This window comes from Planotetraspora thailandica (genome assembly GCF_016863335.1).
Lineage (GTDB): Bacteria > Actinomycetota > Actinomycetes > Streptosporangiales > Streptosporangiaceae > Planotetraspora > Planotetraspora thailandica.
Genome location: NZ_BOOR01000012.1, coordinates 1 through 55,737, shown reverse-complemented (window position 1 = coordinate 55,737; position 55,737 = coordinate 1). Strand labels below are relative to the sequence as shown.

55 protein-coding genes, 1 pseudogene and 1 riboswitch (1 of these 57 only partly in view) are annotated in these 55,737 nt (G+C 70.3%); of the genes and pseudogenes, 22 read left to right on the top strand and 34 right to left on the bottom strand.

Translation table 11 applies throughout. The features are described from left to right. A protein-coding gene (locus tag Pth03_RS11175; RefSeq protein WP_203944116.1) for a L,D-transpeptidase family protein crosses the window boundary here: on the bottom strand, nt 1–667 show its 5' portion. 185 nt of this gene lie to the left of the window's left edge; 667 of the gene's 852 nt are visible here — the first part of the coding sequence; its start codon is at nt 665–667; its stop codon lies off the left edge, out of view. A 128-nt stretch (nt 668–795) separates the two neighbouring features. Here Pth03_RS11175 and Pth03_RS11170 point away from each other — a divergent pair, with 128 nt between their 5' ends. Beyond that, a complete protein-coding gene (locus tag Pth03_RS11170; protein ID WP_239118935.1) occupies nt 796–1,272 on the top strand; it encodes a YbaK/EbsC family protein in 477 nt (158 codons plus the stop codon). A 127-nt stretch (nt 1,273–1,399) separates the two neighbouring features. Further along, on the top strand, nt 1,400–1,951 hold the full coding sequence (locus Pth03_RS11165; protein ID WP_239118934.1) for a GNAT family N-acetyltransferase: 552 nt from the start codon (nt 1,400–1,402) through the stop codon (nt 1,949–1,951). Between the two features lie 76 nt (nt 1,952–2,027). Here the strand turns inward: Pth03_RS11165 and metF are convergent, their stop codons facing one another. Continuing rightward, the gene (metF, locus tag Pth03_RS11160; protein WP_203944114.1) at nt 2,028–2,957 is read right to left on the bottom strand and encodes a methylenetetrahydrofolate reductase [NAD(P)H]; all 930 of its coding nucleotides are present in this window, start codon (nt 2,955–2,957) and stop codon (nt 2,028–2,030) included. 151 nt (nt 2,958–3,108) lie between these two features. On the opposite strand from metF, the gene Pth03_RS11155 reads away from it, so the two are divergent. Next, nucleotides 3,109–4,173 (top strand): polyprenyl synthetase family protein, encoded by a 1,065-nt coding sequence (locus Pth03_RS11155; RefSeq protein ID WP_203944113.1) that lies wholly within the window; start codon nt 3,109–3,111, stop codon nt 4,171–4,173. A 7-nt stretch (nt 4,174–4,180) separates the two neighbouring features. On the opposite strand, the gene thiE is transcribed toward Pth03_RS11155, so the two are convergent. From thiE to Pth03_RS11140, 3 genes are all read right to left on the bottom strand, one after another. Next, nucleotides 4,181–4,834: a thiamine phosphate synthase gene (gene thiE, locus Pth03_RS11150; protein WP_203944112.1), complete on the bottom strand. Its 654-nt coding sequence runs from the start codon at nt 4,832–4,834 to the stop codon at nt 4,181–4,183. 61 nt (nt 4,835–4,895) lie between these two features. Beyond that, nucleotides 4,896–5,270: an Rv2175c family DNA-binding protein gene (locus Pth03_RS11145; protein WP_203944111.1), complete on the bottom strand. Its 375-nt coding sequence runs from the start codon at nt 5,268–5,270 to the stop codon at nt 4,896–4,898. 43 nt (nt 5,271–5,313) lie between these two features. Next, a complete protein-coding gene (locus Pth03_RS11140; RefSeq protein WP_203944110.1) occupies nt 5,314–6,489 on the bottom strand; it encodes an NAD(P)/FAD-dependent oxidoreductase in 1,176 nt (391 codons plus the stop codon). 127 nt (nt 6,490–6,616) lie between these two features. Then, nucleotides 6,617–6,728: riboswitch (TPP riboswitch) on the top strand. Here Pth03_RS11140 and thiO point away from each other — a divergent pair. From thiO to pknB, 4 genes are all read left to right on the top strand, one after another. Further along, nucleotides 6,717–7,907, top strand: coding sequence for a glycine oxidase ThiO (gene thiO / locus Pth03_RS11135; RefSeq protein ID WP_239118933.1), 1,191 nt, complete (start codon nt 6,717–6,719; stop codon nt 7,905–7,907). It overlaps the preceding riboswitch by 12 nt. Continuing rightward, entirely contained in the window at nt 7,904–8,104 is a 201-nt protein-coding gene (gene thiS / locus Pth03_RS11130) for a sulfur carrier protein ThiS (RefSeq protein ID WP_203944109.1), read from the top strand. The genes thiO and thiS overlap by 4 nt, the downstream gene beginning before the upstream one ends. Further along, nucleotides 8,101–8,892 carry a thiazole synthase gene (locus Pth03_RS11125; RefSeq protein ID WP_275413076.1) on the top strand — a complete coding sequence of 264 codons (792 nt, stop codon included), beginning with the start codon at nt 8,101–8,103 and terminating at the stop codon, nt 8,890–8,892. The genes thiS and Pth03_RS11125 overlap by 4 nt, the downstream gene beginning before the upstream one ends. Before the next feature lie 129 nt (nt 8,893–9,021). Next, on the top strand, nt 9,022–10,989 hold the full coding sequence (pknB, locus tag Pth03_RS11120; protein ID WP_203944108.1) for a Stk1 family PASTA domain-containing Ser/Thr kinase: 1,968 nt from the start codon (nt 9,022–9,024) through the stop codon (nt 10,987–10,989). A 32-nt stretch (nt 10,990–11,021) separates the two neighbouring features. On the opposite strand, the gene alc is transcribed toward pknB, so the two are convergent. From alc to uraD, 8 genes are all read right to left on the bottom strand, one after another. Continuing rightward, complete coding sequence (alc, locus tag Pth03_RS11115; protein WP_203944107.1) at nt 11,022–11,996, bottom strand: allantoicase; 975 nt, start codon at nt 11,994–11,996, stop codon at nt 11,022–11,024. A 1-nt stretch (nt 11,997) separates the two neighbouring features. Beyond that, entirely contained in the window at nt 11,998–13,317 is a 1,320-nt protein-coding gene (allB, locus tag Pth03_RS11110; protein ID WP_203944302.1) for an allantoinase AllB, read from the bottom strand. Between the two features lie 50 nt (nt 13,318–13,367). Then, a complete protein-coding gene (locus tag Pth03_RS11105) occupies nt 13,368–14,735 on the bottom strand; it encodes an 8-oxoguanine deaminase (protein WP_239118932.1) in 1,368 nt (455 codons plus the stop codon). A gap of 129 nt (nt 14,736–14,864) precedes the next feature. After that, nucleotides 14,865–15,344, bottom strand: a complete 480-nt coding sequence (locus Pth03_RS11100) for a (2Fe-2S)-binding protein (RefSeq protein WP_203944106.1) — start codon at nt 15,342–15,344, stop codon at nt 14,865–14,867. After that, nucleotides 15,341–16,204: an FAD binding domain-containing protein gene (locus tag Pth03_RS11095; protein WP_203944105.1), complete on the bottom strand. Its 864-nt coding sequence runs from the start codon at nt 16,202–16,204 to the stop codon at nt 15,341–15,343. Before Pth03_RS11095 ends, Pth03_RS11100 begins: the two co-directional genes overlap by 4 nt. A gap of 5 nt (nt 16,205–16,209) precedes the next feature. Further along, nucleotides 16,210–17,082, bottom strand: a complete 873-nt coding sequence (gene pucL, locus Pth03_RS11090; protein WP_203944104.1) for a factor-independent urate hydroxylase — start codon at nt 17,080–17,082, stop codon at nt 16,210–16,212. A gap of 2 nt (nt 17,083–17,084) precedes the next feature. Further along, the gene (gene uraH, locus Pth03_RS11085; protein ID WP_203944103.1) at nt 17,085–17,432 is read right to left on the bottom strand and encodes a hydroxyisourate hydrolase; all 348 of its coding nucleotides are present in this window, start codon (nt 17,430–17,432) and stop codon (nt 17,085–17,087) included. Then, nucleotides 17,429–17,905, bottom strand: coding sequence for a 2-oxo-4-hydroxy-4-carboxy-5-ureidoimidazoline decarboxylase (gene uraD / locus Pth03_RS11080; protein WP_203944102.1), 477 nt, complete (start codon nt 17,903–17,905; stop codon nt 17,429–17,431). The genes uraH and uraD overlap by 4 nt, the downstream gene beginning before the upstream one ends. Before the next feature lie 138 nt (nt 17,906–18,043). On the opposite strand from uraD, the gene Pth03_RS11075 reads away from it, so the two are divergent. Next, nucleotides 18,044–18,883, top strand: a complete 840-nt coding sequence (locus tag Pth03_RS11075; protein WP_203944101.1) for a deoxyribonuclease IV — start codon at nt 18,044–18,046, stop codon at nt 18,881–18,883. A 697-nt stretch (nt 18,884–19,580) separates the two neighbouring features. Here the strand turns inward: Pth03_RS11075 and Pth03_RS11070 are convergent. The 3 genes from Pth03_RS11070 to Pth03_RS11060 all read right to left on the bottom strand — a co-directional run bounded on the left by Pth03_RS11070 (nt 19,581) and on the right by Pth03_RS11060 (nt 22,150). Beyond that, nucleotides 19,581–20,336, bottom strand: coding sequence for a LytR/AlgR family response regulator transcription factor (locus Pth03_RS11070; RefSeq protein ID WP_203944100.1), 756 nt, complete (start codon nt 20,334–20,336; stop codon nt 19,581–19,583). 65 nt (nt 20,337–20,401) lie between these two features. Continuing rightward, the gene (locus Pth03_RS11065; RefSeq protein ID WP_239118931.1) at nt 20,402–21,520 is read right to left on the bottom strand and encodes a sensor histidine kinase; all 1,119 of its coding nucleotides are present in this window, start codon (nt 21,518–21,520) and stop codon (nt 20,402–20,404) included. A gap of 27 nt (nt 21,521–21,547) precedes the next feature. Then, the gene (locus Pth03_RS11060) at nt 21,548–22,150 is read right to left on the bottom strand and encodes a sulfite oxidase-like oxidoreductase (RefSeq protein ID WP_203944299.1); all 603 of its coding nucleotides are present in this window, start codon (nt 22,148–22,150) and stop codon (nt 21,548–21,550) included. A gap of 270 nt (nt 22,151–22,420) precedes the next feature. Here Pth03_RS11060 and aroF point away from each other — a divergent pair, with 270 nt between their 5' ends. Next, nucleotides 22,421–23,452, top strand: a complete 1,032-nt coding sequence (aroF, locus tag Pth03_RS11055) for a 3-deoxy-7-phosphoheptulonate synthase (RefSeq protein ID WP_203944099.1) — start codon at nt 22,421–22,423, stop codon at nt 23,450–23,452. 436 nt (nt 23,453–23,888) lie between these two features. On the opposite strand, the gene thiI is transcribed toward aroF, so the two are convergent. The 4 genes from thiI to Pth03_RS11035 form a co-directional block, all read right to left on the bottom strand. After that, nucleotides 23,889–25,085, bottom strand: coding sequence for a tRNA uracil 4-sulfurtransferase ThiI (gene thiI / locus Pth03_RS11050; RefSeq protein ID WP_203944098.1), 1,197 nt, complete (start codon nt 25,083–25,085; stop codon nt 23,889–23,891). A gap of 164 nt (nt 25,086–25,249) precedes the next feature. Next, nucleotides 25,250–25,924, bottom strand: coding sequence for a response regulator (locus Pth03_RS11045; protein WP_203944097.1), 675 nt, complete (start codon nt 25,922–25,924; stop codon nt 25,250–25,252). Continuing rightward, on the bottom strand, nt 25,921–27,075 hold the full coding sequence (gene macS / locus Pth03_RS11040; protein ID WP_239118930.1) for a MacS family sensor histidine kinase: 1,155 nt from the start codon (nt 27,073–27,075) through the stop codon (nt 25,921–25,923). Before macS ends, Pth03_RS11045 begins: the two co-directional genes overlap by 4 nt. A gap of 491 nt (nt 27,076–27,566) precedes the next feature. Beyond that, nucleotides 27,567–28,592 carry a 6-phosphofructokinase gene (locus Pth03_RS11035; protein ID WP_203944096.1) on the bottom strand — a complete coding sequence of 342 codons (1,026 nt, stop codon included), beginning with the start codon at nt 28,590–28,592 and terminating at the stop codon, nt 27,567–27,569. Between the two features lie 309 nt (nt 28,593–28,901). On the opposite strand from Pth03_RS11035, the gene Pth03_RS11030 reads away from it, so the two are divergent. Further along, nucleotides 28,902–29,804, top strand: coding sequence for a bifunctional helix-turn-helix transcriptional regulator/GNAT family N-acetyltransferase (locus Pth03_RS11030; RefSeq protein WP_239118929.1), 903 nt, complete (start codon nt 28,902–28,904; stop codon nt 29,802–29,804). A 15-nt stretch (nt 29,805–29,819) separates the two neighbouring features. Then, nucleotides 29,820–29,954: a hypothetical protein gene (locus Pth03_RS42035; RefSeq protein WP_275413074.1), complete on the top strand. Its 135-nt coding sequence runs from the start codon at nt 29,820–29,822 to the stop codon at nt 29,952–29,954. A 34-nt stretch (nt 29,955–29,988) separates the two neighbouring features. Here Pth03_RS42035 and Pth03_RS11025 read toward each other — a convergent pair whose 3' ends face one another. Beyond that, complete coding sequence (locus Pth03_RS11025) at nt 29,989–31,101, bottom strand: alkaline phosphatase PhoX (protein WP_203944094.1); 1,113 nt, start codon at nt 31,099–31,101, stop codon at nt 29,989–29,991. 401 nt (nt 31,102–31,502) lie between these two features. Between Pth03_RS11025 and Pth03_RS11020 the strand changes: the two genes are divergently transcribed. The 3 genes from Pth03_RS11020 (at nt 31,503) to mmuM (ending at nt 35,912) form a co-directional block, all read left to right on the top strand. After that, the gene (locus Pth03_RS11020) at nt 31,503–32,267 is read left to right on the top strand and encodes a helix-turn-helix domain-containing protein (RefSeq protein WP_203944093.1); all 765 of its coding nucleotides are present in this window, start codon (nt 31,503–31,505) and stop codon (nt 32,265–32,267) included. Next, nucleotides 32,264–34,822, top strand: a complete 2,559-nt coding sequence (locus Pth03_RS11015; RefSeq protein ID WP_203944092.1) for a VIT domain-containing protein — start codon at nt 32,264–32,266, stop codon at nt 34,820–34,822. The genes Pth03_RS11020 and Pth03_RS11015 overlap by 4 nt, the downstream gene beginning before the upstream one ends. A 235-nt stretch (nt 34,823–35,057) precedes the next feature. Then, nucleotides 35,058–35,912, top strand: coding sequence for a homocysteine S-methyltransferase (gene mmuM, locus Pth03_RS11010; RefSeq protein WP_203944091.1), 855 nt, complete (start codon nt 35,058–35,060; stop codon nt 35,910–35,912). Nucleotides 35,913–35,981: 69 nt separating this feature from the next. Here the strand turns inward: mmuM and Pth03_RS11005 are convergent, their stop codons facing one another. Continuing rightward, the gene (locus Pth03_RS11005; protein WP_203944090.1) at nt 35,982–36,671 is read right to left on the bottom strand and encodes a TetR/AcrR family transcriptional regulator; all 690 of its coding nucleotides are present in this window, start codon (nt 36,669–36,671) and stop codon (nt 35,982–35,984) included. 149 nt (nt 36,672–36,820) lie between these two features. Here Pth03_RS11005 and Pth03_RS11000 point away from each other — a divergent pair, with 149 nt between their 5' ends. Then, nucleotides 36,821–37,666, top strand: coding sequence for an SDR family NAD(P)-dependent oxidoreductase (locus Pth03_RS11000; RefSeq protein ID WP_203944089.1), 846 nt, complete (start codon nt 36,821–36,823; stop codon nt 37,664–37,666). A gap of 138 nt (nt 37,667–37,804) precedes the next feature. Here the strand turns inward: Pth03_RS11000 and Pth03_RS10995 are convergent, their stop codons facing one another. Beyond that, nucleotides 37,805–39,343, bottom strand: a complete 1,539-nt coding sequence (locus Pth03_RS10995) for an MDR family MFS transporter (protein WP_203944088.1) — start codon at nt 39,341–39,343, stop codon at nt 37,805–37,807. Nucleotides 39,344–39,450: 107 nt separating this feature from the next. Beyond that, complete coding sequence (locus Pth03_RS10990) at nt 39,451–39,828, bottom strand: winged helix-turn-helix transcriptional regulator (RefSeq protein ID WP_203944087.1); 378 nt, start codon at nt 39,826–39,828, stop codon at nt 39,451–39,453. A gap of 119 nt (nt 39,829–39,947) precedes the next feature. On the opposite strand from Pth03_RS10990, the gene Pth03_RS10985 reads away from it, so the two are divergent. After that, nucleotides 39,948–40,460 (top strand): cupin domain-containing protein, encoded by a 513-nt coding sequence (locus Pth03_RS10985; protein ID WP_203944086.1) that lies wholly within the window; start codon nt 39,948–39,950, stop codon nt 40,458–40,460. Between the two features lie 406 nt (nt 40,461–40,866). Beyond that, nucleotides 40,867–41,643 (top strand): hypothetical protein, encoded by a 777-nt coding sequence (locus Pth03_RS10980; protein WP_203944085.1) that lies wholly within the window; start codon nt 40,867–40,869, stop codon nt 41,641–41,643. Between the two features lie 83 nt (nt 41,644–41,726). Here Pth03_RS10980 and Pth03_RS10975 read toward each other — a convergent pair whose 3' ends face one another. Next, entirely contained in the window at nt 41,727–42,425 is a 699-nt protein-coding gene (locus Pth03_RS10975; RefSeq protein ID WP_203944084.1) for a lysophospholipid acyltransferase family protein, read from the bottom strand. A 124-nt stretch (nt 42,426–42,549) separates the two neighbouring features. Between Pth03_RS10975 and Pth03_RS10970 the strand changes: the two genes are divergently transcribed. Then, nucleotides 42,550–43,314 carry an alpha/beta hydrolase gene (locus tag Pth03_RS10970; protein ID WP_203944083.1) on the top strand — a complete coding sequence of 255 codons (765 nt, stop codon included), beginning with the start codon at nt 42,550–42,552 and terminating at the stop codon, nt 43,312–43,314. A gap of 12 nt (nt 43,315–43,326) precedes the next feature. Continuing rightward, nucleotides 43,327–43,788 (top strand): hypothetical protein, encoded by a 462-nt coding sequence (locus tag Pth03_RS10965; RefSeq protein ID WP_203944082.1) that lies wholly within the window; start codon nt 43,327–43,329, stop codon nt 43,786–43,788. A gap of 117 nt (nt 43,789–43,905) precedes the next feature. On the opposite strand, the gene Pth03_RS10960 is transcribed toward Pth03_RS10965, so the two are convergent. From Pth03_RS10960 to Pth03_RS10930, 7 genes are all read right to left on the bottom strand, one after another. Next, nucleotides 43,906–45,090 (bottom strand): hypothetical protein, encoded by a 1,185-nt coding sequence (locus Pth03_RS10960; protein ID WP_203944081.1) that lies wholly within the window; start codon nt 45,088–45,090, stop codon nt 43,906–43,908. 113 nt (nt 45,091–45,203) lie between these two features. Next, nucleotides 45,204–45,965, bottom strand: a complete 762-nt coding sequence (locus tag Pth03_RS10955; RefSeq protein WP_239118928.1) for an endonuclease/exonuclease/phosphatase family protein — start codon at nt 45,963–45,965, stop codon at nt 45,204–45,206. Between the two features lie 42 nt (nt 45,966–46,007). Beyond that, nucleotides 46,008–46,949 carry an ROK family glucokinase gene (locus Pth03_RS10950; RefSeq protein ID WP_203944080.1) on the bottom strand — a complete coding sequence of 314 codons (942 nt, stop codon included), beginning with the start codon at nt 46,947–46,949 and terminating at the stop codon, nt 46,008–46,010. A gap of 137 nt (nt 46,950–47,086) precedes the next feature. Then, nucleotides 47,087–47,590 (bottom strand): hypothetical protein, encoded by a 504-nt coding sequence (locus Pth03_RS10945; protein ID WP_203944079.1) that lies wholly within the window; start codon nt 47,588–47,590, stop codon nt 47,087–47,089. Next, on the bottom strand, nt 47,587–48,747 hold the full coding sequence (locus Pth03_RS10940) for an ArsA family ATPase (protein ID WP_203944078.1): 1,161 nt from the start codon (nt 48,745–48,747) through the stop codon (nt 47,587–47,589). Before Pth03_RS10940 ends, Pth03_RS10945 begins: the two co-directional genes overlap by 4 nt. Beyond that, entirely contained in the window at nt 48,744–49,181 is a 438-nt protein-coding gene (locus Pth03_RS10935; protein WP_203944077.1) for an SRPBCC family protein, read from the bottom strand. Before Pth03_RS10935 ends, Pth03_RS10940 begins: the two co-directional genes overlap by 4 nt. Nucleotides 49,182–49,195: 14 nt before the next feature. Continuing rightward, nucleotides 49,196–49,963, bottom strand: coding sequence for a metallophosphoesterase family protein (locus Pth03_RS10930; protein WP_203944076.1), 768 nt, complete (start codon nt 49,961–49,963; stop codon nt 49,196–49,198). A gap of 253 nt (nt 49,964–50,216) precedes the next feature. On the opposite strand from Pth03_RS10930, the gene Pth03_RS10925 reads away from it, so the two are divergent. Continuing rightward, nucleotides 50,217–52,001, top strand: coding sequence for an AMP-dependent synthetase/ligase (locus Pth03_RS10925; protein ID WP_203944075.1), 1,785 nt, complete (start codon nt 50,217–50,219; stop codon nt 51,999–52,001). Between the two features lie 45 nt (nt 52,002–52,046). On the opposite strand, the gene Pth03_RS10920 is transcribed toward Pth03_RS10925, so the two are convergent. Beyond that, nucleotides 52,047–53,186, bottom strand: a complete 1,140-nt coding sequence (locus Pth03_RS10920; protein ID WP_203944074.1) for a glycosyltransferase family 4 protein — start codon at nt 53,184–53,186, stop codon at nt 52,047–52,049. Nucleotides 53,187–53,413: 227 nt separating this feature from the next. Then, complete coding sequence (locus Pth03_RS10915) at nt 53,414–54,280, bottom strand: hypothetical protein (RefSeq protein WP_203944073.1); 867 nt, start codon at nt 54,278–54,280, stop codon at nt 53,414–53,416. Nucleotides 54,281–54,384: 104 nt separating this feature from the next. On the opposite strand from Pth03_RS10915, the gene Pth03_RS10910 reads away from it, so the two are divergent. Continuing rightward, entirely contained in the window at nt 54,385–55,317 is a 933-nt protein-coding gene (locus Pth03_RS10910) for a LysR family transcriptional regulator (protein ID WP_373318524.1), read from the top strand. A gap of 108 nt (nt 55,318–55,425) precedes the next feature. Continuing rightward, nucleotides 55,426–55,737 (top strand): annotated as a pseudogene (locus tag Pth03_RS10905) (NAD-dependent formate dehydrogenase); the annotation flags it as partial.

The following is a 55,737-nucleotide window of genomic DNA, read 5'->3' as shown; positions in this document are numbered from 1 at the left end:
AGGACCGGTGCCAGCCCTTCACCCGCCAGGTGGTCTTGTAGTTCCCCGTCGGCGTCTTCGCGTTTCCGGTGAACTTCTGCCTCTTGCCGTTCCACACGACCCACTCGACATACGGGATGCCGCTGCCCGAGGAGATGTGGCTGATGAGCTTCCGCTTGCCGCCCTTGTAGAGCACCATGATCTGCTTGGTGAGGTTCACCTCGACCCTGGTGGGCTTGCCCTTCGGCACCAGGACAGAGGGCGCCTTGGGCTTCTCCAGCCCTCTCCACGTCGTGCCGGAGACCGTGCTGGTGGGCTTGATGCCCTGAACCTTCTGAAAGGCGTACACGGCGCTGCGCGTGCCCGAGCCGTACACGCCGTCGATCTTGCCCGGCACATAACCGAGCTGCTTCAGCCGGGTTTGCAGCGTTCGGACCACCGACCCCTTGGCGCCGTATTTGAGCGTCGTGGACGGTGCCTTCCACGCTCCCGCAGAAACCTGGGCGGCCGCCGTACTCGTCTGGGCTGCGGCCGGCCCCGTGCTCACGTTGCCTGTGCTCAACTGCGCGGTGCGCACCTGTGTCGTGCCCGTCTGCGCCTGCGCGCCGACGGGCACGCCGCACACCGTCGCTGTCACGGCCGCCACCGTGACCAGAGCGGCGGCGGCCAGATGCCGTCGTGCTCCCATCGCGACCAACCTCTCGTGTAGGCCGATTTCGGATCAAGAGATCCCACCGTATGGTGGGCTTTCGTCCTTGCGCGATCAAGTCGTGATAACGGATCGCTCATGCTCACTCACCCGTTTAGAGTGGCCGCGTGCCAGAAAAGTTGCATCCCAATGCGGTCCGGGTGGCCGAGGCACTCCGGTCCCGCGGAGTCGACGCCGAGATCGTCGTGCTGGCGGATTCCGCGCCGACGGCCGCGACGGCCGCGGCCCAGCTCGGTTGCGAGGTGGGGGCGATCGCCAACAGCCTCATCTTCGACGCCGACGGCGCTCCCCTGCTCGTGCTGACGAGCGGCGCGCACCGCGTGAACACCGACCTGGTCGCCGGTGTCGTCGGCGCCCAGAAGGTACGGCGGGCCACCCCCGAGTTCGTCAGGGAGCACACCGGCCAGCCGATCGGCGGCGTCGCCCCGGTCGGTCATCCCGCGCCGGTCCGGACGCTGGTCGACACCTGGCTCGGCAAGCACGAGCGCGTCTGGGCGGCGGCGGGCCATCCGCACACGGTCTTCGCGACGACGTACGGCGAACTCCTGGAGATCACCGGCGGCACGGCGGCCGACGTCGAGTGACGGGCGGCCGGCCCGTCGCGGGGAAAGCCCCGGCATCCCGGCCGGTGGGCCGCCGTTTTCGCGAACGGCCGGCCGTTCGGCCTTTTCCCTCATGGGCTCGGCGCGCCGCTTTGCTAGTCTCCGGAAAGTGATCCAACTGACACGGGTCGGGCCCGACCGGTTCATCGCGGCACTCGACACGGTGCTGGCGATCTACGCGGCGGCCATGCGCCCGCCACCGGATCAGCTTCCGGGCCGTATGGCGATCATGCGCAACCACGCGACGTATCCCGATTTCTCGTGCGTTCTCGCCGAGGCTCCGCACATCGTCGGATTCGCCTACGGCTTCCACGGAACCCCCGGCCAGTGGTGGCACGACGTGGTGCGCCGCGCCCTGGGCGAACGGGCGGGACAGCAGATCTCCGAGGCCTGGTTCGGCGACGCCCTGGAGATCGCCGAGGTGCACGTGCACCCCGACCACCAGGGCGGGGGCGTCGGCCGCAGGATGATCCACATGCTCTGCGAGGGCCGTCCCGAGCGCACCGCCGTGTTGTCCACGCATGACGCGCCCACCGCGGCCCGCCATCTCTACCGCGACATCGGGTTCGCCGACCTGATGACGCGGTTCGTCTTCCCCGGCGGCTACGAGGACTACGCGATCGCGGGCACGGCGCTGCCCCTGCACCCGCCGGTCGGATGACTCCGCCACACCGCTCCCGCGAAAGCAGTACGAAAGCCCGGCGTGCGCCGGGCACGGCGGGGAGCGGCGCGGGCGCTCAGCGGTGGGTGGTCGCGCCCGCGGGGGCGAGCGCCTGGAACACCTCGCGCGTGGCGCTCGACCGGTTGAAGGTGATGAAGTGGATGCCGGGGGCGCCCTCGTCGAGCAGGGTCCGGCACAGCTCCGCGGCGTGCTCGATGCCGAGGCTCCGCACCGCGGCGGGGTCGTCGGCGACCGCCTCGAACCGCTCGGCCACCTCGGGCGGGAACGGCGCGCCCGACAACTGCTCCGAGCGGGCGATCGTGCTCATCTGGGTGACGGGCATGATGCCGGGGATGATCGGCGTGTCGCAGCCCTGGGCGGCCACCCGGTCGCGCAGGCGCAGGTAGTCCTCGGCCCGGAAGAACATCTGTGTGATCGCGTAGTCGGCGCCCGCGCGGCACTTCTGCACGAAGTACTCGGTGTCGGACTCGATCGTGGTCGAGCGCGGATGCTTGTAGGGGAACGCCGCCACTCCCACACAGAAGTCGCCGGCCTGGCGGATCAGCCGGACCAGTTCCTCGGCGTACAGCACGCCCTCGGGGTGCTTCACCCACTCGTCGAGGGGGTTGCCGCCGCGCGGGTCGCCCCGTACGGCGAGGATGTTGCGCACGCCGGCGTCGGCGAACCTGCCGACCAGGTGGCGCAGCTCGCGGATCGAGTGGTCGACCGCCGTGAAGTGCGCGACCGGCGTGAGCGTGGTCTCGTGGGCCAGCCGTTCGACGATGTCGACCGTGCGGTCGCGGGTGGACCCGCCGGCTCCGTAGGTCACCGAGACGAAGGTGGGGCGCAGCGCCTCCAGCTCGCGGATCGCCCTCCAGAGCTGCCGCTCGCCCTCGTCGGTCTTCGGGGGCATGAACTCGAAGGAGAACGACCGCTCCCCCTCGGCCAGCAGTTCGCGAACCGTCGGAACACGTTCCGGAAGCCGTGAAGGGAGACCGAGAGCCATGGCCCCAACGTTACAGGTGCCGTCAACCCGGACCTGACGTCGCGGCCTCGGCCAGAGCAACGGGCGAGGCGGATGCGACCCGTGTCACAAAAGACCACGGCGGATGCGCCCACGGATAGGAGGTTGGATCAACCGCGGTTACTCTCAAAGCATGACCGGTTCCGCTGCGCTCGACCTCATTCGCCCCGAAGTGGACCGTTCTCTGCGCATGTTCGTCGACCGGCAGCGGCCGCTCTTCGCCAACCCAGAGTTGGCACCGCTGCTGACCACGGCAGAGGACTTCCTGACGGGCGGAAAGCGGCTCAGGCCCGCCTTCTGCTACTGGGGCTGGCGGGCGGCCGGCGGATCGGACGATCCGGCGCTGTTCTACGCCGCCGCCTCGCTGGAACTCCTCCAGGCCAGCGCGCTCATCCATGACGACGTGATGGACGCCAGCGACGTCCGCCGCGGCATGCCGTCCGTGCACCGCAGGTTCGAGCAGATGCACAAGGAGGCGGGCTGGCACGGCTCCGCCGCCCAGTTCGGGGAGGGCACGGCCGTCCTGCTGGGCAACCTGCTGCTGATCTGGGCGGGCGAGATGTGGCGGGGCAGCGGCCTGCCGCCGGAGGCGCTCGCCGCCGCGCGGCCGGTCCACGAGCACATGCTGACCGAGCTCATGTGCGGGCAGTATCTCGACCTGCGCGAACAGGCCGAGGCCCAGAGCACTCTGGACGGCGCGCTGCGCGTCGCCCTCTACAAGAGCGGCAAATACTCCGTGGAGCAGCCGCTGCGGCTGGGCCTGCTGCTGGCCGCCCGTGCGGAACGGGAGTGGATCGACACGCTCTGCCTGCAGTACGGCCAGCAGGTCGGCATCGCCTTCCAGCTCCGCGACGACATCCTCGGTGTCTTCGGCGACCCGGCGGAGACCGGCAAGCCCGCGGGCGACGACCTGCGGGAGGGCAAGCGCACCATCCTCATCGCGCGGGCGCTGGCGAAGGCCTCGCCCGCCCAGGAGCAGACGGTGCGCGGCCTCCTCGGCGACCCCGGCCTGGACGCGGACGGGGTCGAGCGGCTCCGCACGGTGATCGAGGAGACCGGCGCGCTGGCGGCGTGCGAGGAGATGATCAAGCGCTATCTGGACGACGCGCTGCTCGCGCTCGACCAGGCCCCGATCGAGGAGGCCGCCCGTACGGCACTGGCCTCCCTCGCCGTCGCGGCCACCAGCCGCCGCACCTGAGGGACGTTCAGAGAGGAACGGAGCTGAGCCGCGCCTTGATCTCGGCGGCGGCGGCCCGGGGATCGGCGGCCTCCGTGATCGCCCTGACGACGACCGCCCGGCGCACGCCGTACGACATGACCGCGTCGAGGGTGTCGAGGCCGATGCCGCCGATGCCGAACCACGGCAGCGGGGAGCCGAGCCGTGCCGCGTGTTCAAGCAGGGATGGCCCGGGAGCGGGCCGTCCCGGCTTGGTCGGCGTCGGCCAGATCGGCCCGCAGCAGAAGTAGTCGACACCCGGCTGGGCCGCCGCCGCGGTGGCCTCGTCCGCCGAGTGCGTGGACCTGCCGATGAGGATCTCCGGGCCGAGTATCTCCCGGGCGACGGAGACGGGCAGGTCGTCCTGTCCCAGGTGCAGGATGTCGGGCCGGGCCGCATAGGCGACGTCGGCCCGGTCGTTGACCGCCAGGAGCGCGCCGTGGCGGTCGCAGGCGGCGCGGAAGACCTCGAGCAGGGCGAGCTCGTCGCGCGCCTCCAGGCCCTTCTCCCTGAGCTGGACGATGTCGACGCCGCCACCGAGGGCCGCGTCGAGGAAGTCCTCGAGGTCGCCGCGGTCCCTCCGGGCGTCGGTACAGAGATAGAGCCTGGCATGCGCGAGTCGCTCTCGCCGGATGTCGGTCACCCGACCACAATGCCACCGTGTGATCGGCCCGCACGTGCGGGGTCCGGCGGGAAGCCCGGGATCAGAAACCCAGGGCCTGGGCCCTGCGCTTGACCTCGGTGTGCCGCCCGGCCGAGATCGCGTCGATCGGCGAGCCGGGAAGCGTGGGATCCGGCGTGAACAACCACCGGATCGACTCCACCTCGTCGTAGCCCGCGTCCGACAGCACAGTCAGCGTGCCGGGAAGGCCTTTGAGGACGTCCGCGTCGCCGACGAACGCGGCGGGGATCTGCGGCTCGCCGCCGCCCCTGCGCACGCCGACGAGCTTCTTGTCCTTGAGTAGTTGCTTGGCCCGTCCGATGGTCAGCCCGAGCCTCTTCGAGACCTCCGAGAGGGGGAGCCACTCCCCCACGAGCTGGTCGGTCTCCCGGTCGATCTTGGCAACAGTAAGCGTCACGAACCCACGTTTACCACAGCTGACCTGCTAAGAAACACCTCGATTACGCCATAATGCAGTCGCGGAGTGTCACGGACGCATCCGTGAGGCGGGCGGCGTCCAGCCGCTGGCCTCCTTCGACGATCCGCCTGCCCTGCACCAGGTCCCGCGGCCGGTCGACGGTGAGGATGGCCGCCAGCCTGTCCTCCCCGGTCAGCCAGCACACCGCCCACTTCTCGTCCGTGAGCGGGTCGCCCCGGAGCACGCGGCGCTCGGCCGCCCCCTGATATCCGGCGAACTGAACCATGTGGCCGAACTGCTCCGACCAGAAGTACGGCACGGGGTCGTAGACGGCGACCTCGCCGAGCAGCGTGGCCGCGGCCGTGTCGGGCGCGCCGAGCGCGGTGTCCCAGTGCTCAACGCGCATGCGGCGGCCGAACCTGCGCGACCACCAGTTGGCGCAGTCGCCGGCCGCCACGACGTTGTCCATCGAGGTCTTCAGGTGCTCGTCGACGAGCACGCCGTCGTCGAGGGCGACGGCCGAGCCCTTCAGCCAGTCGACGGCGGGGCGCACGCCGACGCACGTGAGCACGACGTCCGCCTCGATCCTGGCGCCCGACATGAGGGTCACCCCGTCCGGGTCGACGCTGCCCACCACGGCCCCCAGGCGCAGCTCGACGCCCGCCTTGCCGTACCAGGGGGCGGTGTAGCCGCCGACGTCGCCGAGCGCGGTGACGAGGGGCGCCTCGCCCGCCTCGACGACGGTGACCGCGCACCCCGCCTTCGCCGCCGCCGTGGCGACCTCCGCGCCGATCCAGCCGGCGCCGATCACGGCGATCCTCCTGCGGCGGACCAGGTGGGTGCGCAGGGCGAGCGCGTCGTCGATGGTGCGCAGCACGTGCTGGCGGCCCTCTCCGCGCAGCCGGACGGGCGCGGCGCCCGTGGCGATGACCAGGCCGTCGTAGTGCACTTCGCCCTCGGTCGTCTCCACCACGCCGTCCCGCAGGCCCTTGGCGGCGACGCCGAGGCACAACCGGACGTCCAGGGCCTCGAGGTCGGAGTCGACGACCGTGGAGTCGGCCTGGCCGAGCAGCACCGCCTTGGAAAGGGGTGGCCGGTCGTAGGGGCGATGGGGTTCCTCGCCGATGAGCGTGATCCGCCCCGCGAACCCGTGGGCACGCAGCGCCTCGACACTTCGCACGCCGGCCAGGCCGGCCCCCACTACCACGACGTGATCCACCACCTGACCATAGATTGCCGACGTACCCACCCGCCAATGGAGATTGGATAACAAATTGGCTAAGTACTATGCACAATGAGTAATGACCGGGTTGTGCGTGAATCTTCTGATCAGGGCTAGGCTAGAGAGGTAGACGCGCGGGAGCCCGGCAGGCCGGGCTGAGAGGAGAGCATCCGGCTCTCGACCGCAATCGACCTGATCCGGGTAATGCCGGCGAAGGGAGCGCTGTGCCCGACCTGCGGCGAGCCGCCACCGACTCCGGGGATCCGGCCCATTTCTCCAGCTATGACGTCGCCGTGGTCGGCGGCGGGGTGGCGGGCCTGTCGGTCGCCTGGCGCACCGCGCGGCGGGGCATGTCGGTCGTGGTCGTCGACCCCTCCCCGGGAAGCGGCGCGACGCACGCCTCCGCCGGAATGCTCGCGCCCGTCAGCGAGGTGACCTACACCGAGGAGCCGCTGCTGCGGCTCGGGCTGGCGTCTCTCGCGATGTGGCCGCGGTTCCGCGACGATCTGGAAGGCGAGAGCGGCATCGCCCTCGACTACCGCTCCGACGGCACCCTCGACGTCGGATACGGCGCCGACGACATGGCCCACCTGGAGGATCTGGCGTCGTTCGAGGAGTCCATCGGCCTGCGGGTGGAGCGGCTGACCGGCAGGCAGTGCCGTTCGCTGGAGCCGATGTTGTCCCCCGCGGTGCGCGGCGGGCTGCTCGCCCGCGACGACGCCTGGGTCAACCCCCGCCTGCTGGTGCGCGCGCTGCTCGCCGCCCTCGCCAAGGCTGGCGGTGCGCTCGTCGACGAACGGGCCGAGGGCCTGGCCGCAGACGGCGACCGCGTCACCGGCGTACGGCTGGCCTCCGGCGAGGTCGTGGAGGCCGGGGCCGTGGTGGTCGCCGCCGGGTCCTGGTCGCCCGCCCTCGTGCCCGGCCTGCCGGTGCGGCCGGTCAAGGGCCAGATCCTGCGGCTGCGCGGCCCCGAGGGGTTCCTCACCCGATGCGTGCGGGGGCTGGTGCACGGCGCCGCGGCCTACCTCGTCCCCCGCGGCGACGGCGAGATCACTCTCGGCGCGACCATGGAGGAGATGGGGTTCGACGGCAGGGTCACCGCGGGCGCCGTCTACGAGCTGCTCCGCGACGCCCGTGAGCTGGTCCCCGGGGTGACCGAGCTGGAGCTGGCCGAGACGACCGTCGGGTTCCGGCCGGGCACGCCGGACAACCTCCCCCTTGTCGGCCCGCTCGGACCGCCGGGGCTGCTCGCGGCCACGGGCCACTACCGTGGCGGTGTCCTGCTCGCCCCGATCACCGCCGAGACGGTCGCCGGCCTCCTCACCGGGGACGCCGGGCTTTTCGAAGATCCGGTGCCGCAGGTCATGCGGGCGTGCGATCCAGGCAGATTCACCCCAGGGAGACTCAGCCCATGAAAATAACGATCAACGGCGGTGCCGTCGAGTTGCCCGCCGGGACGTCGGTGGGCGAGGCCGTACGGACCTTGACGTCGCTGACCTCAGGCGTCGCGGTCGCCGTGAACGGCGAGGTCGTGAGCAGGAGCGCGTGGGAGTCGACTCCGCTGGCCGACAGCGACCTGGTCGAGGTGCTCACGGCGGTGCAGGGAGGATGACGGAGAAGATGACGATGGTCGACATGCCGGACGACGTGCTGTCTCTGGGCGGGGAGAAGTTCACCTCCCGGCTCATCATGGGGACGGGCGGCGCCCCCTCCCTCGACGTGCTCGACCAGGCCCTGGAGGAGTCGGGCACGGAGATCACCACGGTGGCGATGCGCCGGCTCGACCCGGTGGCACGCGGCTCGGTGCTCGACGTGCTGCGCCGGCGCGGCATCAAGGTGCTGCCCAACACCGCGGGGTGCTTCACCGCCGGGGAGGCCGTGCTGACGGCGCGGCTCGCCAGGGAGGCGCTGGAGACCAACTGGGTCAAGCTGGAGGTCATCGCCGACGAGCGCACGCTGCTGCCCGACCCCATCGAGACCTTCGACGCGGCCGAACGGCTGGTCGCCGACGGGTTCGTCGTGCTGCCCTACATCGGCGACGATCCCGCGCTCGCACGCAGGCTCGAGCAGGCGGGCTGCGCGGCGGTGATGCCGCTGGGCGCCCCCATCGGCTCTGGCCTCGGCATCCGAAACCCGCACAACATCGAGCTGATCGTCGAGGCCGCGGAGGTCCCGGTGATCCTGGACGCGGGCATCGGCACCGCGAGCGACGCCGCCCTGGCGATGGAGCTGGGCTGCGACGCCGTCCTGCTCGCCAGCGCCGTGACCCGGGCGCAGCGGCCCGACCTCATGGCCGCCGCCATGCGTGCCGCGGTCACCGCCGGCCGTACGGCCAGGCTCGCCGGCCGCATCCCGATGAAGCGATACGCGGAGGCGTCGTCACCCGCGCGACAGGGGTGAAATAAACGCCGGATATTCCGGTTATCGCGCCAAACGCGCCTCAAGTTGGCCGCGAATTGACACGTGAAAAGGTCTCAGTTTGGGATTCGCGCGCCCTGCGCGTGGCAAATCACCCGTAAACTCGGGCGGGTGGACACGACGCTGACCGACCCGATCGTCGGGCACCTGCTCGACGGACGCTATCGCGTCGAGTCCCGGATCGCCCGGGGTGGAATGGCCTCCGTCTACCTGGCACTGGACATCCGGCTCGACCGTACCGTCGCTGTCAAGGTGATGCATCACACGCTCGCAGAGGACCCGCAGTTCGTGCGGCGGTTCATCGGCGAGGCCAGGTCCGTGGCGAGCCTCTCCCACCCCAACATCGTTCAGGTCTTCGACCAGGGCACCGACGGCAAGCTCGTCTACCTGTCGATGGAGTACGTGCCCGGCAGGACGCTGCGCGACGTGCTGCGCGAGCGCGGCCGCCTGCCCGCCCGCGAGGCGCTGGAGATCGTCATCCCGGTGCTGGCGGCCCTCGGCGCCGCCCACCAGGCCGGTCTCATCCACCGCGACGTGAAGCCGGAGAACGTCCTGCTCACCGACAACGGGCGGGTCAAGGTCGTCGACTTCGGCCTCGCCCGCGCCGTGGAGGCGACCAACCAGACCAAGACCGGCATGATGATCGGCACGATCGGCTACATGTCGCCCGAGCAGGTCACCGCCGGCGTGGCCGACGCCCGCAGCGACGTCTACTCGGCCGGCATCATGCTGTTCGAGCTGCTCACCGGGCGGCAGCCGTACGAGGGCGAGACGCCCATGTCGGTCGCCTACCGGCACGTGCACGACAGCGTCCCGGTGCCGTCGGCGCTGGTCGAGGGCATTCCCGCGCCCCTGGACGCCCTCGTCGCCGCCGCCACCGACCGCGACCCCGCCAAACGCCCCTCCGACGCCACGGCGATGCTGGTCGCCGCCGTCCAGGTGCACCGGCAGCTCCCCAAGACCCCGCAGCAGCTTCCCAAGGCGGGCGCACACGCCGCTCCCCCTGCCACTCCGGCTCAGCCCGCCCCGGCCGAGCCGTACAGCACGGGGCAGATGCTGGCCGTCGGGCTGAACACGCCGAGGCAGAACCCGCCGGCGAACGTGACCCGCACGATGGTCCACCCGCGGCCCGACATGTTGACCGCGGCGCCCGAGACACCCCGCTCCCGCAAGCCCGGGATCTTCCGAGCCGGCTGGTTCGTCGCCGGGCTCGCCCTGCTGATGGTCGCGGGAATCGCACTCACCGGCTGGTGGTTCTCCCAGAGCCGCAACGTCAAGGTGCCCGAACTGACCGACAGGAACGTCACGCTGGCCAAGCAGCAGGGCGAGTCCCAGGGCTTCGTCATCAAGATCGGCAAAGCTCGCTTCGACGATCACCTCGACAAGAACATGGTTCTGGAGACCCAGCCCGCCGCGGGCTCAGAGGTGGCCAGGGGCTCGGTGATCACGCTCATCCCGTCCGCGGGTCCCGAGACCGTGCCGGTGCCCAAGGTCGAAGGCATGGACGAGGCCACCGCCCGTGATGCGATCGCGAAGGCCGGGCTGGACGTCGGACGGGTCAGCAAGGTCGCCAGCGACACCGTGCCCCGCGGTCTCGTGGTGCGCACCAACCCGGTCGTGGGCAAGCAGGTCAGGAAGAACTCCGACGTCAACCTGGTGATCAGCGCCGGACTGCTCATGCCCGACGTGACGCAGATGACGCGCGACCAGGCCCAGCAGATCCTGACCCAGAAGGGCTTCAACGTCCAGATCGACGAGACGGCCGACGACACCGAACCCGGCACCGTGATCGCCCAGGACCCGCCCGGCGGTTCGGAGACGGTCGCGGGCGCACCCGTGCGGCTGACCGTCTCGAAGGGCCCCGACCAGGGATGGCACTGGCCCTGGGAGAACCAGCCGGGCCAGAACATGGCCAACGTGCCCGACGTGCGGTTTAAGAACGTCCAGGACGCGGAGAACGAGCTGAAGGCGGCGGGCTTCAAGGTCAAGACCCGCGACGTCCTCGGCACCCAGCGCGTGGTCGACGAAAGGCCCATGGGCCAGCAGCCGATCGGCAGCCAGATCACGATCTGGCACTAGCCGGCCGGGAGCCGCCTCTCCGGTTCCGGCGGTCAGCCGGTCAACGTGCCGAGCAGCCGGAGCCTGGCCATGCCGCCGTCCGGGAAGATGTCGAGCCGCGCGTGGGTCATCCGGCGTTCGCCGTCGAGGCGGAAGCGATGCCGGGTGTCCGGTTGCAGCCGCGTCCGGTCGAGCAGAGGAAACCAGGCCTGGTCGTCGTCGAGCGCCGCCTCGGTCGCGTCGATTCCCCGGATCGAGGCCGAGCTGGGGGCGTTGAAGATGAGGTTGCCCGTGTCGAGCTCGGCCACCGCCACGGTGCCCCGGCCGGCGAGGGCGACGACCAGCCAGTCGTTGCCGCCGTCCCTGCGCCGGGCGGTCTCCCAGCCCTCGGACTGGTTGCGGGCCAGGCCGGGGGCGATGACGTTGTTGGGCGAGGAGTAGAACTCGTCGGAGCAGGCGACCACGACGGCGCCGTTCTCCAGCGCGGCCAGGTCGACGGTGAGCCCGTGGAGGAACGCCGGGTCGGGCACGACCTGCCCGTGCACGCGCAGCCGGGCCACTCCCCCGTCGGGGAAGATGTTGAGCCGCACGTGCGTGAACCGGCGGGGATCGCTCACCTCGAACAGGTGGACGGCGTCGCCCTTCAGCGACGACCTCGACACGATCTCCACCCATTCGGCCGACGCGGCGATCTCGTCCGGCGACGGCCATCCGTCCATCGCGCACGCCTCGACGGAGGCGTAGGGCGGATAGTTCCCCTTGAACCAGGCCGTGTCGACGACGACGCCTTTGATCACGCCGGGCAGGCCCAGCCGTACGACCGCCCAGTCGTGGCCGGGCTCGCGCCGCCTGCGTGTCTCCCACCCGTCGTAGACCTGGCCCTTCGCTCCGAAGGTGTGGGTCTGGAAGGCCGGAGGGCCCGGCCTGATCAGCGCCTCACGCTCGGCGAAGGACTCGTCGTTGGCGGCGACGACCGCCCCGCCGTACGTGCGGAGCGCGAGATCGGGCAGGCTCATGAAATCGGTCATCTCACTCCCCGGCAGGCTTCGGTGTCAGGAATCGCCCGTTCGGCGTGACGTAGTCGACGGGTACGCCGCGCAGCCAGGTCGTCCGCACCGCACCGGTCAGCGTCTTGCCGTCGTACGGCGAGACCGGGTTGCGGTGGTGCAGGGAGGCCACGTCGACGGTGAACTCGGCGGCCGGGTCGAAGGCGACCAGATCGGCGTCGGCGCCCACCCGCAGACCCCCCTTGTACGGCAGGCCGGCCAGCGCGGCGGGGCCCTGCGCCATCCATCTGACCACGTCGGACAGGCCGTACCCGCGGGCGAGCGCGGCGGTCCACACGACGGGCAGGCCGAGCTGGAGCGAGGATATGCCGCCCCACGCCGCGGCGAAGTCGGGCACCTTGAGGTCGGGCGTCGACGGGGAGTGGTCCGAGACGATCCCCATGAGCACGCCGTCGGCGAGGGCCTGCCACAGGGCGTCCCGGTTGGGGGCCTCCCTGACGGGCGGGCAGCACTTGTAGGCGGGCCCGGTGACCTCCTCCGCCGCGAGGGTGAGGTAGTGGGGGCAGGTCTCGGCGCTGATCCGCACGCCGTCCCGCTGGGCCTGCCGCAGGGGTTCGATGCAGGCGGCGGCCGAGACGTGCACGATGTGGGCCCGCGCCCCGGTGCCGGCGGCCAGCTCGATCACCTGCTCGACGGCTCTGCGTTCGGCGTCCTGCGTACGGGACCCCAGGAATTCCTGATATGTCGGGCCGGTGGGGTCGGTGAGGGAGTCCGGGTCCTCCGCGTGCACGATCAGCAGCCCGCCGAACGACGCCAGCTCCGTCAGCGCCTCGCGCAGACCGGCGCGGTCGAGCGCGGGGAACTCGTCGACCCCGGACGGGGACAGGAAGCACTTGACCCCGAAGACGCCGGCCTCGTGCAGCGGCCTCAGGTCTGCCACGTTGCCGGGGATCGCACCGCCCCAGAAACCGGTGTCGACGTGCACGCGTCCCCTGGCGGCCTTCCTCTTGATTTCGAGGGCTGCCACGTTGACCGTCGGCGGCAGCGAGTTGAGCGGCATGTCGACGATCGTCGTCACGCCGCCGGCGGCGGCCGCCCTGGTGGCGGAGTCGAACCCCTCCCAGTGCGTGCGCCCGGGTTCGTTGACGTGGACGTGCGTGTCCACCAGGCCGGGGAGCAGGGCGATGTCGCCGAGGTCGGCGGTCTCCCTCGCGGGCGGCGGATCGTCGTAGGGCCGCAGCGCCGCGATCGCGCCGCCTCGTACGGCCACCGCCAGCGCCCGCTCCCCTTCCGGAGTGACGGCCCGGCGTGACCTCACGACGAGGTCGGCGGGCTCGCGCATGACGCCTCCACTGTTCATGGTCACACTGTTCACGGTCACACTGTTCACGATCACAACCAGGACGCGGCCGACATGAGGCGGTGGTGCGCCCGGGCCCCGGCCTCCGCGGCCTCGGCGTCGGAGACGGTGCGCAGCTCGCCGTCCTCCACGACCGTCCGGCCGCCCACGAGGAGCCTGGCCAGGGGCGGGGTCTGACCGTAGGCGAAGGCGACCACCGGGTCGTCGATCGCCGCGTGGTAGCCGCCGAGCCGCCACAGGGCGATGTCGGCGAGCTTGCCCGGCTCCAGCGAGCCGATCTCGTTGTCCCGCCCGAGACACCGGGCCCCGCCGAGGGTCGCCAGCTCCAGCGCCTGCCGGGCGGTCAGCGCGCGCGGGCCGTACCTGGCGCGCTGCATGAGCATGGCCATGCGCACCTCGCCCGCCAGGGGGGTCATCTCGCTGGACGCGGAGCCGTCGACCCCGAGGCCGACGGGCGCCCCGGCGCGCAGCAGGTCGGAGATCCGGGCGATGCCGGCGCCGAGCCGGCCGTTGGACGACGGGCAGTGGGCGGTGCCCGTGCCCGTCAGGGCGAAGCGGCGGATGTCGTCGTCGGTCAGGTGGACGCAGTGGGCCAGCCAGACGTCCGGGCCGAGCCAGTTGAGCTGTTCGAGGTATTCGACGGGCAGCATGCCGAACTGCTCCCGGCAATGCTCGTCCTCGTCGGCGGTCTCCGCGATGTGGGTGTGCAGGCGCACGCCGTACGAGCGGGCCAGCTCCGCCGACCTGAGCATCAGGTCGCCCGTGACCGAGAACGGCGAGCATGGCGCGACCGCGATGCGCAGCATCGAGCCGAACGACGGGTCATGATATTTCCGGATCGCGTCCTCGGTGGCCTGGAGGACCTCGTCGGCCTGTTCCACAACGTCGTCCGGCGGCAGCCCGCCCTGCGACTGGCCGCGGTCCATCGAGCCGCGGCAGGGGTGGAAGCGCAGGCCCACCTGGGCGGCCGCCTCGATCTCGGCGTCGAACAGGTCGCCGCGGCCCTTGGGGAAGACGTAGTGGTGATCGGTCGAGGTGGTGCAGCCCGTCCTCGCCAGCCAGGCGAGCCCGGCGGTCGCCGCCCCCGACACGACCTCCGCGTCGAGCCGCGACCACAACCGGTAGCTGGCGACCAGCCACTCGAACAGGGTGCCGTCGGGGGTCACTCCCTGCGAGGCCCACTGGTAGAGGTGGTGATGGGTGTTGACGAAACCGGGAGTGGCCAGGCAGCCGGAGCCGTCGATCCGTTCGGCGCCGTCGAGCACGGGGGCGGAGCCGGGGCCGACCGCCGTGATCCTGTCCCCCTCGATCACGACGTGCCCGGAGGGGATCTCCTCGCCTGTGATCGGGACGATGTAGGCGTTCTCGATGACGAGCCGCCGCACTGCATGATCACGCACAGGCAACTCGCAGGTCAGAGGGGTCGGCGTCGAACTTCTGCATGATCACGATCGGAGAATGCGCAGGTGGGAGGGGCGTTCTCCGAACTTCTGCATGATCACGCGGAGAGGGGCTCGCCTTGGGCGGCCTCATGACGCGGGGCCGTTCTTGCGGGCGGCTGCGAGGCGGACGGCGTCGAGGATCTTCTCGTAGCCGGTGCACCGGCACAGGTTGCCCGCCAGGGCCTCGCGGATCTCGGCGTCGTCCGGCACGCCGGGCGAGCTCTCGATCAGGGAATGCGCCTGGACGATCAGGCCGGGAGTGCAGAACCCGCACTGTACGGCTCCCGCCTCCACGAACGCGCGCTGCACCTCGTCCAGCTCACCCGCAGGAGCCAGCCCCTCCACGGTCACCACGTCGCGGCCCTCGACCTGTCCGGCCGCGACCAAGCAGGCGCAGACCGGCGTGCCGTCCAGATAGACCGTGCACGAGCCGCACTCGCCCTGCTCGCAGGCATTCTTGGCGCCGGGCAGGCCGAGCCGCTCCCGCAGCACGTAAAGGAGGCTCTCGCCCTCCCAGACGTCGTCGGCGGCCATCGGCTCGCCGTTGACGCTGACGTTCACCCTCATGCCTGCCTCCTCCCCGTGTATTCGTTCCATGCCCATCCCAGAGTGCGCCGCGCCATCACGGCCAGCGAGTGCACCCGGTAGTCCGCCCGCCCCCGCACGTCGTCGATGGGCGAGGCCGCGGCGGCGACCATCTCTCCGAACCGCAGGGCCGTCTCGGGGTCGAGTGGCCGGTGCCCCTCCCAGTCGAGCTCGGACGCGAGGAAGTCCTCGGCGACCGGCGCCCGTCTCGGGGTGGGCGCGGCCGACCCGATCCCGGTGCCGACCCGCCGCTCCTCCGGGTGCAGGGCGATCGCGAAGGAGCACACCGCGATCACCATGGCGTTCCTGGTACCGATCTTGGAGAAATACTGCGGGCCGGTCGCGACGGGCACGCGCACCGCGCGGATCAGCTCGTCGGGCTCCAGCGTGTGCCGCTTCACCCCGGCGTAGAACTCGGTGATCGGGATCATCCGGGTGCCGCGCACCGACTCGGCCTCCACGATCGCGCCGGTGGCGAGCAGCGGCGGGTGGCTGTCGCCCGCCGGGGAGGCGGCTCCGAGGTTGCCCGCGACGGTGCCCCGGTTGCGGATCTGCGGCGAGCCGACGGTCCTCGACGCCTGCGCCAGCCCGGGCAGCAGGGAGCCCAGCTCGTCGATCAGGCGCGCGTAGGTCACGCCGGCGCCGATCCGCAGCACCGGGCCCTCCTGCGACCAGGCGGTGAGTTCTGTCACCGGGTTGAGGTCGAGCAGGGCGGCCGGGCGGCCCTTGTCCAGGTTGATCTCCACCATGACGTCGGTGCCGCCCTGGATCGGCGTCGCGTCCGGTCGCCCGGCCTTGAGGGCGAGCGCTTCGTCCCAGGTCAGGGGGCGCAGGAAGTCCATCGTGCTCAGCTCCAGGCCGGTCCGGCGTCGGGGGCGTCCTCGCGCAGCACCGTGCCCTCGATCAGCCCGTACGGCCGGTCGGCGGCGAAGTAGACCTCGCCGTCGTTGTCGAGCCCGAATGGCGACAGGTCGACGAGGAAGTGGTGCCTGTTCGGCAGCGACAGCCGCACCTCGCAGACCCCCGGGCAGTCGGCCAGCACGCGCGAACCCATCGCGTAGAGGGTCTGCTGCAGGGACAGGCTGTAGGTGCCCGCGAAGGCGGCGAGCAGGGCCTGCCTGGCGGCGTCGTAGGACTTGTCCCAGTCGGCGGCCTCACCGGGGTCGGGGACCGCGTGGCGCCACGTCGCGTCCACCGCCGTGGCGAGGATCCGGTCACGGGTCTCCGGCAAGGTCGTGTACTCGTCCTTGATGTAGCCCCAGAACTCCGAGTTGGTGGTGTTGAGCACCACGAGGCCGGTGAGGCCCGAGACCACCCAGGCCCTCGTGCCGTCGTAGTGGGCCACGCAGATGCGCGTCTCCCGGCCCGACCGCACGAAGGAGTGGCCCGCCTCGGCGTTGCGCTCCCACGCGTACTCCTCGATCGCGACGCGGGCGTGGTGGATGGTCGGCTGGGAGTCGACGAAGTGCCGGGCCAGGAGCAGGGCGAAGTCCTCGATCGCGCCGATGCCGTGCTTGCGGGCGAAGGCGTAGACCGTGTTCTTCTGCGTGTCGGTCGCCAGCACGGCCGCGTTGTCCCCGCTGAGGTGCACCTCCTCCATGTCGCCGGACAGGGAGGTGCTGACGTTGAGGTCCTTGATGTGGTGGGCGTCGCCGTGCCGGGTGACCCGCACCACCCTCGTCTCGGCCTTGCCGTACCTGTTGGGACCCAGGATGACCACAGTCAACTCCCCCGATAGGTCGAATACGCGAACGGGCTGAGCAGGAGCGGCACATGGTGGTGCTCGCCGGCGTCGCGGATGGTGAAGACGATGCTGACCTCGGGGAAGAAGGCGTCCTTCCCGAGGTAGGCGCCCGTGTCGAAGATCAGCCGGTAGGTGCCGGGCCGGGGATCACCGTCCGCGCTCCATTCACGACCCAGCGGCGACCACTCGCGGATGCGGCCGTCGCCGTCGGTGCGGCCCTCGGCGACCGGCACGAATCCGTGCGGGGCGCGGCGCGAGAGCCGTACGAACAGGCCCTGCGCGGGCCGACCGGTCACGGTGTCGAGCACGTGGGTGGACAGGCTCATCGCTCGCCCTCCCAGAGCCTTGCCAGCCTGAGCCGCACGATCGCCGACAACTCCCCGCGAACGGTCTCCCGTTCGGTCTCCGCGTCGCTCCCGAGCCTGCCGCGCAGCCGCGCCAGCATCTCCTCGGCACTGCGGCCGGTCGCACAGACCAGGTAGACGTGCCCGAACCGCTCCTCGTAGGCGGCGTTGCCCTCCCTGATCGCGTCGAGGACGGCCTGGCCGGCCGTCGCCGTGCCCGCCTGCTCCTTCCGCGACCAGGCGGCCTCCTTGCGCTCACCGGCCGGCCGCTCGCCGATGCGAGGGTGGGCGGCCAGCGCCTCCTCCACGTCGGCCCAGCTCAGGGTGGCCATGGCCGCCTCGCTCGCCTCGGTGAGCGCGGCGAGGTCGCCGTACGGCTGCCGCTCCGAGACCGCCGCCACCCAGGCGGTGGACGCGCAACAGGCGCGGAGATCCTCCTGGCTGAGTTGTCGCATGCCGCCCAGTAGACAGCCCTGCCGGACGCAAATCCAGGAGCGGGAACTCCCAACCGCCGCCCACCCGCCCGGCGGCTGTTTGTACGTTGGCACAAAGGGACAGGTCACAAAGAGGCCGACACTACGCTGGACGGCATCATGACTTCATCGAACCTCATCGGCGGCCATGTGTTCGTCGCCGGTGGCCTGGCGACCGGAGGTCTGCGGTACGCCGCCGAGATCGGTGCCGAGATGATCCAGGTCTTCGTCACCAACCCGCGCGGCTGGGCGCTCCCCGAGGGAAACCCGGCCGAGGACGCCAAGCTGCGCGACTCCGGCGTGCAGACGTTCGTCCACGCCAACTACCTGGTGAACTTCGGCTCGCCGACCCTCGCGACGCTGGAGGGCTCGGTCACGGTGGTCCGCCACACGCTCAGGCGTGCGGCGCAGATCGGGGCGGCCGGCGTGGTCGTGCACACCGGATCGGCCGTCAGCCAGTCGCGTGAGGACGCCATGCGGCAGGTCCGCGAGCACCTGCTGCCGCTGCTGGACGAGATCGGCGACGACGGCCCGGACCTGCTGCTCGAACCGATGGCCGGCCAGGGGAAGATGCTGTGCGCCACCGTGCAGGACCTCGGGCCCTACCTGGAGGCGCTCGACGGCCATCCCAAGGTGGGCGTCTGCCTGGACACCTGCCACGCGTTCGCCGCCGGGCACGACCTGGCCGCCCCCGACGGGGTACGGCACACGCTCGACGCGCTCAACGAGGTCGCCCCGGGACGGCTGAGGCTCGTGCACGCCAACGACTCCAAGGACGTGTGCGGCTCCAAGAAGGACAGGCACGAGAACATCGGCGCCGGGCACATCGGAGCCGATGCGTTCGGCGAGCTCATGCGCCATCCCGTCGCCGCCGGCATCTCGCTCTGCATCGAGACGCCCGGCAAGGGAGAAAAGCACCGCGAGGACATCGAGCTGCTGAAGAAGCTCAGGGGTCTGTGACACGGCCGATGCGGGTTCCGCTCCCCGGCCGGTGACGTCCGTCTGGCTGCCCGTGCCGAAATGTGGCTGTCCGCGCCGGGGTCTGCTGCCGTACGTGTGGTTGCCGCGCCCGGGTCGTGCGCCGGGGTCCGCCCATCTGCTGACTTCGGTCGATCTCGTCCGGCGGCCGTGCCCCGGTTCGTCCAGCCGGGACGGCGCCCCCGGGCGCCGTCCCGCCAACCCCTCCACAGGCCGCCCCCCAAGGCGTCCCTCTCGATCCGGGCCCCCGCCCGGACTCGGCCGACCGCTCCGGGCCCCCCGCCCGGGTTCGACCGGCCTTCTCACTCCGGGCCCCCCGCCCGGACTCGGCCGACGGCCGAGGCGTGTCACGGAAGCCGCTGCGGTCCGGGCCCCCGTGTGGCCGGACCGCTCCGCGACGCTCCGTCACGCGGAGCCGGCCCTCCCCCCCGGCAGGGCCCGCCCTGTAACCCCAAGGTGACACCCTGCTCACTTTGGCTGCTACTCCGCGTGTCTTGCGACGCGGGAAAGACTACGAGCCGTAATCACACGGGCGGATGGGGCTTCGGACGAGCGGTGCTTAGTTCGCGCCATGCGGCGAGCCGAATCGCGATGAGCGGGAGTCCTCAGGCGACGAACGGTCGATAGGGGTGCGAGCGGGCCTTCCGGCGACCGGCCGTGCCGCCCGCTGATCGCGGGCTCAGCGGTCGTCGGCGGCCGCCAGCGGACCCGTCCGGAACTGGCGTACGAGCTGCTCGCGCACCTGCCGCGTGTGCCGCCTGCTGACCGGAAGCACCTTCGCGCCCACCTGGAGGACGACCCGGCCCGCGTCGAACCGCAGCTCGCTGACGTGCCGTACGTTCACCAGCGTGCTGCGGTGGGCCCGGATGAAGCCGGAGCCGCCCCATCGGCGCTCCAGGGCCGCGAGGGACATCCGGACCAGGTACGCGGAGTCGGCGGTGTGCAGCCGTACGTAGTCGCCGTGCGCCTCGGCGTAGCACACCTCCTGGCGGCCCAGGAACTTCGTCCGCCCGGCCAGGTCGACCGGGATGATGTCGGTGGCCTCCTCACCCGGAGAGGGCGCCACGGCGGCCCACAGGCGCCGTACGGCCTCGGCGAGGCGTTCCGGGCGCACCGGCTTCAGCAGGTAGTCGACCGCCTCCAGCTCGAAGGCCTGGACCGCGCAGTCGTGGGCGCTGACGAACACCAGCCGGGGCGGCGAGGGGAAGCCGCCGATCAGCCGGGCGAGGTCGATGCCGTCCAGTCCCGGCATGCGCACGTCGAGGAACACGCCGTCGAGCCGGTCTCCCGAGGCGATCATCTGGACCATGTCCTGGAGCGCGGCGCCTCCGTCTGACGCCGTGGTGACATGCTCGACCCGGGCGTCCTGCCGTAAGAGGTAGGCGAGCTCGGACAGTGCGGGGACCTCGTCGTCGACAGCGAGAACGCGCAGCATGGCCACACCGTGCCCGCTGGCCCGCCCGCGCGCAAGCCACCTTTCGACAATCAGTGATGTTGCGACTACAGAAGGTCGTGGGCGATGCGGCTTTTGGGCACTCTCAGGCGGATTCTGGTGCCCTCACCGGGGGCGGTGTCCACGACGAGCCCATAGTCGTGGCCGTAGATGTGGCGCATGCGCAGGTCGACGTTGCTCAGCCCGATGCCCGCCTTGTGATCCTGGTCGAGGATGGCCTTGACGTGCTCGGGGTCCATCCCGATGCCGTCGTCCTCCACCGAGATGTGCGCCTCCGGCCCGGCATCCTTGATCACTACCCGCACCTCCCCCGGCATGCCGTGCTTGATGGCGTTCTCGACCAGCGGCTGCAGGCACAGGAACGGCACCGGCACCCGGAGCACCTCGGGAGCGACCTGGACGGTGAAGCGCAGCCGGTCGCCGAACCTGGCCCGCTCGAGCAGGAGATAACGGTCGACGCAGCTCAGCTCGTCGGCCAGCGTCGTGAAGTCACGCACCCTGCGCAGGGCGTATCGGGTGAAGTCGGCGAAGTCCAGGAGCAGTTCGCGGGCGCGCTCCGGATCGGTCCGCACGAACGAGGCGATCGTGGTGAGCGAGTTGTAGACGAAATGGGGCGAGATCTGGGCGCGCAACGCGCGCATCTCCGCTTCGAGCGTGCGCCTGCGCGAGGTGTCCAGCTCCGCCAGTTCCAGCTGGCCGGAGACCCAGCGGCCCACCTCCGTCGCCGTGCGCACGAGCGAGGCGCCGACCTCGGGGTCGTAGGCGGCGAGCGTGCCGATCATCCGCCCCTCGACCGTGAGCGGCACGAAGACCGCGCCGGGCTCCCCCGCGATCACATGCGGACGGCCGCCCGCCATGACGACCGCCACCTCGGCGAGCACCCGGTCGTCACCGGGGATGCCGTCGCCCTCACGCGCGAGCACCCGGTCGGCCGACGTGATGGCCAGCGCCGACGTCCCCAGCAGGGTCCGCAGGTGCCGTACGGCCTTGCGGGCGGAACCGCTGGTCAGGCCGGCGCGAAGTGACGGCGCGGCCAGCCCGGCGACGTGAAGCGCCAGGTAGGTCGGCTCCCCGGCGAGTTCACCACGGCACGCCCTGCCGCGGGCGAAGGTGAATCCGAGCACGCCGGTCGCCGCGCAGAGCCCCATCCAGGCGAGAACTGACACGCCGGAAACCGTAACGGCTCACGCGCCTCAGGGCGGGCCGTCTCCCGGCTCCTCCTGATATGAGTAGCGTTGTTCTTCCCAGGGGTCCGCGATGTTGTGATAGCCGCGTTCTTCCCAGAAACCCCGCCGGTCTTCGGTCATGTACTCGATTCCCCGCACCCATTTCACGCTTTTCCACGCGTACAGGTGGGGGACGACGATCCGGACCGGGTAGCCCCGTTCCGGCGACAGCGGCTTCTCGTCGAGTTCGGTGGCGAACAGCGTCGTCTCCCTGGCGAAATCGCTCATGCGGAGGTTGGCGCTGAACCCGTATTCGGCCCAGATCATCACATGGCGTACGCCGGGGGCCGGAGGAACCTGTTCGAGGAGGGCCGAGGCCGGGACGCCCGCCCACTCGTTGCCCATGATCGAGAACTTGGTGACGCAGTGGAAGTCGGCGATCAGCGTCGTCGTGGGCAGCCCGGAGAACTGCTCCCAGGCGAACTCGTGGACCTGGCCGGAAGCAGTCGCTCCGAAAACCTGAAAACGCCAGGTCTGCGGCCGGAAGGAGGGCACCCGGCCGTAGTGGATGACGGGTCGTCCTCGCGAGATGTGCTGCCCCGGGGGCAGGCGACTCTCCTCCTCAGACATCTCCGGCACGGACCAATACTGCCATCCAGAGGTAGATCAACTGGCACCGCCCCCCGGGTGCCGAGACGGGCGACTCAGCACGTGCGCTATATTTCGGTCCATGCGCAACGCTTTCGCGTTTTGGTATGGCGACGGACCCGTGAGGACCGTTCGCCTCCAAGCGCTGCGCTGACAGCCACGGCGAACAAAGGCCCCGGGTCCGACAGGATCCGGGGCCTTCTGCGTTTTTCACCCAGTTTTCGCGATCAGCAGGCGGACAAGGAGCATCACATGGTCATCGTCATGGCCCCCGGGGCAACCCAGGACGACATCGAGTCAGTCGTCGAAGCCGTCGGCGCCGCCGGCGGGGAGGCCTTCGTCAGCCGGGGGGTCAACCGTACGATCATCGGGCTGGTCGGCGACGTGGAGAGGTTCGCAACGCTGAACCTGCGCGCGATGCCGGGCGTCGCCGACGCCGTACGCGTGTCCACGCCGTACAAGCTGGTCAGCCGGGACAACCACCCCGACCGATCGACCGTGACCGTACAAGGCGTGCCGATCGGCCCCGACACCGTCACGCTCATCGCCGGGCCGTGCGCCGTCGAGACGCCGCAGCAGACGCTGGAGGCGGCCGAGATGGCCAAGGCGGCCGGCGCGACCCTGCTGCGGGGCGGCGCCTTCAAGCCGCGGACCTCGCCGTACGCCTTCCAGGGGCTCGGCGAGGCCGGTCTTCGCATCCTCGCCGACGTCAGAGAGAAGACCGGGCTGCCGATCGTCACCGAGGTGGTCGACGCCCACGATGTGGCGCTGGTCGCGTCCTACGCCGACATGCTCCAGGTCGGCACCCGCAACGCGCAGAACTTCGCGCTGCTCCAGGCCGTCGGCGCGGCCGGCAAGCCGGTCATGCTCAAGCGGGGCATGACCGCGACGATCGAGGAATGGCTGATGGCGGCCGAATACATCGCCCAGCGCGGCAACCTCGACATCGTCCTGTGCGAGCGGGGCATCAGGACGTACGAGACGGCGACGCGCAACACCCTGGACATCTCGGCGGTGCCCGTGGTGCAACGACTTTCACACCTCCCCGTGATCATCGACCCGTCCCACTCCGGCGGACGCCGTGACCTGGTGTTGCCTCTCTCCCGGGCGGCCATCGCGGTCGGCGCCGACGGTGTGATCATCGACGTGCATCCGCACCCCGAGCAGGCCCTGTGCGACGGCCCCCAGGCCCTGGTCGACGGCGACCTGGACGAACTCGCCCAGATCATGCAGGAGTTCCCCAAGCTCGTATCCCGCACCCTCACCACCTCACCCTCGGCGTGATCCTCGGCGTGATCCTCACCGTCGCCATGAACCTGAGCCCCGGCGTGATCATGCAACCTCGGCGTGATCATGCAGAAGTTCGCCGGGACCACGTGTGACCTGCGCCAATTCAATCCGTGATCATGCAGAAGTTCGAAGAAACGGCCTTCCACCTGCGGAGAGCCTTTTGGTGATCATGCACGGGCGTACGGCATGTGCGGCACGCACATGCCGTACGAGCGCGACTGCACGTCGACAGCGACGGGACTCGTGCATGATCACGAAGGTTGTCGGGCCAGGTGGGCGTGGGTGCGTGCGAACTACTGCATGATCACGGCAGGAGTTCACGCAGCTCAGACCCCGAACTCCCGAACTTCTGCATGATCACGGCCAAGGGTGTGGGCAGGTCAGAGCGGCGATTGCCGAACTTCTGCATGATCACGGCAAGGGTGTGGGGTTAGGCGTCGAGTTTGTAGGCCTGGATGGAGTCGGCGAGCTGGAAGGCCAGGTCTTCGGCGTCCAAACGCTTCTCGATCTGCTTCAGGTCCTCGATCTTCGCCCGGGTCTCGGCCGAACGAGGGGCGAGCAGCGTGCAGCAGTCCTCGTCGGGAAGCTCGGAGATCTGCAGGGTGCCGATGCGCCGGGCTTCGGCGATGATCTCGGTCTTGTCCAGCCCGATCAGCGGCCGCAGGATCGGCAGGTCGACGGCGTTGTCCTGCGCGGTGATGTTCGTCAGGGTCTGGGACGACACCTGGCCGAGCGAGTCCCCCGTGACGAGCGCCTCGGCATGGATGCGATGGGCCACCTCCTCGGCCGTCTTCAGCATCAGCCGCCGCTGCGCGATCATCGCGAGGCGGTCCTGGCCGGACGCCCTGATCGACTGCTGCGCCTTGCCGAAGGGCACCACCCACAGCCGCGACTTGCCCTGGAACCGGTCGAGGTTGCGGACCAGCGCGTACGCCTTGTAGATCGACTCCGACGTCGTGAACGGAATGCCGGAAAAGTGCAGGAAGTCCACGTGGAGCCCCCGGCGCATCATCCGGTAGGCGGCGACCGGCGAGTCGATGCCGCCGGACATCAGGGCGAGGGCGCGGCCGCTGGAGCCGACGGGCAGCCCGCCCTGACCGGGGCGCCCGTCGGTGAAGACGAACACCTCGTCCTTGTCGACCTCGATGTGCACGGTCAGTTCGGGGTTCTTGAGGTCGACCGGCAGGTCGTAGGTGTCGTTGATCGCCCCGCCGACGTAGTGGTCGAGCTCGTTGGACCGCATCGGGAAACGCTTGTCACGCCGCCGCGACCGTACGGCGAAGCGCGCCTTGCGCTGAACCTCGGGAGAGTCCTTGACGAGCTCGATCGCCGCCTTGAGCACGGCCTCCGGGTCCTTGGCCACCCGCCAGGCCAGGTGGATCAGCACCAGGCCGGGCACGTCGGAGACCCGCTGCGCCACCGCCTCGGCCACCTCGGCGGACGTGCCCTCGGGGAGGAACAGCGCGATGACCCCGTGCCGCTGCCGGATGTCGACTTTGAAGTCCTTCAGCGCGGCCCTGATGTTCGACCGCAGCCGCATCTCGAACAGCTCGCGATTCCTGCCCTTCAGAACCACCTCGCCTAACTTCAGCAGGACGCAGGGGTCTGCGAGCGCGGTCATCGTCATCGGTGGAACCTCCGGAGGGACATCGTGCGCGTGCCACGGGCGACAACGCGCCGGCCCAGTGGGAACTTCCCCACTGTAGTGCCGCGGCACGGGAGATCGTCCGCGCAGGCGAAGGGTCCCAAGCTCGGCATTCGGTCCTGTTCACATCCCCGGCCAGGCGCCCTCTATTCGCCCGTGAGCCCCTGTTCCATGGCGTAGCGCACAAGCTCGACCCGGTTGTGCAGCTGGAGCTTGCTGAGCGTGTTCTGCACGTGGTTCTGCACCGTGCGATGGGACACCACGAGACGTTCGGCGATCTGCCGGTACGACAGGCCCTTGGCGACCAGGCGCAGCACCTCGGTCTCCCGCTCGGTCAGGCGGGGGCCGTCGGGGGCCGCGGGCCGGGCCGCGAGCCGCCGGTACTCCCCCAGAACCAGCCCCGCCAGGCCCGGCGTGAACACGGCGTCTCCCTCGGCGGTACGGCGGACCGCGTCGAGGAACTCCGCCCGGCTGGCCGATTTCACCAGATATCCGGATGCGCCGGCCTTGACGGCCTCGAGGACGTCGGCCGGCTCGGCACTGGCCGACAGGACCAGGACGCGCGGCGGGTCCTGGGAGGCGCCGAGGCCTCGCGCCACTTCGACCCCGGACAGGTCGGGCAGCTGCAGGTCGAGCACGACGACGTCCGGCCGTACGGCGGCGGCGATGCGCAGCGCCTGGCGGCCCTCCCCCGTCGCCGCCACCACCTCGTATCCGGCTTCCCCCAGGTCGCGGGAGACGGCGTCCCGCCACATCGGGTGATCGTCCACCACCATGATCCGCATGGCCCGCCGCCCTTCTCCGCGATCTTGCACGTTCATACCCGACCACCCCGCTCACGGGCGACCGGTTCGGCCGGAACCGACAACTCGATCTCGGTGCCCGTCCCCGACGACGTGATCGACGCCGTCCCTCCCAGGTCGGCCATGCGGCCGCGGATCGAACGCGCGATTCCCATCCGGCCGTCGGCCTCTGCCTGTTCCAACCGGCCTTCGGGAATGCCCGGGCCCTCATCCCGCACCGACACCACGACGCGTCCCGCGTCCTCCTCCACCAGCACCCACGCCCGGGTGCCGTCCGCGCAGTGCCGCGTCACGTTGTCCAGCGCCGCGCCGACCGCAGCGCTCAGCTCGTGCGCGGTCTCCACCGGCAGGACGAGGGGGGTCACGGGCGCGGACACCGTCACCCGGGCGTCGCCGTACGGCCAGAGCAGCTCCCGCACATCGGCCGTCGCGCCCTTGGCCTGGTCCTCGCGCGCCTCGGAGGACGCGGGTGCGCGAACCAGGGCGCGCAGCGCGGCCTCCTGCTCACCGGCCAGCCTGCCGAGCTCGGCCGCCTCGCCTCCGATCTCGGCGCCCTTGCGCTGGACGAGCGCGAGCACCTGGAGAACGGAGTCGTGGATGCCCCTGGCCAGCCGCTCGCGCTCCCGGCCCATCGCCTCCAGCTCGGCGGCGCGGCGCAGCCACTCCGCCGCCTCCCTGGCCAGCTGCGCGACGTGCCCCACCACGACTCCGGCCATGAAGAGCAGCACGGCGCCGTTCACCGGCAACGAGGTCAGGTCGACTCCCAGTCCGCCGCGAACCCACAGGTCGGCGGCCGACATCACGGCCGCCGCCACGGCCCCGGCGCGGCGGCCAAGGGCGACCGCCCAGGCCAGGACGGGACCGGCGACCCAGGTCGCGGTGACCGGCATCGCACCGCTCGCCGTGTCGGCCCAGCTCTGGACCAACAGCGTCGAAAGCAGGCATCCGGCCGTCAGCCCGAGATCGGTGAGAAGCAACGGCCATGCCCGCGTGGAGGGGTAGAGGACGAGGGTCACGGCCGTCCAGCCCGCCATGACGGCGATCGTGATCCAGCCGGCGAGGGGATGCGCATAGCCCCCGGCTCTCGCCAGCAGAACGACCGCGTACGCCACCGAAGCGATCCGGAAGACCGCGATCGCCCGCCAGAACGACCCCTCGATGCCCAACATCCCCCCGCCCCGACGACACCGCCCGATGACACCGTCCCGACGACGCCACAGAAGCCGGCGACGGCGGCAGCCGTACGGAAGGTAAAGGGAAAGCGGGCCGTGTTCAACCGTGCACGACAAACCGAGCGGTGAATCGACGGGGACGACGCGGAGGATTGTTCACCACACTCTTTTACGCACAGAATTCCCGAAAGCGCACCAGCACCACCGTTCACAACGGCCGGAGGCGGCGAACGTCCCACGACCCTTCAAGCCGACACAGTCCGGTCCCAAGGCATGTCAATGGCTCGAAAAAGGAGCCAGAACAAATGATCATCAACGGTGATCTCCGGCCTCGCCTTGGCACCGGAGAAGGTGGACGAGCCGCTCACCCTGCCCGTGGCCTGGCTGTACTGACCACGGACGACGACGGGCCTGCCCGGAGCACCGGGCAGGCCCGTCGAATCCTTCGGACAGCGCCCTGACCCCTGAGGCGGGGCGGGACGCGTCCGTCAGCCGAAGAAGACCTCAGCCTCCTCATAGCGGGAGACGGGCACGGTCTTCAGCTCGGCCGTGGCCTCGCCGAGGCCGACGCGGACGATGTCGGTGCCCTTGAGGCCGACCATCTTGCCGAAGTCGCCCTCGTGGACGGCGTCGATCGCGCCCAGGCCGAACCGGGTGGCCAGCACGCGGTCGTAGGCCGTCGGGGTGCCGCCGCGCTGGATGTGGCCGAGAACGGTCGTCCGGGCCTCCTTGCCGGTGCGCTTCTCGATCTCCTGGGCGAGCGTCTCCCCGATGCCGCCGAGCCGTACGTGACCGAAGGCGTCGAGCTCGCCGGCCTGCAGAGCCATCTGGCCCTCGATCGGGTGGGCGCCCTCCGCGACGACGATGATCGGCGCATAGCGGGTCTTGAAACGCGACTCGACGTAGGAGCAGACCTTGTCGATGTCGAACGGCTTCTCCGGGATCAGGATGACGTTGGCCCCGGCGGCCATGCCGGCGTGCAGGGCGATCCAGCCCGCGTGGCGGCCCATCACCTCGCAGATGAGCGCGCGGTGATGAGACTCGGCCGTCGTGTGGAGCCGGTCGATGGCCTCCATGGCGATGTTGACGGCGGTGTCGAAGCCGAAGGTGTAGTCGGTGGCGTTGAGGTCGTTGTCGATCGTCTTGGGCACGCCGACGACGTTCACCCCGCGCTCGTAGAGCTGCTTGGCGACGCCGAGAGTGTCCTCGCCGCCGATGGCGATCAAGGCGTCGACGCCGTGCGAGGCGAGGTTCTCCTTGATCCGCTCGACGCCGCCCTCGATCTTGATGGGGTTGGTGCGCGAGGAGCCGAGGATGGTCCCCCCGCGCGGCAGGATGCCTCGGACGGCCTGGATGTCAAGCGGCATGGTCTCGCCCTCGAGCGGGCCTCGCCAGCCGTCGCGGAAGCCGACGAACTCGTGGCCGTAGACGCCCACGCCCTTGCGGACGACGGCGCGGATCACGGCGTTGAGCCCGGGGCAGTCGCCGCCTCCGGTGAGCACTCCGATTCGCATGGCGGGATCCTCCAAAGAGTTACGCGCTATGTGAGATACACGGCCGGACTGGTGCGCGCCGCGCATCGCCGCAACGCATTCTGCCCGAGCTGCCAACAATGGTCTAGACCAAAAGTGAGGCTACGCGACAGAGGCGGCCCCAACAACACCGCGCGCCATACGAACCGACATTCGCGACTCTCACGGTGAACCAGGCGAACACGCGGGCGGTGGAGATGTCCAGTCTTCCATGCCGCAAACCCTTCACCCGAGGCGCGCCTCCGGCTATCGTTGACTCAGGCAATGAGTTAGTTGAGGTAGACAATGAATATGGTCGCCGAGGTCAGGGCATTCAACCGCTTTTATACGGAAGTCATCGGTGTGCTTCAGGCCGGCATGGTCGACACGGCCTATTCCCTCACGGAAGCCCGCGTGCTGTTCGAGCTCGCCACCCTCGAATCGGCCGAGGTCTCCGCCATTCGCGATCTTCTGGATCTCGATCCCGGTTACCTGAGCAGGATCCTCACGAAATTCGAAGCCGAGGGGCTCGTCTCCCGAGAGCGGTCCGCCGAGGACGGCCGCCGCCAGGTCGTACGGCTCACCGCCGAGGGGCGCGAGACGTTCGTCACGCTCGACGAGCGCTCGGCGGCCGAGGTGCGCGCCCTGCTCGCCACCCTGACCGAGGACGACCGCCGGCGACTGGTCGCGAGCATGACGACCATCCGCGGGCTCCTGACCCCCCAGGCCAGGCCGGTGCCGTACGTCATCAGGGCGCCGCGGCCGGGAGACCTCGGCTGGGTGGTACATCGGCACGGCTCCCTCTACAGCCAGGAATACGGATGGGGCGCAGCCTTCGAGGCCCTGGTCGCCCGGGTCGTGGCCGACTACGCCGAGCGCCACGACCCGGAGCGCGAGGCGGCATGGATCGCCGAGGTCGAGGGTGCGCCGGCCGGGTGCGTGTTCTGCATGCGCAAGGACGACGAGACGGCCCAGCTCCGCCTGCTGCTCGTCGAGCCGTCCGCGCGCGGCATGGGCGTGGGGCGGCGCCTCGTCGAGGAGTGCGTGGCGTTCGCGCGCCGGGCGGGCTACCGCCGGATCATGCTGTGGACCAGGGAGAACCTGACCGGCGCCCGTCTCATCTACGGCAAGGCGGGTTTCGTGCTCGCCGAACGGCGCGCGGGCGAGGAGTCGGGCAAGCCGGTCGTCGACGAGATATGGACTCTCGACCTCTGAGAATTCCCTCTTTAATTGGCTCTCGGCCTCGACGAGTTCATCGTCTCCGGGTGGCCGCACCTCGAAGAGGCGCTTCGTGTGGGCGACTTCGTCATCCCCCACCTCGCCGACCTCACCGCCGCCGACACGACAGGCGTCGCCGCGGCATGAGCACGCTCACGTCTCCGGACCGCTCCCCGGTGACTCAGCCGCGGAACGGGCCCGTCACCTCATAGGTGACGCCCTCCGCGCCGGTCCGGGAGGAGAAGTACAGCCGGGTTCCGTCCGGTGAGAAGGCGAGCCCGGTGAGCCACGGCCCGTCCTGCCCCTCGACGCGGACGAACGGCTCCACCCGGCCGTCCGGCGTGATCACGTTGATCTCCGCTGTGCCGCCGTCCTCGGCGGCGAACGCGTCCCCCGACCGCTCCACCGTGCATCCGGGCATGCCGTACGGCTCGGCCTGGCCGTCGTAGAGGACGGTGATGCGCTCGGCGGCGGCGTCGTAGGCCCACATCCGGCTGTCGGCCCTGGTCGTGAAGTAACAGAAGCCCTCGGAGTAGTGGCAGCCCTCCGCGGAGCCGAACCGCCTAGCCCCCGCGACCTGCTCGCGGACCGGGTCGAACATCGCCGAGGGGTCGGGCACGCGCCTCCAGGCCACGGCCTCGCCGTCCGCCGTACCCGTCATCACCTCGAGCGTGCCGGTGGTCAGGTCGCCCCAGTCACCCAGGCGGAACCGGTAGAGACAGCCGTCCGGCTCGTCCTCGGTGAGATAGACGACGCCCCGGTCGGGGTCGCACGCCGCGCCGTCATGCCTGAACTGCCCCATCGCGAGCCGGGGCATCGCGGCGCGCTGGCCGTACGGATCACATTCGAAGACCCGGCCACGCGGCGTCTTCTCACAGGACAACCAGGTCTGCCACGGGGTCGCCTCCCCCGCCCCGTTGAGGTCGGTTCCCGACAGAACGCGATAGGCGCCGCTGATCGACCCGCCTGGCTCGAAACGCACGGCGGTCACTCCGCCGAGCAGCGGGACCGCCGAGTTGGAGACGTAGATCCAGCCGTCTCCGTCCGTGAAGCACGCCCCGCCGTCGGGGGCGGCGTGCCACGTGACACCCCCTGCCCTGTGGCCCGATCGTGCGATGACGCGGCCGGTGAAGCCCGCGGGCAGCGCGACGCCGTTCTCGTCCGGGTTGCCGAGATCTCCGTACGCCGGCGTCCGCGGCTCCGCGCCCCGAGGGGCCGTCGCGGTGCACGCCGAACGCCAGAGCGAGCTTGAAAGGACGGCAAGAGCCCTGGATCGGACGAACGTACGGCTCACCGTGATCCCTCCTCGAACGTGCTCACCGATCTGTTTCAGTGGTGCTGTCGCCGCGTCCTGCGCGCCGTCTTGTTCGTCGCGTCATCAGGTCGCGCGATCCGCTCGCGATGTCCCCTTGCCCGGCCTGGACCCGGCCTGCCCGTCGCTGCTCGGGACCGTGCCCGGAGCCTTCCGGCCTCGGCGCCGCGAGGCACCCGCCGGCTCGGCCGTCCACGCTTGCTCTCTGTCCACTATCGCGCCTTTCAGCACGTCAAGCGGTCACAGTCTGGCTCAGTGCATCTGAAGCGAGTGAACATCCCGGGAAGCCACGTCTTCCTTGCGGCCAAATTTTGCGCGAACCGTGGCAGTTGCCGGACGAAGCCGAGTTGACACTGTCATTGTGACAGTGTCATTCTGTGGGCATGAGCGAGACCTGGACGATCGGTGAGCTGGCGGAGCGGGCGGCGGGCCTGCTCGGTTCGCAGCCCCCTGTCAACGGCCGGGTCCGCGACGTGCCCAACGAACGCCTGATCCGGTGGTACGCGACGATCGGCCTGCTCGATCCCCCGCTGACGCGCAGAGGCAGGATCGCGCAGTACGGACGGCGTCACCTGCTCCAGCTCGTCGCCGTGAAACGCCTCCAGGCCGAGGGCCTGTCCATCGCCGAGATCCAGGTGCGGCTGGCGGGAGCGACCGACGCGATCCTGCAGCATGCGGCGCGCATCCCTGATGTGCCGGACGCCGTCTCGCCGGCGGGTGCTCCCCCACGGGAACCACGGCGCGAGCGCTTCTGGACCCGGTCCGCCTCCGTGATCTCCCTTGACTCCGATCCCATGGCGTCTCCCCCGGCTGCCGCCCTGAACCCTCATCTCGACGCCCTGCCGCCGAACGCGGCGGACACGAACACGGCCCCCGCCGCCTCGGCCGTCCCGCACGCGAAGACCGCCGACACGACCACCGAGCGGGACGCCTCCGGCACGACCGCTCCAGGCGACCGCATCGCTCCGGCCGACGTCGTCTACGGCGTGCGGCTGGCCCCCGGCGTGACGGTTTCGCTCAGCCACGCCGGCCGTACGGTGACACCCGCCGAGGTCCAGGCCCTGCGCGCGGCCGCCGAACCGCTGCTTTCCATGCTGGCCCAGTTCGGGCTCGCCGACCGGCCCGACCATGAAGGGATGACATCATGATCGTTCCCATCACGCCGATGAGGCCGGAGGAATGCCGGCCCATGCCGGACGCCGGGCTGGGGGCGCTCGAAACCGCCCAGGGGAACCTGCCCCTCGAAAGCGTCGACATCTCAGCGCGGATCACCGGACTGTCGGCCGGAGTGCAGGTCGTCCAGGGGTTCCGCAATCCCTTCGACGTCTCCCTGGAGGCGACGTACGTCTTCCCGCTGCCGCCCCGGGCGGCCGTCACCGCCTTTCGGATGGAGGCCGACGACCGGGTGATCGAGGGCGTCCTGAAAGAACGGGAGCAGGCACGCGCTGACTATGACCGTGCTCTCGCGGAGGGCAGGCGGGCCGCCATCGCGGAAGAGGACCGCCCCGACGTCTTCACCATCCGCGTGGGCAACATCCTGCCCCGGGAGCACGTCCGCGTATGCCTCACGCTCAGCCAGCCGCTTCCCTACGAGGACGGCGCGGCGGAGTTCCGTTTCCCGCTCGTGGTGGCGCCTCGGTACATCCCCGGCGCCCCGCTGGCCGAGCCGGCGGCCGGTGACGGCGTCATCCCGGACACCGACGCGGTGCCCGACGCGTCCCGGATCACGCCGCCCGTCCTGCTTCCCGGTTTCCCCAACCCGGTACGGCTGTCGCTGACGGCGGCCGTCGACGCGGCCGGGCTCGGCCTCCGGGAGATCCGCTCCAGCCTGCACGAGGTCTCCCGCGAGGGTGACACGATCAACCTGCGACCGGGCGAGCGCCTCGACCGCGACTTCATCCTGCGGCTCGGGTTTGACGCCTCGGCCTCACTCGTCCTGGTCCCCGACCCGGTCGGCGGTCCCGCCGCGCCTGACGCATCCGATCTGCCGGGATCGCCCGTCATGGGTGACGACCGCGGAGAAGACCGCGACGACGCCGGCACGTTCACGCTGAGCGTGCTCCCGCCGACCGGCCCCGACACGGCTCCCGCGCCGCATGACGTGGTGCTTCTTCTCGACCGCTCCGGAAGCATGAGCGGGTGGAAGATGGTCGCCGCCCGCCGGGCGGCCGCCAGGATCGTGGACACCCTCACCTCCCGGGACAGGTTCACCGTCCTCGCGTTCGACTCCACGATCGAGCGCGTGTTCCCGGATGAGCTGGTCGAGGCCACCGACCGCAACCGCTACCGGGCGGTCGAGCATCTTTCGCGGCTGGAGGCGCGAGGAGGCACCGAGATCCTCGCTGCGATGGAGGAGGCGCTCCGGCTGCTCACCGCACCAGATGCCGTCACCCCCGAACCGCCCGCCGCCACACCGCGCGACCGGGTGCTCGTGCTGGTCACCGACGGCCAGGTGGGCAACGAGGATCAGATTCTCGAACGGATCGCCACGCGACTCGGCGGCATCCGCGTTCACACGGTCGGCATCGACCGGGCGGTGAACGCGGGCTTCCTCGGACGGCTGGCCCTGTTCGGGATGGGACGGTGCGAACTGGTCGAGTCGGAGGAACGCCTCGACGAGGCGATGGAACACATCCACCGCCGGATCGGGTCACCTCTCGTGACCGACCTGGTCGTCAAGCCGGAAGGTCTCGACGTCGTCGCCGGGTCACTCACCCACGTGGGCGGCCTTTATCCGGGTGTCCCCCTCGTCGTCTCCGGTCGTTATCGGGGCACCCCCTCCGGTGCGATGGCCGTACGCGGCCTGACGACCGACGGCGCTCCCTGGGAGACGCGCCTGACCGGGCAGGTCGTCGAGGACGGCGCCGCGCGGCACCTGTGGGCACGTGCCCACGTGAGGGAGCTGGAAGACCGGTACGCGGCAGGAGACCGATCGCTGGAGGAACGCATCGTCGGGACCTCGCTGCGGTTCGGCGTGTTGTGCAGGTTCACCGCGTTCGTGGCTGTGGATTCCCGCGTGGCCGCCGACGGCAGTCCGCAGCACCGGGTGATCCAGCCCGTCGAGACGCCCAGTGGCTGGGACGCCCCGATCGCCGTGCCCATGGCCTTCACGATGGCCAAGATGTCCTCGACCCACACGGCGGGAACCGAGGCGCTCTCGGCCCCTCCTGGTGGGCCCTGGCCGCCGGCGCCGGGTGGGGTTCTCGGGTCCCCGGCCGACGCGGGACTGCCCGATGCATCCTTCGGGGCGGCGCCTCCCGCGGCTCCGCAGCCGCCGTCGCCACGCCGCGGATTCTCCGTGGGCGCCCGCATGCCGCATCCCGGGCGGGAGAGGGTTCCCGTGACGGATCTCGCCGGTGTGCTGCCGCTGCTCAGCGAGGAACTCGTGCAGCTCAGGGCGGCTGAGTCGCTGCCCGCGCTGGACAGGCGCCGTTACCTCGCGGACCTGGCGAGCCGGCTCTCGGTGATCGATCAGATGGTGGGCGGACTTTCCGAGCTGGGCGATCTGGCCGTGGAGCTGGCGGAGGCCGAGAAGGCGACGACCGATCTGGACGCACTCTGGCGGCGGGCCCTCGACACCCTGGCCGCGATCGTGACCGCGTCCGGAGGGCCGATCGGATCATCTGGGGCGGGTGCACCGGAGCCGAGCCGGCAGGACCCCGGGTCGGGACCCACGCGGCGGGGCTTCTGGAGGCGAGCCTAGGCTCCGGCTTTCCCGGCAGGCGCCGGGCCATGGGGCACCCGGCGCCTTGGTCACTTCGGTTCCGGGAGGCGAATGACGTCGGACGGCGGGGAGGGAACGGGTCGCCGAGGCTCCCGCACACCTCCCGTGTCAGGTCGATCGTCACGCCCACCTGCGAGGACGCGCGACCGACGGCGCAACATTCGGTCAATGAGCCGTCTAAGCCCCATGTGCCGACAACGCATACAGTTATTGGATGAGTTCCCTGGTTCTCGACGGTGGTCTCGCTACGCATCTGGAGGCGCTCGGCTGCGACCTGAGCGACGAACTGTGGTCGGCGAAGCTGCTCTTGGAAGACCCTGACGTCATCCGCCGGGCCCATCTCGACTATTTCGAGGCGGGCGCCGACGTCGCCACCACCGCCAGTTACCAGGCGAGCATCCCGGGATTCGTCCACCGCGGGCTCACGACGGCCAAGGCCGCCGACCTCATCAGGTTGTCCGTCACGCTTGCCGTACAGGCGAGAGACACGGCGGGGCACGGCGTGGTCGCCGCCAGCGTCGGCCCATATGGGGCATACCTGGCCAACGGCGCCGAGTACACCGGAGATTACGACCTCGACTACGACGGCCTTGTCGGCTGGCACCGGGAACGTTTCGAGATCCTTGCCACAGCAGGCGCCGACCTCCTGGCCTGCGAGACCATCCCCTCCTTCGAGGAGGCCGCGGCCCTGGCGACGTTGCTCCGCGAATCGCCGTCTGTACGCGCGTGGGTGTGCTTCTCCTGCCGCGACGGAGAGCACATCAACGACGGAACACCCTTCAAGGAGTCCGCGGCCCTGTTCGACGATCTTCCCAACGTGGTCGGCGTCGGCGTGAACTGCACCGCGCCGCGGTACATCCCCGACCTGATCGGCCATGGGGCGACCGTCGTCTACCCCAACTCGGGCGAGAAGTGGGACGCGGCGGCACAACGCTGGTCCGGACTGGCCGACCCCGTCGAATTTGGCCAGGCCGCCGCTCAATGGCAGACGCTGGGAGCCACCTCTATCGGCGGCTGCTGCCGGACGACGCCCGACCACATCCGCGAGATCAAGTCACGGCTTTCCTGAGCCGGAGGCTTCCGTACTGCGCAAGCCGGCCGAAGCGCCCGCCGGTCCCGCACCAGGCCGACCCCAGGCTCAGCCGGCCTCGCTCGCGTGGGCTGCCAGGGCGAGTGCGCCGGCGATCAGTGTGGTGAGCATGTTCTCGAGGGTCGGGGTGAACGGCATGCGGTGTTTCGCCAGTTCGGGGTCGGCGTCGTAGGCCGCGAGCATGCCGGCGGAGGGCCGGGCGTGGGTCCAGACGGCTCCGGTGGCCATGATGATCTGGGCGCACAGCCGGTCGGCGGCCTCGCCGAGTTCGGGTAGCTGGATGCGGGTCAGCTCGGCGAGAGCGGCGACGTTGGCGAAGGCAGCCTTCTTGTAGCGGCTGGCGACGTCGGCGGAGACGTTGTGTTCCAGTACGCCTGCTTGGGCGCTCAGCAGGTCGCACAGTTGTGGCTGCCGGGCGAGGGTGCGGGTCAGTATGGCCGCGAGTTCGGTGCCGCGGTGCTGCGCCGGCCGTGTCACGTCGATGTCGGCCGCGAGTTGTTCAGCGACTTCGGTGTTCCACTGCTTCCAGGCGCGGTCGAGCAGTTCGAGCAGGACCGCCTCGCGGGATTCGAAGTAGCGCAGGATGGCGGACTTCGCCAGTCGGCTGCGGCGGCTCAGCTCGTTGAGTGTGATGTCGTTGACCGGCATCTGACTGAGCATCTGGGCGGCGGTGTCCAGGATCGCACGCCGACGGATCTCCCTGTTCTCTTCGTTGCGGGCGCGCTGGAACGTCGTCATGCCCCACATCCTAAGGGACCGACGGTCTATTGACACGGGACCGGCAGTCTCTTAAATTGAGGGGCCATAAGAGACCTCCGGTACACAAACTGCGCCGGGTTTGGCGCGGGCCGAAGGCTTCATCGACTCCTCACCAAAAGGCGAAAGACATGTCGAAAATCTGGTTCGTCACTGGCAGCTCCCGCGGCCTGGGGCGCGCGACAGTCGAGACGGCGCTGGCCCGCGGTGGCCAGGTGGTCGCCACCGCCCGCAAGCCCGAGCAGCTCGACGACCTCGTGGCCCGGTACGGCGACCGGGTGCTGCCGGTTGGGCTGGACGTCACCAGCGACGACGACGTGCGGCGAGCCGTGAAGGCCGGCCTGGACGCGTTCGGGCGCTACGACGTCGTGGTCAACAACGCCGGCTACGGCGACCTCGCCGCCGTCGAGGACGTGACGCTGCAGGACTTCCAGGCACAGATGGACACCAACTTCTACGGCGTCGTCCATGTCACCAAGGCCGTGCTGCCCATCCTTCGCGAGCAGGGTTCCGGGCACATCTTCCAGGTCTCCTCGCTTGGCGGCAGGATCGGCTCCACCGGCCTGGCCGCCTACCAGAGCGCCAAGTGGGCCGTCGGCGGCTTCTCCACCGTCCTCGCCCAGGAGATCGCACCGCTGGGCGTCAAGGTCACCGTCCTGGAGCCGGGTGCGATGCGCACCGACTGGGCTGGTTCGTCGATGACCATCCCGCCGATCAGCGAGCCCTACCAGCAGACCGTCGGCGTCTTCGCCGACATGCTCCGCATGCTCCGAAACGCGGACCCCGAGGCTGCACGGGCGAACTCCGCCGACCCCGCCCGGATCGCCGCCATCATCGCTGACCTCGCCGACCGCGATGATGCGCCGCTGCGAATCCTGCTCGGCCCCGATGCGGTGCAGTACTGGGACGTCGCCTCCCAGGCCCTCGCCGAGTCCGACGCGAAGTGGCGCTCGGTCTCCGAGTCCGCTTGGTCCTGATCGCCACGGCGCCGAGACCGGTGCCTGCCGCGAACGCCGACTCATCACCACGGACGGGCCCAGCGCCCGGCAGCGCCGGGTCCGCGAGACAACGGCAAGTCACCCAGGCAGCCGCCCGGCCATACTCGTAACCGAAGGTCAGCCCGCCATTGCGGAGGGCGTGTCTCCGCGAGTCCCCAGCGGGATCTCCTTGAGGAAGAACGCGACCACGAGCGCGAACGCCACGAACGGGATGCTTGCCAGGAACACGTCGTCGATGGCGCTGGTGAACGCCGCGAGCACGTGATCCTTGACCTGAGGCGGCAACTGCTGGATTGCCTGGACGTTGTTGGCGTCCACTCCCCCGGACGGCACCCGGCCGCCGAACTGCTGGGCGAGGTGGTGCTCGAGCCGGGTGTTGAGCACCGCACCCATGATCGCGGTGCCGATGGCCGCGCCCATCATCCGGAAGAACGTGGTCGAGCTGGTGGCCGTGCCGATGTCCGCCCTGCCGACGGCGTTCTGTACCGCGGTGACGATCGTCTGCATGGTGAACCCGAGTCCCGCTCCGAAGAGGTAGGCGTAGATCGCGACCTGCCAGTACGGAGAGTCCACCCGGATGGTGGCCAGCAGCCCCAGCGCCACGACGAGGACGACCGCACCGGCGATGGGGAAGATCTTGTAACGGCCGGTCTTGGACATCAGCTGCCCAGAGGTGATCGACGTGGAGAAGATGCCCACGACGGCGGGCAGCAGCGCGAGGCCGGACACGGTCGGCGACATGCCCTGCACGGCCTGCAGGTAGACGGGCAGGAAGATCAGCCCGCCGAACATCGCGAGGCCGGCGAGAAACGAGTAGGCGTTGCCCACGGTGAAGATCGCGTTGCGGAACAGGCGCATCGGGATGATCGGCTCGTGGGCACGCAGCTCGACGAACACGAACAGGGCGGCGAAGGCCACGAAGCCGGCGAGCAGGGCGAGCGAACCGGCCGCGGTCCAGCCGAACTCGCTGCCCGCCCAGTCGAGGTAGAGCAGCAGGCAGGAGACGCCCGCGACGATCAGGGAGGCGCCGAGGTAGTCGATCCGGTGCGAGCGCTTGACCAACGGGATCTTCAGGGCCATCGACGTCACGATCAGGGAGACCACGCCGACGGGCAGGTTGATCCAGAAGATCCACCGCCAGCCGGGGCCGTCGGTGAAGAAGCCCCCGAGCAGCGGGCCCGCGACGCTGGAGGTGCCGAAGACCGCGCCGAAGTAGCCCTGGTAGCGGCCGCGTTCCCGGGGCGGGATGACGTCGCCGATGATGCTGAAGGCCAGCGCCATGAGCCCGCCACCGCCCAGGCCCTGGATGGCGCGGAACGCGATGAGCTGCCCGATGTTCTGGCTCAGCCCCGCCAGGACCGAGCCGACCAGGAAGATCCCGATGGCGGCCTGGAAGATCACCCGCCTGCCGTACAGGTCGGAGACCTTGCCCCAGAGGGGGGTCGCGGCGGTCGAGGTGAGGAGGTAGGCCGTCACCACCCACGACAACTTGTCGAGGCCGCCGAGCTCGCTGACGATGCGGGGCAGGGCGGTGCCGACGATGCTCTGATCGAGCGCGGCGAGCAGCATGCCGGCCGCCACGCCGGAGAGCACGATCATGATCTGCCGGTGCGGAAGGTAGCCGGAATCGACCTGCTGTTCCTCGCGAACGCTCATTGATCATCCGTTCTGGGGGATCGAGGGCAACGTGGCCACGCTACCCCTTATCCCTGACGGATTTCGTTAGGGCCACCGCCATGCGGCCGGTCGCCGGACGCCGGGCGTCAGCCGTTGGTGGTCTTGTATGCCGCGCGGGCGGCGTGGACTGCTTCGAGGTTCTTGTCGGTCCAGTTCACGACGGTGTGGACGATGCCGAACAACTCCCGCCCCGCTCGAGTGAGGCCGTACTCGACCTGCGGCGGGACGGTGGGATGCACGGTCCGAGTGACCAGACCGTCGGACTCCAGTCCGCGAAGGGTGACGGTCAGCATGCGGGGAGTGATGGGCGCCTCCAGCCGGAGCAACTCGTTGAAGCGCCGCGGACCGGAGTCGAGCCGGGCCATCACTTGGGGCGCCCACTTCTCGCCCACCCGCGACAGGATGCCCCGGACCTCCTCGCAGGAGGACTCCACGTCCGCAGCCGGCTCGGCGCTTTCCGCCATATCGCTTCCCTTCTAGGTACTAACGCACAGAAAACTGCATTCTTGCGGGCGTATCGGGAGGTCGGCAGCCTAGTCCTGGCCCCCCAAACCACCTTCAGCACGACAACAAGGAGGTTGGCGTGAGCCTTCCCTTCCAGCCTTCCGACGACCCCCGGTACACCACTCGTGGCGCACTCCATGTGCCTTCCGGACAAGGCCCGACCGTGTGGACCGTCGGCGACGTCTACACGATCAAGGCGACCGGAGCGCAGACGAACGGCGGCCTGGGCCTCATCGAGGCCACCGTCCCGGCGGGCGGGGGACCGCAGCCGCACTCCCACCCGAGGGACGAGTCCTTCTACATGCTCGACGGCGAGCTGGAGTTCTTGGACGGCGACCACCGGTTCACCGCCGTCGCGGGTGACTTCATTCACATTCCGGGGGGCATCCGCCACTGCTTCCTGAACAAGCGCAATCACGCGGCGAGGATGCTTTTCATGTTCACCCCGGCTGGGCCCGAGCAGGTCATCGCCGACTACGCGATGCCCGCCAGGGACGGCGAGACGCCGCCGCCACCGGACGACGCGCAGATCGCCCGGTTCGAGACGATGATCAGGCTGGCCGAGGTCGTCAACCTCCCCGACCCCGCCTGACGAGAACGCTTGACCTTCGGCGACGCCCGGCGGGCTTCGGGGGTCACGTTTTCATCGAGTACGGCCCCGCTGTCGAACCAGGCGGGCACCCATGAGTAGCGGGGCGGTAGAGCCCCAGCCCGTCCGCTCGCGGCAGGCCCCAGAGCCCTGACGAGACGTCGCCGGACGATTTCTGTCGTGATACTCCGCGCGCTTTAGCCGGAGACGCCCGTTCGGCGAATTCCCACGGCGGCCGTGGTCACGGTCTCCGTGCCGAATCAGAAACCAACACATTTCGCGCAAATCGCGTGCATTAAATTAAGGAGAAAAAATGAAACACGTACATTCTTCGCACCGGGTGCAGCCGACCACCTCGTCTTCGTGGAAACTCCGGCTGGCCGTTACGACCATGACGTTCAGTGCAGTGATGACAAGTGGCCTCGGTGGCGTCGCCTTTGCCGACTCTGTTCCGGCAGAGCCGGGCCAGGCCGCTGCTTCCGGCGCTCCGGTCCCTTCCGCGCCTGTCGCCAAGGCGGATGACCAACCGCACATCGACCGCGTCGTCGTCAACGGCGGCAAGGACATCGTCGTCGGAACCGAAGACTCGACCTTCACCATGTCGATCACTGTCACCGACCCGAGCGGCGCCTTCGATGGCCCCGTCAGTGCCTACCTGGAGCACGGGACGTGGCAGGGCGAAGGCGGAGTCATCGGCGGCATCAGCACCAGACACGTCTGCGAATACCCCAACGCCACCACTATGACCTGCGATTTCACCAATCCGCTTTACATTCAGGGCCACCTGCGCAACGCCATGGCCGGTGGCCCTTGGAAGGCACAGGTGACCGCCGCAGGTCTCTTTCAGGGCGTGGCCGTCCTCACGCAGGTGAAGCGTGAGGGCAAGCTGAAGGCCGGTGTCTCCGGCGGGAAGGGCAAGATCCGTGCCACGGGCGAACTCACCCGTGCCGACTGGGACGACAGCACGTACGGCGGCTACGCCGGCCAAAACGTGCAGCTGCAGTTCCGCAGGGCCGGTACGCCCACCTACTCCACGGTGAAGTCGATCAAGACCGGCCGTACCGGCCGTCTGAGCACCTCCGTGGAGGCCTCGGCCGACGGTTACTGGCGCTGGTACTTCCCTGGCGACTCCACCACAGGCGCGGCCACGACGACCGACGTCTACGTCGACGTCCGTAGGGGCTGACGCGGCATCGTTTTCACGCCGGGCGCTGGGCATCCCCCGTGGGTGTCCGGCGCCCTGCCGCCTGGCGAACTTCGAAACAGGCCCTAGGAGGCTTCCCGTGCGGCCCGGGCCAGCTCGACTTTGGCGCTCGCCGCGTACTTGTCCACGTATTCCTGGCCGGACAGCTCCATGAGGGCGTACATGATCTCGTCGGTGACCGCGCGGAGGACGAGGCGGTCGTTCTCCATCCCGTAGTAGCGGGAGAAGTCGAGGGGCTTGCCGTACCGGACACCGGGGCGGATTCCCAGCTTGGGCAGCGGATGGCCGGGCGGCATCATCTCGAACGTGTTGACCATCGCCCAGGGGATGACGGGAGCGCGCGACTCCAGCGCCAGGCGGGCGACACCGGTCTTGCCCTTGTACAGCCGGCCGTCCGGCGAGCGGGTGCCCTCGGGGTAGATGCCGAGCACCTGCTGCTCCTTCAGGATGCGCAGACCGGTGCGCAGCGCCGCCTCGCTGGCCTTGCCGCCAGAACGGTCGATCGGGACGGTGCCGACACCGGAGAAGAAAGCTCGGCTGAACATGCCCTTGATGCCGCGGCCGGTGAAGTATTCGGCCTTGCCGAGGGAGATGACCTTACGCCCCAGCGGCAGCGCCCCGAAGAAGTGGTCGGCGAAGGACAGGTGGTTGCCCGCCAGAATGACCGGCCCCTCCTTGGGCACGTTGTCGACGCCCTCGGCCCACGGGCGGAACACGAAATGGAGGATCGGCCAGAGGACGGCCTTCAACACCCAATAGAACACTCAGGCACCTCCACGATCGCATGTGAAGTCATCTTCGCACGCGCCGCCCTCTCGCACTAACGACGCCTTACGTGCGACTATCGGGCGAAAAGAGCCGGATTGGCCCTGCGACGCGGAGGTTTCCATGCCAGTGATGCCAGGCGCGGAGCCGTACCACCACGACGGCGGGGCGGTCGGCGTCCTGCTGTGCCATGGATTCACCGGATCCCCGCAGGCTCTACGCCCGTGGGCGGAATATCTGGCGCGGGCCGGAGTGACGGTCGCGCTGCCGCGGCTTCCGGGTCACGGCACGACGTGGCAGGAGATGAACCGGACACGGTGGGAGGACTGGTACGCATCGCTGGACAAGGCGCTCGCGGACCTGCGCGGGCACTGTTCCGAGGTGTTCGTCATGGGGCTCTCGCTGGGCGGCTGCATGGCGTTGCGGCTGGCGGAGATCCACGGCGACGGCGTGCGGGGCGTGGTCGTGGTCAACCCGTCCATCGTCAACGACACGCCGTTGCTCCGGCTCGCCCCCGCCCTGAAGTGGATGTTGCCCTCGGTTCCGGGCGTTGTGGGCGACATCAAGCGGGAGGGGATGGCCGAGGTCGGCTATTCGCGCACGCCCGTACGGGCGGCCTCGACGCTGCCGAAGCTCTGGAAACTCGTCCAGTCGGATCTCGACAAGATCACCCAGCCGGTGCTGGTATTCCACAGCCGCGATGACCATGTGGTCAAACCGGCGAGTGTGGCGTTCCTGCGGGCGAGGATGGGGGACAACCTTGAGACGAGGGAACTCGTGAACAGTTATCACGTCGCCACCCTCGACAACGACGCAGGCTCGATCTTCGAGGGTAGCCTCGACTTCATCCGCTCCCACGCCTCTGTACCCTTGACGAAGGATCTGTGACCAGGGATCGAAGTGACGCCCCAAAGTGACGAGGACGAGGTCTGGCGTCAGATCGTCGCCTCCTTCAACGAGACAGCCGAGGACCCCTCGGCCGATCAGCCATGGCCTGACCGGGAGAACGTCCCGGCAGAGGCCGTCGAGCAGGACGGGGGCGACGCCCTCACCCGGGTGGACGAGGACGCGGGCGACGACGCCGACGGCGCCTCCGGCCAGGACCCGGACGACGAGGGACACTACGTGCCCCCGCCGCCTCCTCCGCTCCCCCGCGGCGACGCCGTCAGCAGGCTCTCGTGGCTGGCGCTGTTCGGCGGCCCCGCCTACCTGTTACTCGCCGCCGTGCTCCACTGGCCCATGGAGGGCTGGGTGGTGTTCCTGGCCGTGGCGGCGTTCATCGCCGGCTTCGTCACGCTGGTCGTCCGCATGGGAGACGGCCCGCCCCCCGACTCCGGCTGGGACGACGGCGCCGTCCTCTGAAGGGTCGGCCCAGGCGGCACCGGCGCACGACGACTCCTCAGCCGGCGCCGCCCTGCACGCCACTCTTTAGCCGGCACCGGCGGGAACGACTCCCCGCGGCACCGCCCGGACGGCTTTTCAGCCGGACGAGGCGGCCGCGGAATCCTTCGCGGCCGGAGGCCCGAACCGCTCGACGACGTCGGTGTAGTGCTCGTCGGCGTCGACCACGTTGCCGACGGCCACGGTCAGGTCCGCCACGCGGGTGACGCCCTGCAGCCGCACGATCCTGTCCCCCGAGGCCATGTGGCCGCGCATCGTCGTCCACGTGGAGCCGTGCCTGCGCAACACGAACCCTTCGGACGGGTGACTCGGGTCGTATCCCGACACCCAGTAGGTGCCGTCGCCGTTCCCTGACACGCCGTAGAGCTCAGCCCGGTGTTGCGGCGGGTCCTGCCGGGACCAGCGCTTGCCGTCCCATTCGAACACCAGGGGCGCGATCTTGCCGTTGCCCTGGTAGACGCCTCCGACCGCCATCGCGTGTTTGCGGTCGCCGGCGTAGACGTCCCTCAGGAAGCCTCCCTTGACCGCAGGCAGCCGCACGCTCTTCCACCCGGTGCCCGTCAGCCGCATGATCAGCGGCTGCGACCCGGTGTCGCCCACCGCCCATCCGTCTGACTTGCCGGTGATCGTCACGCCGTAGAGGACGCCGTCGGGGCCTTGCGCCGTGGTCCACACCGTGCCCTTGGTCGGGCCGGACGTGACCGCCATGAACGTCTTGTCGTTCCTGTTGCCGACCGCGACGACCCTGCCCGTCGCGGCGGCCACGCCGCCCAGCCAGTCGCCCGAGCGCAGTTGCGGCACGTTGACGCGGTCGAACCCGTCCACCGAGCCCTTGGCGATGTACGGCAGGCCGTCGTGGCCTTCGCCGACGGTCCAGACCTCTCTGGGAGCGGCGACGGCCACCGAACGCAGGTGGGCCGCGCCTGAGGCGTCGCCCCGGATCCCCACCTCGGACCACGAGGAGCCGTTCCAGTGGGTGATCACGCCGCGGTTCATCCAGACGTCCCAGACGCTCTGCTGACCCACGGCCCAAAGGTCGTCGGCCGCCGTCCCGGCGATGTCGGACAACGAGCCGTCGGGCTGCAACCTGGCCGACGACGCGTTCTGGGCGACCTCGGTCTGAGGCGTCCCCCGGCCCGCCTCATGGCGGCCCGGGTCCGTGCGCGCGTGGGCCACCGATGTGGCGTGCAGGAAGGAACCCGCGATGAGCACGACGAGCAGCACACACACCGGCACCGCACGCCGTACCAGGCGGCGGGTCATGAACAGATCGTACGGGGATCGGGGAGCGCACCGCGCAACAGGTCATGCTTCCGCACTCGAAGCGATGCCCTGTCGCGACCTGTACGGAATACGGAGACCAGCAGTGTTTGGCGCTACATGCGTGCGATGTCGGCGAAAACGGGGAGATGGTCGGTCGCCCGGCGAAGGTCCTCCGCGGGGGCCGCCGGCACGCCGTAGCCGAGCACCGTCAGCCCGGCGTCCGCGAAGATCGCGTCGAGGCGCGCGGCCGGCCGCCACGCCGGAAAGGTGTGGTCTCCCGCCGAGGGCCCGACCGCCGGAGACCCGCCGTCGGCAGCCAGATACCCGCCACCGGCCGCCGGATGCGGCTCGTAGCGCCCCGATCGGGGCATGCAGTCGGGGTACCGGTCGTCCAGAAGCCTCCATGCCGGCCCGCCCGGCGTCTCGTTGACGTCGCCGGCTAGGACGGCGGGCGCCCCGGACGCCGCGGCAACGCCGTCCAGGATCCGCACGATCTGTGCGGCGTGGCGGAGTCTCGCCGCGGCCACGAGATCGAGATGGGCCGAGGCGACCGCGATCCGCTCGCCGTCCTTGTCGACCACGGCCACGGCCATGGCCCGCCATTCCAGGCCGGGGATCCATCGCAGCATGTGCCCCCGCGCGTGGAGGATCCGCACGCCCGGGCCGGTGAGGACCGCCACCCCGCCGGCCCTGTTCCCCGCGGCGACCAGCATGCCGGCGTCGCGGGCCAGCAGCCGCCGCTTGCGGCGCCACGAGGAGAAGCGGGGGGCCTCCTGCAGGCACAAGACGTCGGGCCGCATCGCCCGGATGACGCGGATCAGCGCGTCGCGGTCGTCGCGTAACGAGCGCACGTTGTAGGTCGCGACCCTCAGCACCTCAGGCGACGACCTCCGAATCGTTCACAGCCCGGCCGCCGCTCAGCGCGACCTGGCCAGGTCGGCGGCGCCGACGAGCCCCGCCGACGGGCCGAGCTCGGCCACCCGGATCTCCGCGAGGGGACGGTGGCCGCGGCCGGTCACCCGTTCGGCGTAGCCCGCGCGGACCTTGTCCACGAAGAGGTCGGCGGCGCCGGAGACGCCTCCGCCGATGATGAAGCATCCCGGGTCGAGGATCGCGGCGAGGTCGGCGAACCCCTGGGCCAGCCAGCCGGCGATCCAGTCGAACGCCTCCAGGGCGGCGGGATCGCCGTGCCGGGCCCCGGCGGTGACGTGCTCGCCCCGCAGGTCGTCGAGGGAGTCCACCAGGCCGAGCATGTGCGCCGCGGAGGACGGGTCGGCCGACGCCCGCTCCCTGGCATGCCGGAGCAGGGCGTTTCCACTGGCGTACTTCTCCCAGCAGCCCTGGTTGCCGCATCCGCACGGCACGCCGCCGGGGATCGTCTGCGTGTGGCCGAGCTCGGCGCCCATGCCCCACCGGCCGCGGTAGAGCGCGCCGTCGAAGACGATTCCGCCGCCGATGCCGGTGCCCACGGTCACGCAGACGACGTGGGTCTCCCCGCGGCCCGCTCCGAAGCGGTATTCGCCCCAGGCCATGGCGTTCGCGTCGTTCTCGACCACCACCGGCAGGCCGACCAGCTCGCTGACCTTCTCGCGCAGCGGCTCCTCACGCCAGGCGAGGTTGGGCGCGAACCTGACGACCGACCGGGTCTCGTCCACGAACCCGGCGGCGCCCACGCCGACCGCCTCGACGTCGAGCCCGGCGGCCAGCTCCGACACCGAGTCGGCGATGGTGACGGCCACCTTCTCCGGGTTGTCGGCAGGTGTCTGCCGCAGAGTGCGCGCGACGATCCGCCCGTCGCCGTCCACCACCCCTGAAGCGATTTTCGTTCCGCCTACGTCAACGCCGATGGTGAGCGCCATGGTGTCTTCCTCCCGACCTGGAGCCGCGCGATCGTGCCGCGGGCCGCACGGGCTCGGGTGAGACCGTACGGCACGCGCCAAGCGGCCGGAACGCGACCAGGGCCGTCGCCCGGGTCCAATTGATCAGGCTGATCAAATCAGCCGAGATCGATGTGTTCCACTCGGGGTTCATCCCGCCGCGCACCGGACGATCCCGGCGACTCCGCCGAACCCGATCCGCCGGACGCGCCCGAAGGTCCGGACGAGCCCGGCGACGCCGAGCGCTGGAAGGCGTCGAACGCCTGCCTCATCGCGGCGAACAGCTCTCCCCCGGCCGCGATCAGGTGATCGGCGACGTCGCCGCCCGACTCCTTCCGCGCGGCGATGACCCGGCACACCGGGCACGCCCGGCAGATGTAGCCGTCGTCGTGCCCGCCCGCGACCGCCTCACTCCAGACGTCGTCGTTGTCGCGGCGGCCGCCGCGCCCTCCGAAGGAGATACCGAGACCGTCGGCACCGCCCTTCAGCATGCCCTTGCCGAGTTCGCGGCCCACGCGCTGCTGGAGCGCGTCGAACAGCTTCATCGCCTCTTCCGCGGCCGAGCCGAGCGGGTCCTGCCTGCGGGAGCCGGATCCGCCGTTCTCCTTGTCGTGCTCTGTCATTTCGCCCCTCCTGCCTCGAACCGTACCCGGAGGAAGCCGTCGCGGAGCGCCGCCGACGCGACGTCCCTGCGGGCCAAGGCGATCGGCAGCGCGATCACCCTGCGGTGGGGACCCGCCGTCACGATCAGCTCGTCGCCCTTGCGGGCCAGATCCACGTCCGACTTGTCCGCGAGGGGCAGCGCCAGCACCAGTTCGTCGGCTGACAGGCGCAGCGGCGGCTCGACGTCCGGCCGGGCGAACGGGTCGGCGTCGCCATACAACGTCTCGGCCACCTCGGCGAGGGCGGCGGGCCCGACCGGCTCGGCCGGGAGGTACGGCACGAGGCGGACCGGGAGCGGGGCGAACGATTCGTGGACTTCGGCGAGCTGCCTGGCCTGGGCCTCCACCCATCCCTTCCGCCATTCGTCGGCGCCTTCCGCGGGGAAGACCCGGTTGGCGATCACCGCGTCGACGCGGTAGCCGTACAGGCTGAGGGAGGTCAGCGTGCGGCGGGCCTCGGCGACCACGACCGCCTCGGGCGTCAAGACCAGCCGGACGGAGGCGAGGTCGCCGGTCAGCAGCTCGCGGATCTCCAGCAGGGCGCGGTGCAGCCGCTCCCCCGCGGAGACGACCTCGGCCCCCGGGGCGCTCACCCTGGCGACGTGCCGGACGACCGGCGAGATCGCCCGCAGCACGCGCCTGCCGACGGGAAGCAGGCGGCTGACGTGCCAGTCGAACGCCTCGGGCAGGGCGAGCAGCCGCAGCGTCTCCGCGGTGGGCGCGCAGTCGACCACGATGACGTCCCACGTGCCGGTGCGGGCCTGCTCGCGCAGCTCGAGCAGCGCGAGGATCTCCTCGGCGCCCGGCAGGACGGTGATCTCCTCGGAGGTGATCTCGTCGAGGCCGAGCTCGCCGAACAGGTTCCTGATGTAGTCGCGCAGCTCTCCCCAGTGGCGTTCGAGCGACTTCTGGGTGTCGACCTGCTGCAGGAAGAGGCCCGGCGCGGCCTCCACCGGCTGCTCCGAGGCGGTGGCGGCCAGGGCGTCGGCCAGGGAGTGGGCGGTGTCGGTGGAGACGACCAGGGTCTTGAGCCCGCGCTTCGCGGCGAGGGTGGCGGTCGCCGCCGCCGCGGTGGTCTTGCCGACGCCTCCCTTGCCCGTGAAGAGCAGGACCCTCATCGGCCCTCGACGCGCCGCTTGAGCCCGTTGAGCGCCGTATCGATGAGGATCTTCTCGCCCTTGCGCTTGATCATGCCGATCATCGGGACCTTGAGGTCCACGGCGAGCTCGTAGGTCACGTCGGTGCCGTCGGCGGCGTCCTCCAGCCGGTAGCTTCCGGTCAGGCCCGAGACCATCCGGCCCGCGTCGGCGATCTCCCAGCTGACGACCGAGTCGCCGGCCCAGTCGTAGGCCAGGACATAGTCGTCGCTGATCACGCCGGCGTCGACGACGAAGCGGACCTTGGCCGGCTTCGCGTCCTCGCCGACCTCCAGGACCTCGACCTTCTTGATCTGGCCGGCCCACTCGGGATAGGCGGGGAAGTCGGCGATCACTGCCATGATCGTGGCCTTGTCCGCGCGGATGGTGACACTCGATGTGGTCCGATCAGCCATGGGCTAACCGTACTTCACCATTCCAGGGCGAAAGGCGTGCCGCGGCCGCGGAAGTGGCCGACGTTGACGCACTCGGTCCTGCCGATGCGCGTCCTGCTCGCCAGGGGCTGGTGGACGTGCCCGAACAGGGCGTATCTCGGCTGCGTCATCCTGATCGCCTCCAGCGTGGCCTCGCTGCCCCGCTCGAACCGCCGTGCCACGACGTCGTACAGCAGCTCGGGAACGGCCGGCGGGATGTGGCAGCACAGCACGTCGACCCGGCCGACCGCCTCGACCTTGCGCGCGAACTCCTCGTCGTCGATCTCGTACGGCGTGCGGTAGCGGGTGCGCAGGCCGCCGCCGACGAAACCGAAGGTGAGGCCGCCGATCTCCGCCGTCGTGCCGTCGAGCACCTGGTGGCCGGGGCGCAGGTAGTCGTTCCACAGCGGCGGCAGGTCGACGTTCCCGTAGGTCAGGTAGGCGGGCTCGGGCATCGCCGCGAAGATCTGCTCGTACTGCCGCCGTACCGCCGACTCGATGTGGTCGCGGGGGTCTCCGCCGAGTTCCGCCCACAGCAGGGCCGACATCGCCCTGGCCGCCTCGAAGCGTCCCGCCGCGCGCAGGCCGATGAACTCGGTGGCCTTCTCAGGGCCGAACAGGTCGGGGAAGATCCCCTGCGAGTGATCGCTGTAGTCGACGAAGAGGATGAGATCGCCGAGGCAGACGAGTGCGTCCGCACCGTCTCCCGCACGGGCCAGCGCGTCGGCCCTGCCGTGAACGTCGCTGACCACGTGTACGCGCATGCGGGCCATCGTAATCCGCCACGTTCGGTGAACAATCGCTTGGCCGAGATTCGCGTCGTCCCCTGCCCACATGGGGACACTGATAGCGTGCGCTCAATCACGGACAGCGCTTGCATGACGGATCTGCCGATGTCTGACCCCGTATACCTACCGCTGCCTGACGTGGCCCGGTAACGTCCGGTGAGATCTCGGGCCGGCCCCGGGACTGGTGGGTGCCTCTGAACATGGACGAACGTTTATTGGAGGAGTGACCGTGCGCGAGTACAGCGTTCCCGTGCTGGTGGACGTGCCCCTATCCGCCAACTGCACCGACGTGGTGTTCCAGCGTGCGGCCGACGCGCCGTCCACCGTCGTGATCCGGCGCAAGGAGGGCGAGGCGCCCGGCGCCCCCTGGAATCCGGTCACTGCCGCCGAGTTCCGCAACGACGTCGCCGGCGTGGCCAAGGGTCTGATCGCAGCGGGCGTGGAGCCGGGTGACCGGGTCGCCATCATGTCGCGCACGCGGTACGAGTGGACCGTCGTCGACTACGCCATCTGGGCGGCCGGCGCCGTCGGAGTGCCGGTCTACGAGACCTCCTCCGTCGACCAGGTGAAGTGGATCCTGACCGACAGCGGCGCGAAGGCGGCCGTCGTCGAATCCGAGTCCCACGAGGAGGCCGTGCGCGAGGCCGTCCCCGCGCTCTCCCTGATCTGGCGCATCGACGGCGGCGGCCTGGCCGCGCTCACCTCGCTCGGGTCCGAGGTGTCCGACGACGTCCTCGCCGAGCGCCGGTCTATCAGGGGCGGCCACGACCTCGCCACGATCATCTACACCTCCGGCACCACGGGCATGCCGAAGGGCTGCCGGCTCACCCACGACAACCTGGTATTCACCGCCCGCAACATCTACCTCGGGCCGCTGGAGCGGCTCTTCGACGTCGACGACAGGGCGGCGCTGCTGTTCCTGCCGCTGGCGCACAGCCTCGCCCGGATCATCGAGGTCGTCCTCATCGAGACGGGCACCGTGCTCGCCCACACGCCCAACATGAAGAACGTCGCCCCCGACCTGCAGGCGTTCAAGCCGACGTTCCTGCTCGGCGTGCCCCGCGTGTTCGAGAAGGTGTACAACGGCGCGGAGCAGAAGGCCGTGTCCGAGGGCAAAGGCAAGATCTTCCACGCCGCGGTGAACACCGCCATCGCGTGGAGCAGGGCGGAAAGCTCCGGTGGCGCCGGGCTCGGCGTGCGGCTCAAGCACGCGGTATTCGACAAACTCGTGTACAGCAAGCTCCGCGCCGCCACCGGCGGCAATCTGAGGACCTCCGTCTCCGGCGGGTCGGCGCTCGGCGAGCGGCTCGGCCATTTCTTCCGCGGCGTCGGGATCGAGGTGCTGGAGGGCTGGGGCCTCACCGAGACCAGCGCACCGTCCACCGTCAACATGCCGGGCGCCAACAAGATCGGAACCGTCGGCAAGCCCTTCCCCGGCGTGAGCATCCGCATCGCCGAGGACGGCGAGATCCTCGTCAAGGGCCGTCACGTCTTCGACGGTTACTGGAACAACGAGCGCGCCACCAAGGAGGCCGTCGACCCCGACGGCTGGTTCCACACCGGCGACGTCGGCGAACTGGACGCCGACGGCTACCTGAGCATCACCGGCCGCAAGAAGGAGATCATCGTCACCGCGGGCGGCAAGAACGTCGCGCCGGCCCCGCTCGAGGACGCGATCCGGGCGCACCGGCTGATCAGCCAGGTCATGGTGGTAGGCGACGACAAGCCGTTCATCGGGGCGCTCATCACGCTCGACCCCGAGGCCGTGGAGCAGTGGAGGCAGTCGAACGGGAAGGCGGAGGTCTCCCACACCGACCCCGCACTGCTCGCCGAGGTGCAGAGCGCGGTGGACGTCGCCAACCGCATGGTCTCCCACGCGGAGCAGATCAAGAAGTTCGTCATCCTCGACACCGACCTGACCGAGGAGAGCGGCCACCTGACGCCGTCGCTGAAGGTCAAGCGCGCCCTCGTGATGCGCGACTTCGCCAAGCAGCTCGACGAGCTGTACGGCTGAGGCGGGCGTCACCGGCTCCGCCAAAGCCGCCTCAGTGTCTGCGTCTCAGTGTCTGGGGGAATCCGGGACGGCGGTGCCGGTGAGGATCCGCTCGAACCTGTCCGCGACCCTGTCCCATCCCCACTGCTCCTCGATCCACGCTCTGCCGCGCTTGCCCATCGCGCGGGCCGCGGCCGGGTCGGACAGCAGCTCGACCAGCGCCTCGGCGATCCGCTCGGGCGAGGTGCCGTCGACGATCAGGCCGGTCTCGCCCTGCCGTACGGCGTCGGGGGCGCCCCCGGACGACCCGGCGACGACAGGGAGGCCGGTCGCGGAGGCCTCCAGATAGACGATGCCGAGACCTTCGATGTCGAGACCGGCCAGCCGGGTGCGGCAGGGCATGGCGAACACGTCACCCGCGTCGTAGTGGGCGGGCAGGTCGGCCCACGGCACCGGCCCGGAGAACACGACCGACCCCCGGGCGACGAGTCCGGCGGCGGCCCGCTGCAGCGCGGTGCGGGAGGGCCCTCCGCCGACGAGCAACAGGGCCGCGTCGGGGAGTCGCCGCAGCACGAGGGGCCAGGCCCGGATCAGCATGTCCTGGCCCTTTCGCGGCACGAGCCTCGACACGCACACGACCACCGGCCTGTCCTCGATCCCGAGCGACTTCCGTACGTCCGCGCCTCCCGCCCCCGGGCGGAAGGCCGAGACGTCGACCCCCGGCGCGAGCCGGGTGAGCTTGGATTCCGGGATCACGGACGCGAGGCTGCGGCGGGTGTAGTCGCCCAGGTAGGTCACCACGTCGGCGCCCTCCCCGATGCGGCGCAGCAGGTCGCGGGCGACGGGCAGGCGCGCCCACCCCGCCTCGTGCCCGTGGGTGAGCATCACGACCCGGCCGGCGCCGGCCGCCCGCAGGCGGGGGGCGAGCAGCCCGAGCGGGGCGGCCGCGCCGAAGACCACGGTGTCGCACCCGTCCGCGAGCTCCGCCGCACGCCTCGCGACGGCGGGCGTGGGCAGCATGAGGGTGCCGGAATGCCTGACCACCTCGTACGGCTGCCGCTCGTCGAAGGCCTCGGAACCCTTCCACCGGGGGGCGTAGACGATCACGGAGTCCGGAGGCCGCCGGGAGGCCAGCCCGTGGACGAACGCCTGGATGCCTCCCGCCCGAGGAGGAAAGTCGTTGGTGACGATCAGCGCCCTCCCCATGCCCACCCGCCCTTTCGCCCGATCATCCACACCTTCCCGAGATACCCCATCGATCATCCCCTCCCCCTTTGCGCGTGATCATGCAGAAGTTCGGCGATATTCCCGCTGACCAGGCACAACTCCCATCGTGATCATGCAGAAGTTCGGCGATGTTCCCGCTGACCAGGGAGAACGCTCGGCGTGATCATGCACGGGCGTGGGCCGGCACGTCGGTGAGGAACCCGGCGTCACGACGCGGCCGCCGGCGTGAGCAGCCGGGTGACGTACTCCAGCCACGCATCGGTCAGACCGGGCACGGTCATGCCGAGTGTGCTCCGCAGAGCCCTCGGCACGCCCGTGCGCCCCGCCTCGCGGTAGAAGGCGACCAGCCGCCGCTCCCCGAAACGTTGGGCGATGTACCGGCAGGCCAGCCACGCCTCCTCGTACGCCTGCGGAAGACGCGTCGATCCGGCCTGGAAGTCGGCGTCCGGCGGCAACCGCGCCGGGGCGGCCCCCGCGCGCATGTCCCGGCTCAGTTCGGCCGCGACGGTCGCCACCGGAAGCCCGCTGTGGAGGTAGCCGACGTAGTCGGCGAAGCCCTCCCGCAGCCACGCCGGCATCCCCGGGTCGCCCGCCGCATCGGTCGCCACGTGGGTCAGCTCGTGCGTCAGCACGACCTGGCGTCCGGTCGGGGTCAGCCGGGCGAACCCCGCAGGGTCGATGACGACCCGATCCGCCCCCGCGAACGCCGCAAAGCCCTCCACGCGCGCGGGCGCGACGAGCTCGGCGGCCTGTTCGCCGGTCGCGGGCACCAGGATGACCGCGTCGGCCGGCCGTCCCCACACCGCGGCGACCGTACGGCCGGCCTGCTCGGCGAGCGCCGTGATCTCGCGGACCAGAGCGGAGGGGGCGCCGATGACGACGACGTGCGTGCCCCGCGCCACGGAGGCCTGGGTCCACATGGCGGGATGCTCCCGCGCGATCGAGCGGGCCAGCGGCAGCAGCGGGTCGGGCGGCGCGGCGGACGCAGGACCGGCCAGGGCGAGCGCGGCGAGCACGACCGAAAGGACGGCCACCGGCGCGGGTCTCACCTCCCACCGGCCGACTGCACGCATGCGGAGCATCGTATTGGGCGAACCCTGAGCGCTCACGGAGACCGGCCCCTCCGAAGGGAGGACATCACTCTGGACGGGAGCGCTCATTCGCGACATCCTGTGGCGTGCTGTTGCGCCAGTTGGAATATCTGGTCGCCCTCGCCCGGGAGCGCCACTTCGCCCGCGCCGCCGCGGCCTGCCACGTATCCCAGCCGTCCTTGTCCGCTGCCATCAGCAAACTCGAGCGCGAGCTCGGCGTTCCTCTTGTACGGCGCGGGCAGCGTTTCGCCGGGCTCACACCGGAAGGCGAACGCGTGCTGCTCTGGGCGCATCGCATCCTCGCCGAGTGCGACGCGCTGCGGCACGACCTGTCCACGATGCGCGAGAGCCTGTCGGGCACGCTGCGGATGGGCGCGATCCCGACGGCGCTGACGGCGGCGTCGCTGATCACCACGCCGTTCTGCGAGCGCCATCCGCACGCCCGGGTCTCGCTGACGTCGTTGTCGTCCCGTGAGATCAACCGCCAGCTGGCCGAGTTCGAGATCGACGTGGCGATGACCTACCTCGACGACGAGGAGCTCGGAGGGGTGCGGGCCAGCCCGCTCTACGAGGAGCGTTATCTGCTACTCACCCCCGACGACAGCCCGCTGGCCGGCCGCGACGTCGTGCGCTGGGCGGAGGTCGCCGCGCTCCCCCTGTGCCTGCTCGCCCCCGAGATGCGCAACAGGCGCCTGCTCGACGCCGCGTTCCGTGCCGCGGGTGCCGTCGCCGTCCCCGCCATCGAGACCGACACCGTCTCGGCGTTGTACGCCCACGTCGCCACGCACCGCTGGTCGAGTGTGATCGCGCATGCCTGGCTCTACATGTTCGGCGTGCCCGACGGCATGCGGGTCGTCCGGATGGAACGGCCCGCCGTGGCGCCGCGGGTGGGGCTCGTCGTCGCCGACCGCGAACCCGAGCCGGTGCTGGCGCGGGCGCTGCTCGACGTGGCCCGCGGCCTGGATCTGCGCGACGTCCTCGACCGGCTGTTGGGCGACCACCTCGTACCCATGGCGTAGCGATAGAGGTTTTCTATGCCGTAATAGAAATTTTCGCTTTGACGTGCGAATACGCGCGCACGGAGGGTAGAGATGTCAGCCGCCGTCTCTCAACGAGGAGCCGACATCATGGCGAAAGTGCTGTGCGTCCTGTACGACGACCCGGTCGACGGTTACCCCTCGACGTACGCCCGGGACGATCTGCCCGTCATCGACCACTACCCCGGCGGCCAGACGCTGCCGACGCCGAAGGCCGTCGACTTCGCCCCCGGGCACCTGCTTGGCAGCGTGTCCGGCGAGCTCGGGCTGCGCCGCTTCCTTGAGGAGCGCGGGCACACGCTGGTCGTCACCTCCGACAAGGAGGGCCCCGGCTCGGTCTTCGATCGTGAACTGCCCGACGCGGACGTGGTGATCTCCCAGCCGTTCTGGCCTGCATACCTG

What these genes read in the sequence shown, in the direction of transcription:
- Pth03_RS11070 (WP_203944100.1), bottom strand. Translation starts at nt 20,336, where the DNA reads ATGCTGCGCGTTCTCGCTGTCGACGACGAGGTCCCCGCACTGTCCGAG.
- Pth03_RS10960 (WP_203944081.1), bottom strand. Translation starts at nt 45,090, where the DNA reads ATGACCCGCCGCCTGGTACGGCGTGCGGTGCCGGTGTGTGTGCTGCTC.
- Pth03_RS11035 (WP_203944096.1), bottom strand. Translation starts at nt 28,592, where the DNA reads ATGCGAATCGGAGTGCTCACCGGAGGCGGCGACTGCCCCGGGCTCAAC.
- alc (WP_203944107.1), bottom strand. Translation starts at nt 11,996, where the DNA reads ATGACCGATTTCATGAGCCTGCCCGATCTCGCGCTCCGCACGTACGGC.
- Pth03_RS11125 (WP_275413076.1), top strand. Translation starts at nt 8,101, where the DNA reads ATGACGGAGAAGATGACGATGGTCGACATGCCGGACGACGTGCTGTCT.
- Pth03_RS11020 (WP_203944093.1), top strand. Translation starts at nt 31,503, where the DNA reads ATGAGCGAGACCTGGACGATCGGTGAGCTGGCGGAGCGGGCGGCGGGC.
- Pth03_RS10980 (WP_203944085.1), top strand. Translation starts at nt 40,867, where the DNA reads ATGACAAGTGGCCTCGGTGGCGTCGCCTTTGCCGACTCTGTTCCGGCA.
- thiS (WP_203944109.1), top strand. Translation starts at nt 7,904, where the DNA reads ATGAAAATAACGATCAACGGCGGTGCCGTCGAGTTGCCCGCCGGGACG.
- Pth03_RS10915 (WP_203944073.1), bottom strand. Translation starts at nt 54,280, where the DNA reads ATGCGTGCAGTCGGCCGGTGGGAGGTGAGACCCGCGCCGGTGGCCGTC.
- Pth03_RS11100 (WP_203944106.1), bottom strand. Translation starts at nt 15,344, where the DNA reads ATGAGGGTGAACGTCAGCGTCAACGGCGAGCCGATGGCCGCCGACGAC.
- Pth03_RS11060 (WP_203944299.1), bottom strand. Translation starts at nt 22,150, where the DNA reads ATGTCTGAGGAGGAGAGTCGCCTGCCCCCGGGGCAGCACATCTCGCGA.
- Pth03_RS11005 (WP_203944090.1), bottom strand. Translation starts at nt 36,671, where the DNA reads ATGACGACGTTCCAGCGCGCCCGCAACGAAGAGAACAGGGAGATCCGT.
- Pth03_RS11030 (WP_239118929.1), top strand. Translation starts at nt 28,902, where the DNA reads ATGGTCGCCGAGGTCAGGGCATTCAACCGCTTTTATACGGAAGTCATC.
- Pth03_RS10970 (WP_203944083.1), top strand. Translation starts at nt 42,550, where the DNA reads ATGCCAGTGATGCCAGGCGCGGAGCCGTACCACCACGACGGCGGGGCG.
- Pth03_RS10945 (WP_203944079.1), bottom strand. Translation starts at nt 47,590, where the DNA reads ATGACAGAGCACGACAAGGAGAACGGCGGATCCGGCTCCCGCAGGCAG.
- Pth03_RS11155 (WP_203944113.1), top strand. Translation starts at nt 3,109, where the DNA reads ATGACCGGTTCCGCTGCGCTCGACCTCATTCGCCCCGAAGTGGACCGT.
- mmuM (WP_203944091.1), top strand. Translation starts at nt 35,058, where the DNA reads ATGAGTTCCCTGGTTCTCGACGGTGGTCTCGCTACGCATCTGGAGGCG.
- Pth03_RS10940 (WP_203944078.1), bottom strand. Translation starts at nt 48,747, where the DNA reads ATGAGGGTCCTGCTCTTCACGGGCAAGGGAGGCGTCGGCAAGACCACC.
- Pth03_RS11075 (WP_203944101.1), top strand. Translation starts at nt 18,044, where the DNA reads ATGACTTCATCGAACCTCATCGGCGGCCATGTGTTCGTCGCCGGTGGC.
- Pth03_RS10930 (WP_203944076.1), bottom strand. Translation starts at nt 49,963, where the DNA reads ATGCGCGTACACGTGGTCAGCGACGTTCACGGCAGGGCCGACGCGCTG.
- Pth03_RS11045 (WP_203944097.1), bottom strand. Translation starts at nt 25,924, where the DNA reads ATGAACGTGCAAGATCGCGGAGAAGGGCGGCGGGCCATGCGGATCATG.
- Pth03_RS11095 (WP_203944105.1), bottom strand. Translation starts at nt 16,204, where the DNA reads ATGGACTTCCTGCGCCCCCTGACCTGGGACGAAGCGCTCGCCCTCAAG.
- Pth03_RS11015 (WP_203944092.1), top strand. Translation starts at nt 32,264, where the DNA reads ATGATCGTTCCCATCACGCCGATGAGGCCGGAGGAATGCCGGCCCATG.
- Pth03_RS11000 (WP_203944089.1), top strand. Translation starts at nt 36,821, where the DNA reads ATGTCGAAAATCTGGTTCGTCACTGGCAGCTCCCGCGGCCTGGGGCGC.
- uraD (WP_203944102.1), bottom strand. Translation starts at nt 17,905, where the DNA reads ATGCGACAACTCAGCCAGGAGGATCTCCGCGCCTGTTGCGCGTCCACC.
- aroF (WP_203944099.1), top strand. Translation starts at nt 22,421, where the DNA reads ATGGTCATCGTCATGGCCCCCGGGGCAACCCAGGACGACATCGAGTCA.
- Pth03_RS10950 (WP_203944080.1), bottom strand. Translation starts at nt 46,949, where the DNA reads ATGGCGCTCACCATCGGCGTTGACGTAGGCGGAACGAAAATCGCTTCA.
- thiI (WP_203944098.1), bottom strand. Translation starts at nt 25,085, where the DNA reads ATGACGATGACCGCGCTCGCAGACCCCTGCGTCCTGCTGAAGTTAGGC.
- allB (WP_203944302.1), bottom strand. Translation starts at nt 13,317, where the DNA reads ATGCGCGAGCCCGCCGACCTCGTCGTGAGGTCACGCCGGGCCGTCACT.
- Pth03_RS10935 (WP_203944077.1), bottom strand. Translation starts at nt 49,181, where the DNA reads ATGGCTGATCGGACCACATCGAGTGTCACCATCCGCGCGGACAAGGCC.
- uraH (WP_203944103.1), bottom strand. Translation starts at nt 17,432, where the DNA reads ATGAGCCTGTCCACCCACGTGCTCGACACCGTGACCGGTCGGCCCGCG.
- metF (WP_203944114.1), bottom strand. Translation starts at nt 2,957, where the DNA reads ATGGCTCTCGGTCTCCCTTCACGGCTTCCGGAACGTGTTCCGACGGTT.
- macS (WP_239118930.1), bottom strand. Translation starts at nt 27,075, where the DNA reads ATGTTGGGCATCGAGGGGTCGTTCTGGCGGGCGATCGCGGTCTTCCGG.
- Pth03_RS10990 (WP_203944087.1), bottom strand. Translation starts at nt 39,828, where the DNA reads ATGGCGGAAAGCGCCGAGCCGGCTGCGGACGTGGAGTCCTCCTGCGAG.
- Pth03_RS10995 (WP_203944088.1), bottom strand. Translation starts at nt 39,343, where the DNA reads ATGAGCGTTCGCGAGGAACAGCAGGTCGATTCCGGCTACCTTCCGCAC.
- Pth03_RS10920 (WP_203944074.1), bottom strand. Translation starts at nt 53,186, where the DNA reads ATGGGGAGGGCGCTGATCGTCACCAACGACTTTCCTCCTCGGGCGGGA.